The sequence below is a fragment of the Streptomyces brasiliensis genome, from assembly GCF_014647875.1.
GTDB lineage: Bacteria > Actinomycetota > Actinomycetes > Streptomycetales > Streptomycetaceae > Streptomyces > Streptomyces brasiliensis.
The window spans coordinates 1-54,711 of the sequence record NZ_BMQA01000022.1 but is presented as its reverse complement, the minus strand read 5'-3'; the positions used below and the strand labels follow the sequence as shown (position 1 = coordinate 54,711).

The window sequence follows — 54,711 nt, the reverse complement described above, 5'->3', positions numbered from 1 at the left end:
CCGTCCGGTCTGCGGGTCCTTCGTCGTCGTGGCGTGGTGCGCCCACACCCCGGCGTAGCAGTCGGCCTGCAGTTCCACCCGCACGGAGTTGCTGTTGGCACCCGCCTGCCCGTCCTGCGAACGACCCAGCGTGCCCATCAGATCCTGCACGTGGTGCCCGTACTCGTGCGCCACCACGTACGCCTGCGCGAAGGGCCCGCCGCTCGCGCCGAACTTCGACCGCAGGTCGTCGAAGAAGCCCAGGTCCAGATAGACCTTGCGGTCGCCTGGGCAGTAGAAGGGCCCCACCGCCGAGGTCGCCGCCCCGCACGCCGTGCCGACCCGCCCGCCGAAGAAGACGGTCGGCGACCGCGTGTACGCCCTGCCGCGCCGCCGGAACTCCTGCGTCCAGAAGTCCTGCACGCTGTTGACCACCGCCACCATGCGGCAGTCGTCCTTGGCGTTCGCGTCCGCCCCGGTGCGGCAGCTCTGCCGGACCTGCGCGAGGGACGAGGGCGCTGGGGACTCGCCGCCCGTGGAGAGCCCGAGCTGGTCCGGACTCACGCCCAAGAACAACCCGAGCAGCAGGGCGATCAGCGCCCCGATGCCGCCGCCGATGGTCGCCTTCCCGCCCGGAATCCGACTTCCGCGCACATCCTGTACCTCGGAGGTGTCCAGGTTCGCGTCGTCGTCGAACTGCATGGGGCCACCGCTCTCTGCCGACTGAGTCCCCCTGGCGTCATCCTCGCCCGGCACCTCCCCGGCGGTCGCCGGGCGAGGAGCCGAACGGGCGGCACCCGCCGCGTACCCGCCGTGTCACCGCACGCCGCCCGGCGCCGGCACACGAGCGTGGCTAGGCTCGGCGCCTGTTCCGTGGGCGACGAACACCGAAGGGGGCGTGGTGGCCGTACTGCCCGAGTACGCGCCACCACTGGCGCGACGCCGCGACACCGCCGCGCGGACCAGGAGCCTCACCCCGGCACTCGTGCTCCTCGTGGCCCTTCTCCTGGCGGCAGCCCACCACATCAGACCGGCGCCCTACGGAGACCGCCTGACCGTCCGCGTCGCCGGCGGATCCGGCACACCAGCCCTCCGCACGCGTGGCGGTGCCGTCGAGGCGTACGACCGGACTGCCGGCGCACCCCGGTGGCGCTACGCGCGCGACGGGCGCAGGCCCCTTTCCTTCCTCCCCGCGCGCGGGAGCGCGATCGCGCTGTGGGACGACGGTCTCGTCACCGGCACCGACGGCCGCACCGTCCGCTGGCACCGTGCCCTGCCCGACGCCACCGACTGGCTGCGCGCCCGGGGTGGGGCCGGTGTCCTGCGGCCCCTCGGCCGGGGCATGCTCGCCGTCGTCACCCCGCGCCGCATCGCCGCCTACCGCGCCGCCGACGGGGACCTGCGCTGGCTGCTGCCCGCGAGCGAAGGCTGCGCGTTCCGCCCCGAACGTGCCGTACGTCACGGCGCGGCCCTGCTCGTCGCCCAGCCCTGCGCCTCCGGATCCTGGACCGCGCAGGTCATCGCCGTGGACGACCTGGGCCGGATTATCCCCGGCCGGGCACCGCTCGGAAACGGCGTCCCGCGCGCGGAGATCGAACACCCGGACCCAGCAAAAGCGCTTGCATCGCCCCGTTAGACTTGGCTCATGGCCATTCTCCTCGCGCAATAGACGGCGGGAACGTCCTTCGCCGCCCACCCGCCACCCAACCCGCTCTGGAGTCTGTCCGTGATCTCCGCCTCCGGCATCGAGCTGCGCGCCGGTGCCCGCATCCTCATCGAGAACGCCTCCTTCCGTGTTGCCAAGGGCGACCGCATCGGCCTGGTGGGCCGCAACGGCGCCGGCAAGACCACCCTCACCAAGGTCCTGGCCGGTGAGGGCATCCCGGCCGCGGGCAGCGTCACCCGCTCCGGCGAGGTGGGCTACCTCCCGCAGGACCCCCGCACCGGCGACCTCGACGTCCTCGCCCGTGACCGCGTCCTCTCCGCGCGCGGCCTCGACGTCCTGATCCGCAAGATGCGCGAGAACGAGCAGCGCATCGCCACCGGCAAGGGCTCCACCCGCGACAAGGCGATGAAGCAGTACGAGCGGCAGGAGACGGAGTTCCTCACCAAGGGCGGGTACGCCGCCGAGGCCGAGGCCGCCACCATCGCCGCCGCGCTCAACCTGCCCGACCGGGTGCTCGGCCAGCCGCTGCACACGCTCTCCGGCGGTCAGCGGCGCCGTATCGAACTGGCCCGGATCCTGTTCTCGGACGCCGACACGCTGCTGCTCGACGAGCCGACCAACCACCTCGACGCCGACTCGATCAGCTGGCTGCGCGACTACCTGAAGACGTACCGAGGCGGCTTCATCGTGATCTCCCACGACGTCGACCTGGTCGACACGGTCGTCAACAAGGTGTTCTACCTGGACGCCAACCGGTCCCAGATCGACATCTACAACATGGGCTGGAAGCTCTACCAGCAGCAGCGCGAGGCCGACGAGAAGCGCCGCAGGCGGGAGCGCGCCAACGCGGAGAAGAAGGCCGCCGCGCTCAACGCCCAGGCCGACAAGATGCGCGCCAAGGCCACCAAGACGGTCGCCGCGCAGAACATGGCCCGCCGCGCCGACAAGCTGCTGGCCGGCCTGGACGCCGTCCGGCAGTCCGACAAGGTCGCCAAGCTCCGCTTCCCCGAGCCCTCGCCCTGCGGCAAGACCCCGCTGATGGCGGAGGGGCTGTCGAAGTCGTACGGCTCGCTGGAGATCTTCACCGACGTCGACCTGGCCATCGACAAGGGTTCGCGGGTCGTCATCCTCGGCCTCAACGGCGCGGGCAAGACCACGCTGCTGCGGCTCCTCGCGGGTGTCGAACAGCCGGACACCGGAATGGTCGTCCCCGGCCACGGCCTCAAGCTCGGCTACTACGCCCAGGAGCACGAGACCCTCGACGCCGACCGCACGGTCCTCGAGAACATGCGCTCGGCCGCGCCCGACATGGACCTCGTCGAGGTCCGCAAGGTGCTCGGCTCGTTCCTGTTCTCCGGTGACGATGTCGACAAACCGGCCGGTGTCCTCTCCGGCGGCGAGAAGACCCGGCTCGCCCTCGCGACGCTCGTCGTCTCCTCGGCCAACGTCCTGCTCCTCGACGAGCCGACCAACAACCTCGACCCCGCCAGCCGCGAGGAGATCCTCGGCGCGCTGCGCACCTACAAGGGTGCGGTCGTCCTCGTCACCCACGACGAGGGTGCCGTGGAGGCCCTGCAGCCGGAGCGGATCATCCTGCTGCCGGACGGCGTCGAGGACCTGTGGGGCGCGGACTACGCGGATCTCGTCGCCCTGGCTTGATCGAATGCGTGATCCAGGGTGATCCACTGCGTATGGATCATTCGGCTTATCCGTGATCCATCATCTGTGTGAGATCTCCTCGTATCGGGGTGTGTCCTACATCGATCCGACGGTCGATCCCTTTGTCGACAAGGGGTCGACCGTCTCGTATGTCTGACCTGGCACTTCGCGGAACAACCCGTTCAGCGGTATGGACATGATCGACCGGAACTATCGATTCCACTTGTGGGGATGTGCTCCTGTCGTCAAAACCGTGTCTCACGGACCTTGCTGAATGGGTGGCCATCCCGCCCCGGAGGGGTGATCATGAGGGGACCAGAGCGCACTTCCCATGAGGAGGCACGGGTGGCCGAGACTCTGAAGAAGGGCAGCCGGGTGACCGGCGCCGCGCGCGACAAGCTCGCGGCAGACCTGAAGAAGAAGTACGACTCCGGTGCGAGTATCCGGGCGCTGGCCGAGGAGACCGGCCGCTCGTATGGCTTCGTACACCGGATGCTCAGCGAGTCGGGCGTCACGCTTCGTGGGCGTGGCGGAGCGACCCGGGGCAAGAAGGCCGCAACGTCCTGACCCCCGGGCGGCCCATCGGCTTCGATGGTGGCCACCCGGTCGGTCGAGTGATCGGCCGGGTGGTTACTGTGCAGTCACTTAGCTGTGCCGTCGTACGGTCCGACGCCGTACGCTCCACAGGATGACCGCACTCATCGGAGGCGCCCCCATGGCTTCGCCCGAGCAGGACCTCGCTCCCCTACTCGACAAGGACGGCGTACGGCTCACCGTCGACGACGCGCTCGCCACGGTGACGCTGACCAACGCGGCCAAGCGCAACGCCCAGAGCCCCGCGATGTGGCGGGCGTTGGCCGAGGCCGGGCGGATGCTGCCCGGTTCCGTCCGCGTCGTCGTGCTGCGCGGCGAGGGCAAGTCCTTCTCCGCCGGTCTCGACCGGCAGATGTTCACCCCGGAGGGGATTCCGGGCGAGCCGACCTTCACCGGTCTCGCGCGCCGCGACGACGCCGAGCTGGACGCGACCATCGCCGGCTACCAGGAGGGCTTCACCTGGTGGCGGCGCAACGACATCGTGTCCATCGCCGCCGTGCAGGGGCACGCCATCGGTGCCGGTTTCCAGCTCGCGCTCGCCTGTGATCTGCGCGTCGTCGCGGACGACGTGCAGTTCGCCATGCGCGAGACCGCGCTCGGTATCGTGCCGGACCTGACGGGGACGCATCCGCTGGTGGGACTGGTCGGGTACGCCCGTGCGCTGGAGATCTGTGTGACGGGTCGCTTCGTCCAGGCCGAGGAGGCGGTGGCCTCCGGCCTGGCCAACCTCGCGGTTCCCACCACCGAACTCGACGGGGCGGTACGGGACTTGGCGTTCGCCCTGGTGGCCGCGCCGCGGGATGCCGTGGTGGAGACCAAGGCGTTGCTGCGCGGAGCGCTGGACCGGGACTACGACGCGCAGCGTGCCGCGGAGCGGGCTGCGCAAAGTCGGCGACTGCGGGACTTGGCCGGCCTGGGCGAGTGAGCCGTTGGCTGGGTGGGCGCCCGGTACTGGCCGCTGTGCCCACCCTCTCCCGCTCTCGGCTTCGTTCGAGCGGGGGGACCCCCCCATCGCCCTGCGGCACGCCTGCCCACAGCGAGGAACGATCAGTTCACCGTTGTCACCAGCACCGTCACCGTCGGGTGGTCCGGGAGTGATTCCCGTACCTCCGTGCGGATTCGGCGGGTCACGTCCAGGGTTCGGTGCGTCGTGCTCACCGCTACCTCCACGCGCACATGGCGGCGTCGCAGCGTTGTGTCGTCCCCGTGTTCCTCGACGTGTACCGCCCTGCCCAGGCCGCCCAGCCCGGCGGTCAGCCGGGTCGTGCCCGGGACGGACAGGGCCGCGGTCGTGACACGGGTCGCGTCCGGGTCGGTGGGCTCGCGTGCCTGTGGGGGCTGTGGGGGCTGGACCGGTTCCCGGTCTGGTACCTCGTCCAGGAGGTCGGTCACCCGCAGGTCCACCTCCGTGACCGTCAGCCCGAGGCGTTCCCTCGCTGTGGTCGACAGCGCCCGACGCAGGCGGGACGCCGTTGTCGGCAGGGGTTCCGTCGCCGACGCGGCGAAGTCGGCCGTCAGGCGCAGCGGGCCCGGGGGCAGGGCACCCGGTGGGGGTGGTACGACGGGGGCGTGTACGTCCTCCGGGTCGGCGAGGCCGATGCGCAGCGGGCCCAGGCGTATGCCCGGCACCTCGGCCGCCGCCTGCCGCAGCACCGCGCCGGCCGCCGCCTCCGTGATCCACGCGCCGTCCCCCGGTCCGCCGAGCGCGATCAGCCTTCCCAGGCCGACTTGCTGCCGCACCGCCTGTGTCCATCTTTCCGCCGTCATTGCTCCAGCCTGCCGCATCACCCGCGCACGACCGGGCAACCGCACATACCGTTGGTGACAGGACGACGACCGAAAGGGACGTACGGCGATGAGTGAGATGACGGAGCGGAAGGGGACAGCGGCGGAGGGCGAGAGCGAGCCGGTGCAGGCCCGCAAGGCCGTCAGACGCGGCGGCGGCGATCCGGCGACCCGGGGGCGGACGACGATCGCCGACGGCGTCGTGGAGAAGATCGCCGGCCTGGCCGCGCGGGACGTGGTCGGCGTGCACGACATGGGCAGCGGACTCTCGCGGACTTTCGGAGCCGTGCGCGACCGGGTGCCGGGCGGTTCGAAGTCGGTCAGCCGGGGTGTCAAGGCCGAGGTCGGCGAGGTGCAGACCGCGCTCGACCTGGAGATCGTCATCGACTACGGCGTGTCGATCTCCGACGTGGCACGGGCCGTGCGGGAGAACGTGGTCGCCGCCGTCGAGCGGATGACCGGACTCGAGGTCGTCGAGGTCAACATCGCGGTGAGTGATGTCAAGCTGCCCGAGGAAGAGGAAGAGGAGCTGGCGCCCCGGATCCAGTGAGGCCCGGCGACCGGACAACGCACGGCTGAGGGGCTGAGGAGGGCGGCATGAGCATGGCCGTGGTCGGCATGATCGCCGGGATGGCGCTGGGCTTCGCCGGGTACTTCGGTGGGTTCGGCGCCTTCCTGCTGGTGGCGGCGCTGGGGGCCGTCGGGTTCGTGGCAGGCCGGTTCCTGGAGGGGGATCTGGAACTCGGTGACTTCTTCCGGACCCGCGACGACAAGCGCGACCGGCGGCGGTGACGCCCGTGAGCGGCGCGGCCGGTGCGGCGCGCAGACCCCTCACCGTCGTCCCGCCGGGCGAGCGCGGCGCCACCAGGATCGCCGACCGGGTCGTGGCCAAGGTCGCCGCGCAGGCGGCACGGGAAGCCCTGGGCCCCCTGCCCGAGGAGGCCGCGCCCCCGCACGCGACCGTGGTCACCCACCATGACGCGGTCCGGATCCGGGTCCATCTCGAACTCGGCTACCCGACCGACATCGGCGCTCGCTGTGCCGCCGTGCGTCGTCATGTCGTCGAGCGGGTAGGCGCGTTGGTGGGCATGGAGGTTCCGGAGGTCGCCGTCGAGGTGGAGCGGCTGCATCCGGCACCCGTGCACGGCGCGGCACACGGGAGGGCGCGATGAGCGAGTCCCAGGGCACCGACACCACCACACCGACGGCGCCGGTCATGGAGAAGACGGCCGGCCCCGACCTCGACCAGTCGGCCTCGGCCGCGGCCTACGACCCGCCGCCCGCCCTGGCGGGCGAGGGCGGCGGCGACGGCCGCTTCTGGTCCGCGCGCCGTGTCCCCGCGGGCATCGTCGCGCTGCTGCTCCTGCTCGGCGCGGGCGTCTTCCTGTACGACGTCACGGCCGTCCGCGCCCACCGCCCCGCCATGCGGTGGCGCCGCGAACTGGCCACGCAACTCGCCCAGCGCCCCCTCGACGACACCTGGGTGCTGGTCGGCGCCGGCGTCGCCGCGGCGCTCGGCCTGTGGCTGATCGTGCTCGCCGTCACGCCGGGTCTGCGGGACCTGCTGCCCATGCGCCGTACCCACGCCGACGTCCGGGCCGGCCTCCAGAACGCCGCGGCCGCCCAGGTACTGCGCGACCGGGCCATGGAGATCTCCGGCGTACGGTCGGTCCGGGTGCGCCTGCGCCGCAGGAAGGCCGACGTCCGCGCGATCTCCCACTTCCGCGACCTGGACGACGTCCGCGCCGACCTCGATGTGACCCTTGCCGACGCGATCCGGGGCCTGGGCCTGTCCCGCTCGCCCGCACTGTCGGTGCACGTGGCCCGACCCGGACGGAGGGGATGAGGACGATGCTCAGGACAGTCAACCGCGTAATGATCGGCCTGGCCGGGCTGCTGCTGGTCGTCCTGGGCGGCTCCGCCCTGACGGTGGGCCTGGGCGTTCGGCCCCCGTCCTGGTGGATCCACGACAACCGGCACGACGTCCTGCTCAGCGAAGCCGAGCGGACGCACTGGCGGGACGCCGGCTGGTGGTGGCCCACGGTCGTCGCGGCACTGGCGATCCTCGTCCTGCTCGCGCTCTGGTGGCTGACCGCACTCCTGCGCCGCCACCGCCTCACCGAGGTCCTGGTGGACACGGGCGACGGCGAGGGCGCGCTCCTGCGGGGTCGCGCCCTGGAGTCCGTCCTGGCGGAGGACGCGGTCAACCAGCCAGGCGTGTCCCATGCCCAGGCAACCCTGACCGGCCGCCGCAACGCCCCGCGGGCCCGGGTCTGGCTCCAACTGGAACCGGACGTGGACCCGGGAGAGGCACTGCAGACCCTGACGGCAGAGTCCCTGACCCACGCCCGAGATTCAGCGGGTCTGGCCGGTCTTCCGGCGGAGGTACGACTCGGGGCGGTCAAACACCATGCCGAGAGGGTGAGTTGAAGCACCCCGAAGGGGCGTGGCGCTGTGTCGATATGCGGCTCCGCCGCGTGGGGCGCGAGCAACCCCCACAACCCGCACCCGTCATCGCCGCATCAGAACCCGTGCCGGACCCCGCCATCCACAGGCACCATGATCCCGGTCAGATAAGAAGCAGCCGGCGAGAGAAGAAACGCAGCAACCCGCCCGAACTCAGAAGGCGTCCCATACCGGCGCAACGGAATCCGCGACTCGTGCGCCGCCCGAGTCGCCTCCGGATCCGCGGACATCGCGTCCAGCTCGCGCACGCGATCCGTGTCGATGCGAGCCGGAAGCAGCCCCACCACCCGGATCCCCCGCGGTCCCAGCTCGTCCGCGAGCGACTTCGCGAACCCGGCCAGCCCGGGCCGCAGCCCGTTGGAGATCGTCAGCCCCGGGATCGGCTCGTGCACCGACCCGGACAGCACGAACCCGATGACGCCGCCCGCATCCAGCTCGGCCGCCGCCGCGCGCGCGACCCGTACCGCACCCAGGAACACCGACTCGAACGCCGCGGTCCACTGCTCGTCCGAGTTGTCGGCGACGAACCCCGGCGGCGGCCCGCCGACGCTCACGAGCACGCCGTCGAAGCCGCCGAAGTTCTCCCGCGCGGCCGCGATCAGCCGCGCCGCGGCCTCGGGGTCGGCGTTGTCGACGGCCACCGCGGCCGCGTTCGGCCCCAGTTCCGCTGCGGCCGCAGCGACGCGCTCGGCGTCCCGCCCCGTGATGACCACCTTCGCCCCGTCGGCGACGAGCTCGCGCGCGGCGGCGTTGCCGAGGCCGCGGGTGGCCCCGGTGACGACGTACACCCGGTCCTTCAGTCCAAGATCCATGGTCCCTATCCTGCACCGTCCGTCCCGAACAGGGTGAGGGCGGTGTTCACCAGGCCGATGTGGCTGAACGCCTGCGGGAAGTTGCCGAGCTGGCGGTCGGACTCCGGGTCGTACTCCTCGGCCAGCAGTCCCACGTCGTTGCTGAGGCCCACCAGCCGGTCGAACAGCTCCCGCGCCTCCTGCGTACGGCCCGTCAGGTGCAGCGCGTCGGCCAGCCAGAACGAGCAGGCCAGGAAGGCGCCCTCGTCGCCCGGCAGCCCGTCGACGGTCGAGTCCGCGCTGCCGTACTCGTACCGCCGGACGAAGCCGCCGTGGCCCAGCTCCGCGCGGACCGCGTCCACCGTGCCGATCATGCGCGGGTCGTCGGGCGGCAGGAAGCCGACGCGGGGGATCAGCAGCAGCGCGGCGTCCAGTTCGCGCGAGCCGTAGTACTGGGTGAAGGTGTTGCGCTCGGGGTCGTAGCCCTTCTCGCACACCTCGCGGTGCACCTCTTCCCGCAGCGCCCGCCAGCCCTCGAGGTCCCCGGGCAGCTCGGGATACTCCTCCAGCGTGCGCACCGCCCGGTCGGCGGCCACCCAGACCATCACCTTCGAGTGCACGAACTGCCGGCGGCCGCCGCGCACCTCCCAGAGGCCCTCGTCCGGCTGCCGCCACTGCGTGCGCAGCCACTCCAGCAGGACGCCCTGCAGCGACCACATGTGCGGCTTGGGTGAGAGCCCCGTGCGCCGGGCCAGCCACAGGGAGTCCATGACCTCGCCGTACACGTCGAGCTGGAGCTGGCTCACGGCGCCGTTGCCGATCCGGACGGGCGCCGACCCGGCGAAGCCGGACAGCCAGGCCAGCTCGAACTCGGGCAGCCGGCGCTCGCCCGCGACGCCGTACATGATCTGCAGGTCGGCCGGGTCGCCCGCGACCGCGCGAAGCAGCCAGTCGCGCCAGGCCTCGGCCTCGTTGTGGTAGCCCGCCTTGACCAGGGCGCTGAGGGTGAGAGTGGCGTCGCGCAGCCAGCAGTACCGGTAGTCCCAGTTGCGCACGCCGCCGAGCTGTTCGGGCAACGAGGTGGTGGCGGCGGCGACGATGCCGCCGGTCGGCCGGTAGGTGAGGGCCTTGAGGGTGATGAGGGAGCGGACGACCACGTCCCGGTACGGCCCCTGGTAGCGGCAGCGGGCCGCCCAGCGCTGCCAGTCCGTGATGCTGGTGCCCAGCGACCGGTACGGGTCGACCAGCGGCGGACGCGGTTCGTGTGAGGGGTGCCAGGTGAGCACGAACGCGACCCGCTCGCCCGCCTCGACGGTGAACTCGGAGTGCGTGCCGAAATCCTGGCCCCAGGTCCGCACGGCGGGCTCGCTGCGCAGCCACACGGAGTCCGGTCCGGCGATCGCGACCCGGTGACCGCCGGACTTGCGCATCCACGGGATGATCAGGCCGTAGTCGAAGCGGAGCTTGAGCGTGCTGTGCACGGTGACCTTGCCGCTGAGGCCCTCCACGATGCGGACGACGTCGGGGGCGCGGTCGCGCTGCGGCATCAGGTCGGTGACCCGGATCGTCCCGTCCGGGGTCTCCCACTCGGTGTCGAGGACGAGGGTGTCGGGACGGTAGGAGCGGCCCGAGCAGGTCTCCGCGCCGACCGGCGCGATCCGCCAGTGCCCGTTGTTCTCGTCGCCCAGGAGCCGGGCGAAGCAGGCGCCGGAGTCGAACCGCGGCAGGCACAGCCAGTCGATGGAGCCGTCCTTGCCGACCAGGGCCGCCGTCTGTTCGTCGCCGATGAGGGCGTAGTCCTCGATGCGGGGGTGCACGGGTTTCCGGTTTCCCGGTGGGCCCTGCGGACAATCAGCACCGCGCCCAGCCGGGTGACGGGGCCGGTCGCACGGTGACAGGTGCGGACCGGTCAGACCACGGCGGGCTCCGTCTCCGCGGTCTTCTCCCCGGCCGCGGCGTTCGCCCGGTCCCGGGTCTCGCGGCGGACCAGGACGACCCAGCCGACCGGTACGGCCGCGGCGAACAGCCACCACTGGATCATGTACGCGTAGTTCAGCGGGGCGTCTTCCTTGCCCGGGTCGGAGATCTGCTGCGGGGTGCCGCCCTTGGACTCGGGCGCCGTCTGCTCGATGTAGCCGCCGAGCACCTGGGCGCCGAGCCGCCGTGTCTCCTGCTCGCTGTTGATCAGCATGACCTGCCGGTCGGGCAGTCCGGCGATGTTCTTGATGCCGCTCGCGGCGGTCGTCTCGTCCGTCATCAGCCGCCCGGTGACCGTGGTGCGGCCGGCGGGCGGCGCGGGGATCTTCGGGAAGGCGGTCTGGACGCCGTTCGCCGGGATCCAGCCGCGGTTGACCAGCAGTACCTTGCCGTCGGAGAGCCGGAAGGGGGTGAGGACGTGGAAGCCGACCTCGTCGTCGGAGTTGACGCGGCGGCGGACCACGACCTCGTGCGAGGTGTCGAAGGTGCCCGTCGCGGTGACGCTGCGGTACCGCTCGGCGCGCGTCACGGCGTGTCCCGGCGAGGTGAGCTGTTCCACGGGTACCGGCTTGGCGGACAGCGCGTCGGTGACGAGCTGGTTGCGGGCGCTGCGCTCCTCGTACCGGTGCTTCTGCCAGAAGCCCAGCTTGATCATCGTGGGGATCAGAAGCAGGGCGATCAGGGTGAGGATCACCCACTGCCGGGTCAACAGGAAGCGGTACACCCCACGACCGTACAACTCGGTCGTGGGGTGCGATCGGGCGGGTACCGGGTCACACGTGGTCGACGATGCCCACCATCCCCTCTTCGCGGGCGCAGTGGGCGCCGCAGTAGAAGTGGCCGCCCGCCTCCACGCCCTGGCCGACGATCGACACCTTGCAGTGCTCGCAGACCGGGGCCATGCGGTGGATGGCACAGGTGAAGCAGTCGAAGACGTGCACCGCGCCCTGCGCGTGCACCTCGAAGGACATTCCGTACTCGTTGCCGCAGACTTCGCATTTCGCCATGCGCCACAGCGTGGGTGGTGCCGGTCGCGGGGGCGAGCGGCCGCAGGGCGAGTCGCGCGGCAATCACCCGTCCGTACGGTCACCCCTCCGACGCGGATTCGACGTCCCTGAGGAGCTGGCCGAAGGCCGCCTCGTCGATCACCGGCGTGCCGTACTGGCGCGCCTTGACCGCCTTCGACGTACCCGAGTCGGGGTCGTTGGTGACGAGCAGGCTGGTCAGCCGGGACAGGCTCGTCGCCACGTGCAGCCCGGCCTCGACCGCACGGTCCTCCAGCAGCTCCCGGTCGACCGACGTGTCCCCGGAGAACGCGACCCGCATGCCCTGCTTGAGAGGTTTGCCCTCTTCGTACCGCCCGGGGTTGGGGTACGGGCACGCCGGCCGTCTGCGGGACGGGCGCCAACTGCCCGGCCGGTAGGCGCCGTAGCCCCCCGGCTGCTGGTGCGGTACGGCCGGCCGGTCCGCCCACTCCGTCAGCGGCCGGCACTCCAGCAGCGGCAGCCTCAGCCCGCCCACCGCCGCGGCCCGCAGGCTGGGCCGGAACGCCTCCGCGAGCACGCGCGCGTCGTCCAGCGCGTGGTGTGCGTTCCGCTGCACGACGCCGAAGTGCGCCGCGAGCGACTCCAGCTTGTGGTTGGGCAGCGGCAGGCCCAGCTCCTTGGAGAGCGCGATGGTGCACAGCCGCTGCCGCACCGGGGCCTCGCGCTTCGCGCGCGCGTACTCACGCGCGATCATCTGCCAGTCGAAGACCGCGTTGTGCGCGACGAGCACCCGGTCCGCCAGCCGCGCCGAGAACTCCTCGGCGACCTCCTCGAAGAGGGGCGCTCCCTCCAGCACCTCGCTCGTCAGACCGTGGATCCACACCGGGCCCGGATCGCGCTCCGGATTGACCAGCGTGTACCAGTGGTCCTCGACCTCGCCGCGTGCGTCCAGCCGGTAGACGGCCGCGGAGATGATGCGGTCGTCGCGGGCCAGTCCGGTGGTCTCCACGTCAACGACCGCGTACCCCTGCGGATACGCGGCCGGCCACTCGGTGGGGGAGGACGCTGCGGTCGTACGGTCTTCGAGCATGGTCATTGAGGATACGGGCCACGACTGACAGCCCCGGCCACGAGGCGGGTGGCGCACCGACTCGCCTTCAAGTTCCTTCCCGCGGTGGAAGGTTCCCGCGCGCGGGCGCATGCGCCGGCGCCGGAGGCCGTCGAGTCGGTGCTGCGGAGGGGCCGCCCGGAGTGCGATCCTCCCTGCTGTGACGGAAGCGAATCACACGGAGCCGCACCGCGGGGGGCTCGGCTCGCGGCTCAACTGGCTGCGTGCCGCCGTGCTCGGCGCCAACGACGGCATCGTGTCCACCGCCGGCATCGTCGTCGGTGTGGCCGGGGCCACCGGCGACCGGGACACGCTGCTCACCGCCGGACTCGCCGGACTGCTCGCCGGGTCGATGTCGATGGCGGCAGGGGAGTACGTGTCGGTGTCCACCCAGCGTGACTCCGAGATGGCCGCCCTGGCCCTGGAGAAGAGGGAGCTGAAGGAACAGCCGGAGGCCGAACTGGAGGAGCTGACCGGGCTGTTGGAGCAGCGTGGGCTGTCGCGCCAGGTGGCGCGGGAGGCGGCCGAGCAGTACACCGCGCGGGACGCGCTCAGGGCCCACGCGCGCGTGGAGCTCGGTATCGACCCGGACCAGCTGACCAACCCGCTGCATGCGGCGTGGGCGAGCTTCCTCGCCTTCACGGTGGGCGCCCTGCTGCCGCTGCTCGCGATCGTGCTGCCGCCCGCGGCCTGGCGGCTCCCGGTCACCGTGGTGTCCGTCCTGGCCGCGCTCGTCCTCACCGGCTGGAGCAGTGCCCGGATGGGCGCGGCGGACCCGTGGCGGGCGGTTCTGCGCAACGTCGTCGGCGGGGCCCTGGCCATGGGGGTCACCTACGCCGCCGGGACACTGCTGGGCGCCGCGGGGGTCTAGTGCTGTGACCGGAAAGGTTCACCGGCTCGCGACGCCCGGCACGGCACCTCGCGGCGTTGTCGCATCACCCGAGTACATCCAGTACGCGGGTGACGCTCCGCCTTGCGATGCACCGCACCGGACGCCGCGAGCTTCCCGGCAAACCTTCCCGGCCACAGCACTAGCCGAATACTTGTGGGTAACAACCTCTAGCCGTGGCGGTCCGGCCGCTCTACGGTGCACGCATGCCGAACCTTCCCGACGTCGTGGTCTGGTCGATCCCGGCCTTCCTGCTGCTCACCGTCATAGAGATGATCAGCGTCCGCCTCCATCCGGACGAGGGCGACGCCGGGTACGAGGCCAAGGACGCCGCGACGAACGTCTCCATGGGGCTCGGCAGTCTGTTCTTCGACGCGCTGTGGAAGATCCCGATCGTCCTGATCTACGACGCGGTCTACGCGCTCACCCCCCTGCGCGTGCCGCTGCTGTGGTGGACGGTCCTGCTGATGCTGCTCGCGCAGGACTTCTTCTACTACTGGTCGCACCGCGGCCATCACGTCATCCGCATCCTGTGGGCCTGCCACGTCGTCCACCACTCGAGCCGGAAGTTCAACCTCACCACCGCGCTGCGCCAGCCGTGGACGTCCCTCACCTCCTGGCCGTTCTACCTCCCGCTGGTCGCCGCCGGCGTGCACCCGGCCGCCCTGGTCTTCTGCTCCTCGGTCAGCCTCGTCTACCAGTTCTGGATCCACACCGAGCGGATCGACAAGATGCCGCGCTGGTTCGAGTCCACCCTCAACACCCCGTCGCACCACCGGGTGCACCATGCCTCTCAGGGCGGCTATCTGGACCGCAATTTCGGCGGGATCCTCATCGTCTGGGACCGTCTCTTCGGTTCCTTCGCGCCCGAGGCCGAGCGGCCCGTGTACGGACTGACGAAGAACATCAGTACGTTCAACCCGATCAAGGTCGCCACGCACGAGTACGTCGCCATCGTCAAGGACGTCAGGACGGCGGGCAGTTGGCGCGAACGCGCGGGCCGGATGTTGCGCGGGCCGGGCTGGCAGCCGGTGCCCGCTCCGGAGCCTGTCGAGGAGACGGTCACCGCGTGAGAGCCTCCCGTGCCCTCCTCACCGCCTTCGTCCTGGCCGCCGCCGTCGACCTCGTCGCCCTGGCGGTCGGGCCGCACGCCGCGCACCTGGCGGCCAAGCCCCTCCTGATGCTCCTGCTGGCCGCGTACGCCGGCGTGAGCGGCGCCCCGCGACTCCTCGTCGCGGCTCTCCTGTGCGGGTGGGGCGGTGACGTGCTGCTCATGTCCGGCGCCGACCTCGCTTTCATGGCCGGCATGGCCTGCTTCGCGGCCGGACACGTCTGCTATCTGCTCCTGTTCCGCGGCTACGGCTCACCACGCGCGCGTACCACCCTGCTCGCCCCGCTCTACGCCCTCACCGCCCTCGTGATCGTCGTTCTCCTGTGGCCGGACCTGCCCGCGGGCCTGCGCGTCCCCGTCGCCTGCTACAGCACCCTGCTCACCGTCATGGCGTACGGCGCGGCCACCCGCCTCGGCCCCGTCGCCGGGCTCGGCGGCACGCTCTTCCTGCTGTCCGACACCCTCCTCGCGACCGGCATCGCCGACTGGCCGCAGCTCCCGCACCCCGGCCTCTGGGTCATGATCACCTATCTCGCAGCACAGTTCCTGCTGGTCCGGGGTGCCCTCGGCGCGCGGCGCGCACCGGTGACGTCGTACCGTGAAGTGCGCTCGACCACCCCGTGAGCGCGTCGCACCGGTACACCGCACGAGAAGGACCCTCGCCATGCGCGCCACCACTATCCACGCTCCGTACGACGTGCGGGTGGAGAACGTGCCCGAGCCGGTGGTGCAGTTGTCCACCGACGCGGTCGTACGCGTGCTGCGCGCCTGTATCTGCGGCAGCGACCTGTGGGCGTACCGCGGCGAGGCGGCCCGCCGGCCGGGGCAGCGGATCGGGCACGAGTTCCTCGGCCTCGTCGAGGACACCGGCTCCGAGGTGGGCACCGTACGCCGCGGCGACCTCGTGGTGGCCCCCTTCATGTGGTCCGACGGCGTCTGCGACTACTGCCGCGAGGGGCTGACCAGCTCCTGCGAGCACGGCGGCTTCTGGGGCTCCGTCGGCTACGACGGCGGCCAGGGCGAGGCAGTGCGCGTGCCGTTCGCCGACGGCACCCTCGTCCGGCTGCCGAAGGAGGCGGCCTCGGACGACCATCTGCTCTCCGCCCTGCTGACCCTCTCCGACGTCCTCGGCACCGGCCACCACGCCGCCCTCGGCGCGGGCGCCCGGCCCGGCGCCACGGTCGCCGTCGTCGGGGACGGCGCCGTCGGCCTGTGCGCCGTGCTCGCCGCCAGGCGGCTGGGCGCCGAGCGGATCATCGCGCTGGGCCGCCACGATGTCCGTACGGACATCGCACGCCGCTTCGGCGCCACCGACGTCGTCGCCGAACGCGGGGACGCGGCGGTAGAGGCCGTCCGCGAACTCACCCGCGGCCAGGGCGCGCACGCCGTCGTCGAGGCCGTCGGCACGGAGCAGTCCATGCGTACGGCCGTCAACATCGCCCGCGACGGCGGCGCCATCGGCTTCGTCGGCGTCCCGCACGGCAGCGGCACCGGAGTCGACCTCCGCGTCATGTTCGACCGGAACATCGCCCTGCGCGGCGGTGTCGCGCCGGTCCGCGCCTACATCCCGGACCTGCTGCCCGACGTCCTCGACGGCAGCGTCGACCCCTCGCCGGTCTTCGACATGACGGTCGGTCTGGAGGGCGTGCCGGAGGGCTACAAGGCGATGGACGAGCGCACCGCGCTCAAGGTGCTGGTGACCGCGTGAGGTTCACCCCGCCAGGCACGGCAAACCGGGGCAAGTGCGGTACGCGAAAAGGGAGGTGAGAACTCAGCTCCCGGTACGCGTGTGCTCACTCCCACTGCGGCGCGTCCGCCCCCCAGGGAGCCGGAGGCCGCGCCCAGTCGACGGGCCCGCCGGCGAAGGAGACCGGTGGCAGCGCGTACCGCAGCCGCCCGATCGGACTGTGCCGCTCGCCGAGCCACGCGTCCGCGCCCTCGTACGGCACCTCGCCCTCCGGGCCGCCCTGGATCCCGTCCGTCAGCCAGGCGGCGGTCCGTGCCAACGCCAGCCGTACGAACCGTCCTTCACCGTCGTACGACCGTTCCGTCAGCGCCCGCAGCACCGCGGCGGCGAGCAGATAGCCGGTGCCGTGGTCGAGGGCCTGCGCGGGCAGCGCGCCGGGTTGCCCGGCCGGGCCCTCGATGGCGGCGATGCCGCTCGCGACCTGCACCAGGCTGTCGAAGCCGCGCCGCCCGGCCCATGGCCCGTACGCGCCCCATGCAGACACCTGCGCCACGACCAGCCCCGGGCGCCGCTCGGCCAGCGCCTCGGGCGAGAGCCCGAACCGGTCCAGGGCACCGGGCCGGTAACCGGTGACGACGACGTCCGCCGAGGACAACAGCTCCTCGAAGGTCTTCGCGTCCGTCGTGAGGTCCAAGGTCGCCGACTTCTTCCCGAAGTCCGTGTCGGCGTGCTGGTCGGGCAGTTCGGGCAGCCACGGCGCGTCGAGACGCAGCACGTCCGCACCGAGCACCGCGAGCGTACGGGTGGCGACGGGACCGGCGAGGACCCGCGTCAGATCGAGGACGCGCACCCCGGAAGCGGGCAGCAGGGGAATGCCCTCGACGCGCTCGACGGGCGCGAGCACACGCGCGTGCCCGGCGTCGAGGCGACCGCGCTCCACCAGGGGCCGCTCGACCAGCGCGGCGTACTGCCCGTGCCCGGCCCACTCCTCGGGCGACCGCAGTGCCACGGCGAGACCGCCGGCGTCGTGGACGGAGTCCTCCACAGCGAGGGCCGACCGCTCGCCGAGCCGCCCGGCGACATGATCCGCGGTCGCGTCCTCGGGAAGCCCCAGTGCGCTCAGCAACCGTGCCCGGTGATGCGGGTAGTTGGCATGCGTACGCACCCATCCGTCCGCCGTACGCCAGAACCGCGACAAGGGCGCGAAGGAGACGGGCGCCCGCTTGTCGACGAGCAACTCCCGCTCACTGCGAAAGGCGGTCGCCACGGCCCCGTCGTCGACCCGCACCTCCGGCACCTCGGCAAGGCCTGCCCGCAGCGCCCCGAGTTCGGCGGCGGCCAGCGCGCAGGCGGCCACACACCCCCGCGCGAGCTCCCGCACGGGAAGCCGCGCCTCGAGCGCTCCACGGCGTACGACGGTTGAGACGCGCGAGACGAGGGCCGGGTCGCCGCCCACCGCCTCCCAAGCGAACTTGATTTCGGTCATGACTGCACTATGCAGTATTGACGCAATCAATCTCGGGCCATGAGTCCTTGCACGACTCGGGCCATGGCTTGAGCGGGCCGGAACCGTGTCCGACCCGCTCAACGCCTTACTCGGTCGACCGACGTCCTACTTGGTCACGGCGTCCAGTGCGTCCGCCGTGCCCCAGCCGTAGAAGCCGTTGTGGTTCTTCGTGCCCTCGCAGACCGCGTCGATCTTGCCGTCGCCGTTGATGTCGTACGGGTCCGTGCACGGCGTGGCGTCGGCCTCGGCGTACAGGAGCGACTTCACCTGGGCGGCGGACGCGTGCGGGTGCGTCGACTTGATCAATGCGGCCACACCCACGACGTGCGGGGTCGCCATCGACGTACCGGCCATGTAGCCCCATGTGCCGCCCGGCAGCGGGCCGAGGATCAGGCCGCTGGTCGCCGGGGGCGCCGGCGTCTGGTAGGCCGTCGAGTCGCCGCCGGGCGCGGCGATGTCGATGACCCCGAGGCCGTAGTTGGAGAAGGACGACTTGAGGCCCTTCGCGCCGGTCGCCGCAACCGTGACGACACCCGGCAACTGGGTCGGTATGTCGTAGCACTTGGACGGGTCGATCACCCGGTCCGACGGGGTGCCGTCGTTCGGCGAGACCGGGTCGGTGATCGAGTCGGACGCGAGGTCGTAGCTCTCGTTGCCCGCCGCCGCGACGTTGACCGTGCCCTTCTTCTCCGCGTACCGCGTGGCCCGGGTGATGGCGTCGACGAGCGCCTTCTGGTCCGGGTCGTTCTTGCAGTTGAAGTACCACGGGTCGGTGTAATAGCTGTTGTTGGTCACGTCGACACCGTGCTCGGCGGCCCATACGAAGCCGCAGACCACGGCCTCGGTGTAGAAGTAGCCGGCGGTGGTGGCCACCTTGATGCCGGCGACCTTCACGCCGGGCGCGACACCGGTGATGCCGACGCCGTTCTTCGCGCCCGCGATCTCACCGGCCACATGCGTGCCGTGCGGGCTCTCGGCCGCGCTGGGGCGCCAGGAGCCGTCGGTGGTGTCCGGCTTGCCCGTGACACAGTTGGCCGAAGCACCGCGGTCGAAGTTGGGCGCGATGTCCGGGTGGGTGTCGTCGACGCCGGTGTCGATGACGGCGACCGTGACCTCCCGGCTGCCGAGCGTCTTCTCGTGCGCCTTGTCCGCCTTGATGGCGGGCAGGTCCCACTGCAGCGGCTCCAGCGGGTCCTGTCCGTCGGCCGCCTGGACGTCCGCGATCTGCTCGGCGCTGAGCGCCTGCGGCGTGCCGACGTCCGTGGTCGACTGGGCGGGCAGCGGCGCGTTGCGAGTGTTGCCCGCCGAGTCGACCCCGGGCACCGTGCGGATGGTCTTCGCGAAGTCCGGGTTGGACGAGTGGACGACGATCACGCCGATCTGGTCGTACGCGATCACGATCGAGCCGCCCGCGGCGGCGATGGCCTTCTTCACGTGCGCGGAAACGCCATGCCCCGGCGGGACGTTGACGACGTAGCTGAGCGCGGTCGCGTCGGCGGTCACCGTGGGCGTGGCGGGCGCGGCCGACGCCGTCACGTTCGGCAGGAAGGCGATTGCCGTCGCCATGGCCATACCGACCGGGATCACCATGGCGCGACGGAAACGCGGCTTGGGCGCTGTCATGTGTCTGTTTCTCCAGTTCGTTCGCGGTACGAGCGGGCCGTGCGGGAAGTCCTGGGAAAGCGGACTCAAGCCCTGGAACGGGGGCTCAGGTCCTGGGAAGCGGTCCTACTCGACCGCGCGCAGAGCGTTGACGATGCCGGCTCCGTAGAAGCCGTTGACGCGCTTGCCGCCGACGCAGGTCGCGTCCACGACGCCGTCGCCGTCCCCGTCGTACGGCTCGGCCGGGCAGCCCGGGTTGTCCGCCTCGGCCTTGAGCAGCGCCTGGAGCTGGGCCGGCGTGGCGTGCGGGTGGGTCGACTTCAGCAGCGCGGCCACCGCGGCCACGTGCGGGGACGCCATCGACGTGCCCTGGAGGAAGCCGTACTGGTTGTTCGGCAGCGTGGACAGGATGCGGCCGTTCTGCGACGGCGTGTCCGGGATCTGGAACTTGTCGCCGCCGGGGGCCGCCACGTCGATGACGCCCTTGCCGTAGCTGGAGTAGTACGACTTGGCGCCCTTGACGCCGGTCGCGCTGACGGTGACCACACCGGGCAGCTGGGTCGGCACGTCGAAGCACTCGTGCGGGTCGACCGTGCGGGTCACCGGCGTCGAGTCGTCGGGGCTGGACCCGTCGACCAGCGCGTGCGAGTCGAGGTCGTCGTTGGAATTGCCCGCCGAGGCGACATTGAGCGTGCCCTTGTGCTGTGCGTACAGCTGGGCCCTGTTGACCGCGTCGACGATGGCACGTTGATCGGGGTCGTCGAGGCAGTTGTACAGCCAGGGATCAACGTAGTAGCTGTTGTTGGTGACCTCGATGCCGTGGTCGGCGGCGAACACGAAGGCGCAGACGACGCTCTCCGGGTAGAACAGCTGGCCGGCGTCCGGCTGGGCGACGGTGATGCTCGCGACCTTCACGCCGGGGGCCACGCCCGCGACGCCGATGCCGTTGCGGGCCGCGGCGATCTCGCCGGCGACGTGCGTGCCGTGGTAGTGGTCGGCGTCCACGGGGCGCCAGGCGCCGTACGTCGTGTCCGCCTTGCCGCTCACGCAGTTGGCGGACTGCGAGGCGGAGAAGTTCGGGGCGATGTCGGGGTGCGTGTCGTCGACGCCGGTGTCGATGATGCCGACGGTCACCTTCTTGCTGCCGGGGTCGATCCGCGCGGCCTTGTCGGCGCCTATCGCCCTGAGGTCCCACTGGTCGGCCTCGAAGGGTTCCTCGCCCGACGCGGAACTCCCCGCGACCTTCGCGGCCTCGGCCTTCGACAGGACCTGTACGGCACCCTCGTCCGTGGTCCCCGCGGCGCTGAGCGGCGCGGTGCGCGTGGCACCCGCCGACTGCACCCCGCGCACGGCGCGTATTCGCTTGCCGAAGTCCGGGTTCGCGGAGTGGACGACGATCACACCGATCCGGTCGTACGTCGCGACGATGCTGCCGCCGTTCGCGGCGATCGCCCTCTGCACCGACGTGATCGTGCCGTGATCCGTGCGGGTGTTGACGACGTAGGCCTGGGTGGCGCCGTCCGCCGCCCGGGAGGCTGGAGCCGTCTGCGGCACCGCCGACGCCACCGCCGGCAGGAAACCGAGCGAGGCGGTCAGCGACAGCACGACGGGTACGGCGAGCGCGAGCCTGCGTCTGGAGCGCAGATGAGGCATGGGATCTCCACATCATCCGAAAAAGAAACCGCCCGAGACACAGGTGGCGCTCGGGCAGGTGCATGACGGGTGGTGCAGGGTGAAGCTATCTCCACATCTCGCTGGCCAGCAATGATTTCGGGAGACGACTTCTGAAAGAACTCATAGGACTTGAACCGGTCCTCGCGTGGCGCCGTGGACCTTCGACAGGGAGCACGAGCACGATCGAGCCCCCCTGTCGCAATCCACCCGCAACACTGAGGAGACTCCGTGGCAACCGAGACACCGCCCCCCTCGAAAGCCGGCCCCCAACTCCCTTCCACCGAGGAGTTCGTCGCGGTGCAGGAGAGCGCGGAGTTCGGTGAACTGCGCCACTCCTACCGTTCGTTCGCCTTCCCGCTGACCGTGGCGTTCATCGCCTGGTACCTGGTGTACGTCCTGCTGTCGAACTACGCGGGCGGCTTCATGGGCACCAAGGTGTTCGGCAACGTCAACGTCGCCCTCGTCCTGGGCCTCGCCCAGTTCCTCACCACCTTCCTCATCGCCTGGTGGTACGCGCGGCACGCCGCCGCCGAGCTCGACCCCAAGGCCGATGTCATCAAGTCCCGGATGGAGGGCGGCGCATGAGCCCCGCGATCACCCTGGCGGCCGGGGAGGCCACCGAGCACCGGACGCTCATCATCACGCTGTTCGCGATCTTCGTCGCGGCCACCCTCGTCATCACGGTCTGGGCGGGCCGCCAGACCAAGGACGCCGCCGACTTCTACGCCGGCGGACGGCAGTTCACCGGTTTCCAGAACGGCCTCGCCGTCTCCGGCGACTACATGTCCGCCGCGTCCTTCCTCGGCATCGCAGGCGCCATCGCCCTCTTCGGCTACGACGGCTTCCTGTACTCGATCGGCTTCCTGGTCGCCTGGCTGGTCGCGCTGCTCCTGGTCGCCGAGCCGCTGCGCAACTCCGGCCGCTACACCATGGGCGACGTGCTCGCGTACCGGATGCGCCAGCGCCCGGTCCGTACGGCCGCCGGCACCTCCACGATCGTCGTGTCGATCTTCTACCTGCTGGCCCAGATGGCCGGCGCGGGCGTCCTGGTCTCCCTGCTGCTCGGCATCACCAGCGACGGCGGGAAGATCGGCATCGTCGCCCTCGTCGGCGTCCTGATGATCGTGTACGTCACCATCGGCGGCATGAAGGGCACCACCTGGGTCCAGATGGTCAAGGCGGTGCTGCTGATGCTCGGCGCCCTGCTGCTGACCTTCCTGGTCCTGCTGAAGTTCAACTTCAACATCTCCGACCTGCTCGGCTCGGCCGCCGACAACAGCGCCAAGGGCTCCGCCTTCCTCGAGCCCGGACTGAAGTACGGCGCGACGGGCACCACCAAGCTGGACTTCATCTCGCTCGGCATCGCCCTGGTCCTGGGCACCGCCGGTCTGCCGCACATCCTGATCCGCTTCTACACGGTGCCCACCGCGAAAGCCGCCCGGAAGTCCGTGATCTGGGCCATCGGTCTGATCGGCGCCTTCTACCTGATGACACTCGCCCTCGGCTTCGGCGCGGCCGCACTGATCAAGCCGGACGAGATCATCGCGTCCAACAAGGCGGGCAACACGGCCGCACCACTCCTCGCGCTGCACCTCGGCGGGGTGGACTCCAACTGGGGCGCGATCCTCCTCGCCACCATCTCGGCCGTCGCCTTCGCCACGATCCTCGCGGTGGTCGCCGGCCTCACCCTGGCCTCGTCCTCCTCGTTCGCCCACGACATCTACGCGAACGTCATCAAGAAGGGACAGGCCACCGAGAAGCAGGAGATCAACGCGGCCCGGTACGCCACGGTCGGCATCGGCGCCGTCTCCATCGTCCTCGGTGCTCTCTCCCGCGACCTGAACGTCGCCGGCCTGGTCGCACTGGCCTTCGCGGTCGCCGCCTCCGCCAACCTGCCGACGATCCTCTACAGCCTGTTCTGGAAGCGGTTCACCACGAGCGGCGCCCTGTGGTCGATCTACGGCGGCCTGGTCAGCGCGGTCGGCCTGGTGCTGTTCTCGCCGGTCGTCTCCGGCAAGGAGACGTCGATGTTCCCGGACGTCGACTTCCACTGGTTCCCGCTGGAGAACCCGGGCATCATCTCGATCCCGGTCGGCTTCGTCCTCGGCATCGTCGGCACCCTGCTGTCGAAGGAGGAACCGGACGCCGACAAGTACGCCGAACTGGAAGTACGGTCGCTGACCGGCACCGGAGCGCACTGACGGTCACCGGAAGACCCGTACGGACGGCCGCGTCGTAGGTCCCTACGACGCGGCCGCGTCCTACCTCGTGGTGATGGGCCCTCGGCCGATGTCGGTGGTGTCACGTAGGCTCGCAAGTGACGGAGAACAAGTGTCAGGACGAGGGAGGGGGCCCACGTGCTCATCGACACTTACGGCCGGGTGGCCACCGATCTGAGAGTCTCGCTGACCGACCGGTGCAACCTGCGCTGCACGTACTGCATGCCCGAGGAGGGCCTGCAGTGGCTGGCCAAGCCGGACCTGCTCACGGACGACGAGATCGTCCGCCTGATCGACATCGCCGTCTCCTCCCTCGGCATCGAGGAGGTCCGCTTCACCGGGGGAGAGCCCTTGCTGCGCCCCGGCCTGGTCGGCATCGTCGAGCGGGTCGCCACCCTCGAGCCGCGCCCCCGGATGTCCCTCACCACCAACGGCATCGGGCTCAAGCGCACGGCGGCCGCGCTGAAGGCGGCCGGTCTGGACCGGGTCAACGTCTCCCTGGACACCCTGCGCCCGGACGTCTTCAAGGCCCTCACCCGCCGGGACCGGCACAAGGACGTCCTGGACGGCCTCGAGGCCGCCCGCGCGGCGGACCTCACCCCGGTCAAGGTCAACACGGTCCTGATGCCGGGCCTGAACGAGGACGAGGCCCCGGACCTGCTGGCCTGGGCGGTGAAGCACGAGTACGAACTGCGCTTCATCGAGCAGATGCCCCTGGACGCCCAGCACGGCTGGAAGCGCGAGGGCATGGTGACGGCCGAGGATATCCTGGCCTCCCTGCGTACCCGCTTCGAGCTCACCCCCGAGGGCGCTGGTGACCGCGGCTCGGCCCCGGCAGAGCGCTGGCTGGTCGACGGCGGTCCGCACCGCGTCGGCGTGATCGCCTCGGTCACCCGCCCGTTCTGCGCGGCCTGCGACCGCACCCGCCTCACCGCCGACGGCCAGATACGCACCTGCCTGTTCGCGCGTGAGGAGACGGACCTGCGCGGTGCGCTGCGCTCCGGCGCCCCGGACGAGGAGATCGCCGAGATCTGGACCAAGGCGATGTGGGGCAAGAAGGCGGGCTCGGGCCTGGACGACCCGACGTTCCTCCAGCCGGACCGCCCGATGTCGGCCATCGGCGGCTGAGCACTCCGCTGGAAGAGCAGCGATATGCCGTCCCCTTCGGGGCGCTGCCGCCTAGGCCCCTTCGGTGGGTTCCCACTCCCTCAGCAGGACCACGTCCTTCAAGAAGCCCCGTACACCCAGGAATTGGGACAGATGCTCGCGGTGTTCCTCGCAGGCGAGCCAGGTCTTGCGGCGGTCCGGGGTGTGGATCTTCGGGTTGTTCCACGCCAGGACCCACACGGCGTCGGCACGGCAGCCCTTGGCTGAACAGATCGCGTCACTCACAGGTTCGTCTCACAGAAAGCCCCGCAAACAAGGCGACGCCGAGCAGCCACGGGGGGAGCTGCCCGGCGTCGGTCCGTCGCTCCGACGGGGGATGCGGAGCGCGTACGCAGTATGTCACGGGTCACCCGTCGGTCGGCACCGGAACTGCATGATTGATCTGAGCATTTCTTGAGCTTGCCGCCGGGCCCGTGCCGCGTCGCTGCGCATCCGCGATGGTCACACCGGGTTGGGACGTTCACCGCTCACTCCGGCCGCCCGCTCGCCCTCCACGTCCTTCGGCACGGATTCCGCCTGCGCGTCCTTCGCCCGCGGAGGCGCGATCATCGTCCGGGTCGGCGCGATGCCGAACGTCGACGGCAGCGAAGGCGGCCGCTCACGCCCCGCGTTGGCGATCACCACGGCGACATAGGGAAGGAGGGCACCGAGCACCAACGCCACGATCGCGACGTGCCGTTCGACGTTCCAGAGCGAGACCGCGAGGATCACCGAGACCGTGCGGATCGTCATCGAGATGACGTACCGGCGCTGCCGCCCGCGCACGTCCTCGGCCAGGCCGGTCCGGGCTCCGGTGATCCGGAACACCTGGACGTTTCCGCCACCGCGCTGTTTCCGCATCACATTCCACCATCCGCCCGCATCGGACTCTCCCCGCCCGTACCCCGTCCGTACCCGCTCGGGGTACCGGGCAGGACACCTCTCACGGTACGCCGCACCTGCGCCGCCTACGAGACCGGGTCACCCGCCGCTCGGGCGAACATGCTGCGCAGGCCCACGTAGCGGGGTCCGTCGTACGGCCGTACCCGACATGCGCCGTACGGCGGACCGGCCGAGACTTTTCGTAATGCTCACGTCGAGCCGGACGAGGAGGCAGCCATGGGCTGGTTGTGGGCGATCATCGTAGGATTCGTGCTGGGGATCATCGCCAAGGCGGTCATCCCGGGCAAGCAGCACAGCCCCCTCTGGCTGACCACCATCTGCGGCATCCTCGGCGCGATCGCGGGCAACGCCATCGCCGCAGCGCTCGGCGTCGCGGAGACCCGCGGCGTCGACTGGAGCCGGCACGCGTTCCAGCTCGTCGCCGCGATCATCATCGTCTTCTTCGTCGACATGGCGTACATGGCGACGCTGGGGAAGAAGAAGCAGCAGCGAACCGTCTGACGGGCGGACACGGCGAAGGGCGACTCCCCACCGGGAGCCGCCCTTCGGTCCGTCTCAGGCGGCCGTGACCTCGATGGCCGCCAGGTTCTTCTTGCCCCGGCGCAGCACCAGCCAGCGGCCGTGCAGCAGGTCCTCCTTGGCGGGGACGGCGTCCTCGCCGGCTACCTTCACGTTGTTCACGTAGGCACCGCCCTCCTTGACGGTGCGCCGCGCGGCCGACTTGCTCGCCACCAGGCCGACCTCGGCGAACAGATCGACGACCGGGCCGAGCTCCGCGACCTGGACGTTCGGTACCTCCGAGAGGGCCGCCGCCAGCGTGCGCTCGTCCAGCTCGGTCAGCTCGCCCTGGCCGAACAGCGCCTTGGAGGCGGCGATCACGGCCGCGGTCTGGTCGGCGCCGTGCACGAGCGTCGTCAGCTCCTCGGCCAGTGCCCGCTGCGCGGCACGGGCCTGGGGGCGCTCCTCCGTCTGCTTCTCCAGCTCCTCGATCTCCTCACGGGAGCGGAAGCTGAAGATGCGCAGGAACTTGGAGATGTCCCGGTCGTCGGCGTTCAGCCAGAACTGGTAGAAGGCGTACGGCGTGGTCAGCTCGGGGTCGAGCCAGACCGTGCCGGACTCCGTCTTGCCGAACTTGGTGCCGTCCGCCTTGGTGATCAGCGGCGTGGCCAGCGCGTGCACCGCGACGTGCGGCTCGACCTTGTGGATCAGGTCGGCGCCCGCCGTGAGGTTGCCCCACTGGTCGCTGCCGCCGGTCTGCAGCGTGCAGCCATACCTCCGGTACAGCTCCAGGAAGTCCATGCCCTGCAGGATCTGGTAGCTGAACTCGGTGTAGCTGATGCCCGCGTCGGAGTGCAGCCGCCGGGCGACCGCCTCCTTCGAGATCATCTTGTTGACCCGGAAGTGCTTGCCGATGTCCCGCAGGAAGTCGATGGCCGACAGGCCCTGGGTCCAGTCCAGGTTGTTGACCATGGTCGCCGCGTGCGGACCCTCGAAGTCGAGGAACTTCTCGATCTGGCCGCGCAGCCGCGCCACCCAGCCGGCCACCACCTCGGGGTCGTTCAGCGTGCGCTCCGCCGTCGGCTTCGGGTCGCCGATCAGGCCCGTGGCACCTCCGACCAGGCCCAGCGGGCGGTTGCCCGCCTGCTGGATCCGGCGCATCGTCAGGATCTGCACGAGGTTGCCCAGGTGCAGGCTGGGCGCGGTCGGGTCGAAGCCGCAATAGAACGTGACGGGACCGTCCGCGAACGCCTTGCGCAATGCGTCCTCGTCGGTGGAGAGGGCGATCAGCCCCCGCCACGTCAGCTCGTCGACGATGTCCGTCACGGTTCTCGTATCTCCTCGGTGATCTTCGGGCGGTCGGGTGACAGCCGACTACGAGGTTATACGCCCTGACTGACAGAGCTCATATTGAAATCCGGGATCCGCAGTGCGGGCATCGCTGCCCTGGTGAACCAGTCGCTCCACTCCCTCGGCAGCGTCCTCTCCGTCCGTCCCGCCTCCGTCGCCCGCCCCAGCAGGTCCACCGGCGACTCGTTGAACCGGAAGTTGTTGACCTGCCCGGTCACCTCGCCGTTCTCCACGAGGTACACGCCGTCCCGGGTCAGGCCGGTCAGCAGCAGCGTCGCCGGGTCGACCTCGCGGATGTACCACAGGCACGTCAGCAACAGCCCGCGCTCGGTGGCGGCCACCATCTCGTCGAGGGAGCGATCCTCGCCGCCGTCCAGGATCAGATTGCCGATCGCCGGGGCGACCGGCAGCCCGGTCAGGCCCGCGCTGTGCCGGGTGGTGGTCAGGTGCTTCAGCTCGCCGCCGCCGATCCAGTCGGTGGCCCCGACGGGCAGCCCGTTGTCGAACACCGACTGGTCGCCGCCGGAGGTGTGCGCGATCACGAAGGGCGCCGACTCCAGGCCCGGCTCGTTCGGGTCGCTGCGCAGCGTCAGCGGCAGGTCGGTGAGCTTCTCGCCGACGCGCGTGCCGCCGCCCGGCTTGGAGAACACCGTCCGGCCCTCGGTCGCGTCCCGGCCCGACGCCGACCACAACTGGTAGATCAGCAGGTCCGCCACCGCGGTCGGCGGCAGCAGCGTCTCGTAGCGGCCCGCCGGCAGCTCCACGCGCCGCTCGGCCCAGCCGAGGCGTACGGCGAGTTCGGCGTCCAGGGCGCCCGGGTCGACGTCCTTGAAGTCCCTCGTGGAACGGCCCGCCCACGCCGAGCGCGTACGGTCCGGGGACTTGGCGTTCAGCTCCAGCGTGCCGGTCGGCTGGTCGTGCCTCAGGCGCAGCCCCGTCGAGGTGCCCACGTACGTGGAGACCAGCTCGTGGTTGGCGAAGCCGTACAGCTCGCGGCCGCCCGCACGCGCGCGTGCGAAGGCCTCGCCGAGCGCCGGCGCGAAGTCCGTGAACACCGCCGACGAGGTCTCCGCCGGCGCGTCCGTGAAGTCCGGCGCCTCCGGTACGCCTGTCACCAGGGGCTGGGCGTCCTCCGCGGGACCTGCGCCGTGCGCGGCCGCCTCGGCGGCCCGTACCAGCGGCTCCAGCTCGTCGGCGGTCACGGCCGACCGGGACACCACACCGGACGCCGTGCCTTCCTTGCCGTCGACGGTCGCGATGACGGTGAGCGTGCGCCCGCGCGTGACGCCGTTGGTGGTCAGGGCGTTGCCCGCCCAGCGGAGATTGGCGGTCGAGTGCTCGTCGGCGATCACGACGCAGCCGTCGGCCCGGGACAGCGCGAGGGCCTGCTCGACGACCTCGTGCGGCTTGTGCGCCTTGTCGGTGCGCGCGCTCATCGGCCGGCCTCCTGCGTGGTGTTGAGGATGTTGACGCCCTTGAAGAGGGCGGAGGGGCACCCGTGCGACACGGCGGCCACCTGTCCGGGCTGGGCCTTGCCGCAGTTGAAGGCGCCGCCGAGGACGTACGTCTGCGGGCCGCCGACGGCCGCCATGGAACCCCAGAAGTCGGTGGTGGTCGCCTGGTAGGCGACGTCCTTGAGCTGACCGGTGATCCGCCCGTTCTCGATCCGGAAGAAGCGCTGCCCGGTGAACTGGAAGTTGTAGCGCTGCATGTCGATGGACCAGGACCGGTCGCCGACGACGTAGATGCCGCGGTCCACGCCCCCGATCAGATCCTCCGTGGACAGGCCCGCCGGATCCGGCCGCAGCGACACGTTGGCCATGCGCTGCACGGGCACGTGCCCGGGGGAGTCGGCGAACGCGCACCCGTTGGACCGCTCGAACCCGGTCAGCTTCGCGATCCTGCGATCCAGCTGGTAGCCGACGAGCGTGCCGTCCTTGACCAGGTCCCAGGACTGGCCCTCGACGCCCTCGTCGTCGTACCCGACGGTCGCGAGGCCGTGCTCGGCCGTACGGTCACCGGTGACGTTCATCAGCTCGGAGCCGTACTTCAGCTTGCCCAGCTGGTCGAAGGTGGCGAAGGAGGTGCCGGCGTAGGCGGCCTCGTAGCCGAGGGCCCGGTCCAGCTCGGTCGCGTGCCCGATGGACTCGTGGATGGTCAGCCACAGGTTGGACGGGTCCACGACCAGGTCGTACAGGCCCGCCTCGACGCTCGGCGCCCGCATCTTCTCCGCGAGCAGCTCCGGGATCCGCTCCAGCTCCGTGTCCCAGTCCCAGCCGGTGCCGGTGAGGTACTCCCAGCCGCGCCCGACCGGCGGCGCGATGGTCCGCATCGAGTCGAACTCGCCGCTGGACTCGTCCACCGACACGGCCGTGAGCTGCGGATGCAGCCGCACCCGCTGCTGCGTGGTCACGGTGCCCGCGGTGTCCGCGTAGAACTTGTTCTCGTGGACGGTGAGCAGCGAGGCGTCGACGTGGTTCACCCCGTCCGCCGCCAGCAGCCGTGCGCTCCAGTCCGCCAGCAGCGCCGCCTTCTCCTGGTCCGGCACGCTGAACGGGTCGATCTCGTACGACGACACCCATGTCTTCTCGGCGTGCACCGGCTCGACCGCCAGCTCCACGCGCTCGTCGGACCCGGCGGCCTTGATGACCTGCGCCGAGAGTTTCGCCATCGCCACGGCCTGTGAGGCGACCTTGGCGGCGGCGTCGAGGGTCAGGTCCACCCCGGACGCGAAGCCCCAGGTGCCGCCGTGCACGACCCGTACCGCGTACCCGAGGTCGGTGGTGTCGGACGATCCGGCGAGCTTGGCGTCCCTGAGCCGCCAGGACGCGTTGCGCACCCGCTCGAACCGGAAGTCCGCGTGCTCGGCCCCCAGCGCACGCGCGCGTGCCAGCGCGGCGTCGGCCAGGGACCGTAGGGGAAGCGCCGTGAAGGCTTCGTCGATGGAATGAGGCACGGAGGTCTCCCTGCTGTCGTGGCCTGTCGGCTCCGATCATGTCGCGCCGCACCGTCCGCGGACCACAGGTTTGGGTCCGGCATCGGCCCTTTTCTGTAGGGACCCGACAGCGACCCGCCCGCGCCACTGTCGGTGCCCGAATGCCCGTCGACGTGCCGCGACCGATAGATTTTCGATGAAGCCGCCTGTCATCCAGGTGTCCGGGATGTCCGGGCGGATGTGCCAGACCGCTATCGAAAGGGTGATCCGTTGAGCCGCTCGGTTCTCGTCACCGGAGGCAACCGGGGCATCGGCCTCGCCATCGCCCGCGCTTTCGCCGACGCCGGCGACAAGGTCGCGATCACATACCGCTCGGGTGAGCCGCCGGCCGCCCTCGAGGAATTGGGCTGCCTCGCCGTCAGGTGCGACATCACCGACACCGAGCAGGTGGAGCAGGCCTACAAGGAGATCGAGGCCGAGCACGGCCCGGTCGAGGTCCTGATCGCCAACGCGGGGATCACCAAGGACCAGCTCCTGATGCGCATGTCCGAGGAGGACTTCACCTCGGTCATCGACACCAACCTCACCGGCACCTTCCGCGTCGTCAAGCGCGCCAACCGCGGCATGCTGCGCGCGAAGAAGGGCCGCGTGGTCCTGATCTCCTCGGTCGTCGGCCTGTACGGCGGTCCCGGGCAGGCGAACTACGCCGCCTCCAAGGCCGCCCTCGTCGGCTTCGCGCGCTCCCTCTCCCGTGAGCTGGGATCGCGCAACATCACCTTCAACGTCGTCGCCCCCGGCTTCGTCGACACCGCCATGACCAGGGCGCTCAGCGAAGAGCAGCGCGCGGCCATCATGGCGCAGGTGCCGCTCGGCCGTTACGCGCAGCCGGAGGAGATCGCCGCGACGGTGCGGTTCCTCGCCTCGGACGACGCCTCGTACATCACTGGAGCCGTCATCCCCGTTGACGGCGGACTGGGAATGGGTCACTGATCACCATGAGCGGAATTCTCGAGGGCAAGCGCGTCCTGATCACCGGTGTGCTGATGGAGTCCTCCATCGCCTTCCACACCGCCAAGCTGGCCCAGGAGCAGGGCGCGGAGATCATCCTGACCGCGTTCCCGCGGCCCACGCTGACCGAGCGCATCGCCAAGAAGCTTCCCAAGCCCACCAAGGTCATCGAGCTCGACGTGACCAACGACGAGCACCTCGGCCGCCTCGCCGACGTCGTCGGTGAGGAGCTGGGCGGGCTCGACGGCGTCGTGCACTCCATCGGCTTCGCGCCGCAGGACGCGCTCGGCGGCAACTTCCTCAACACGCCGTTCGAGTCGGTCTCCACGGCCATGCACGTCTCGGCGTTCTCCCTGAAGTCGCTGACGATGGCCTGTCTGCCCCTGATGCAGAACGGCGGCTCCGTCGTCGGCCTCACCTTCGACGCGCAGTACGCCTGGCCGCAGTACGACTGGATGGGCCCCGCCAAGGCCGCCCTGGAGGCGACCAACCGCTACATGGCGCGCGACCTGGGCAAGCAGAACATCCGCTGCAACCTCATCTCCGCGGGCCCGATCGGCTCCATGGCCGCCAAGTCCATCCCGGGCTTCGCGGAGCTGGCGTCCGTGTGGGACACCCGCGCCCCCCTGGAGTGGGACCTGAAGGACCCGGAGCCGGCCGGCCGCGGTGTGGTCGCCCTGCTGAGCGACTGGTTCCCGAAGACCACCGGCGAGATCGTCCACGTGGACGGCGGCCTGCACGCCATCGGCGCCTGATCGCCGCCCTCAGAGGCAGCACCGGCTCACGAGGCCCGTACCCCTCCCGGGTACGGGCCTCACCCCTGTCCCGGGTCACCCGTTCGGCTCACCAGCCGGGCGCGGACGTGCGACAACAGCGCACTCTTTTGAGTACGAGTCCATCTCGTGAATGCCCTCCCCAGCACGGCCGAGGAGGTCCCCTTGTGCGTCTGTCCCACAGCCTGGCCTCGGCGACCGTGGCCGTCGCCCTCGTGCTGTCCCTGCCGTACGAGGCGATGCCCCACACGCGCGTGAGGAACGAGGGAGCGGCGCCACACCTCTTCGGAGCGGAGTGCCGTACGACCGTCCACGGCTCGCACGTCATGGCCTACTGCCACAACCCGTACGTCGACGTCGACCGCGTGAGCCTGCACATCGAGTGCGACAGCTGGTGGGACCTGGACACCGACACCGACCCCGTCGACGCCGGGCCCGCGATGACCGTACGGCTCACCGGCCGGTGCTGGGAGGACGTCCGCTCTGTGTGGGTCAGCCACCAGAGGGCCGGCTGAACCGGCCGGGACGGCACAGGAACGGGTAGCTCGCGGCCTCCGTCGCGGCCGCCTCCGCGTCGCCCGCGCGGATCGCGTCGACCAGCCGCGCGTGGTCCATGTGCGTCTCGGGCGTCATGACGTCGCCGACGTCCGCGCGCAACCAGTCCCGCAGCACCTCGCCCAGGTCGGCGTGCATCGCGGTCATGACGTCGTTGTGGGATGCGGCCACCACCGCCAGATGGAACGTCGCGTCCGCGGTCACGAAGACCTCCGCGTCCCCCGAGTCCCACGCCTCCTCGCGCCGCAGCAGCAGAGTGTCCAGCTGCTTCAGGTCCTTCTCGGTACGCCGCTCGGCGGCCAGCCTCGCCGCGCCCGCCTCCAGTGTGGAGCGCAGCTCGGCGATGTGCTGAGGGTCCGTCCCGGCGAAGCGGCGGTGCATCACGCCCGCCAGCTCGCTGGTCGCCGCGACGTATGTGCCAGATCCCTGTCGGATGTCGAGCAGACCGTTGTGCGCGAGCGCGCGGACGGCCTCACGGACCGTGTTGCGCGCGACCCCGAGCTGCTCCACCAGCTCGGGCTCGGTAGGGATGCGCGAGCCGACCGGCCACTCGCCCGAGGTGATCTGGTTCCGCAGCTCGGCGATGACCTGCTCGGACAGAGCCGAACGACGAGGGTGGCTCAGGACCATGTCACACCTTCCCACGCGGGGGCCGGAAGTCCGCACCCGGAGGATGGGGGTCAATCATCCCATGATTCTATGATGGTCGGCATGGCGAGCGAGAACACCCGGACGACATCCACGGCCGAAGGCGCTATGGCGCATGCCGACGGCCCCCCGACCCGCGTCGCGTCGCCCACGCGCGAGTGGGCGACGCGACTGGTCGTCGTCGGCATCATGCTCTCCGCGCTGAACCTCCGCCCCGCCATCACCAGCCTCGGCGCGCTGCTCGAAGAGGTCCGTGACGGACTCGGCATGAGCGGCAGCGTGGCCGGGCTCCTCACCTCGGTGCCCCCGCTGTGCTTCGCCGTCTTCGGAGTCATGGCACCCCGTCTCGCCCGCCGCTTCGGACCGGCCGCCGTGGTGGGCGCGGGCATGGTCGCCATCACCGCCGGCCTGCTGATACGGCCGTACACCGGATCCACGGCCGGATTCCTGGCCGCCAGCGCACTCGCCCTCATGGGCATCGCGGTCAGCAACGTCCTGATGCCGGTCATCGTCAAGCGCTGGTTCCCGGACCGGGTCGGCTCCATGACCGGCCTGTACTCGATGGCCCTCGCCCTGGGCACCTCGGCCGCCGCCGCGGTGACCGTGCCCATCACCGAGGCGCTGGGCGGCAGTTGGCGCTCCGGGCTCGCCGTGTGGGCGGCGCTCGCCGCCGCGGCCGTACTGCCGTGGCTGCCGCTCGTACGGGACCGGGGCGACCGGGGTACGGCCCCTGTTCCGAAATCGGCGCGGGAGGCGGAGGAGCGGTCGCAGGCCCCGCTGCGGATCACCCGGAGCCGTACGGCCTGGGCGCTCGCGGTGTTCTTCGGACTCCAGGCCACCGCCGCCTACATCACGATGGGCTGGATGGCGCAGATCTTCCGGGACGCGGGCGTCGCCGCGAGCACGGCAGGGCTGCTCCTCGCCGTCACCATGGTGATGGGCGTACCGCTCGCCTTCGTCATTCCGCGCCTGGCCACCCGGCTGCCGCACCAGGGACCGATCGTGCTGGTCCTGGGCGTCTGCGGCCTGGCCGGCTACGCGGGCCTGTACTTCGCCCCGGCGGGCGGCGCCTGGGCCTGGGCCCTGCTGCTCGGCGTCTCCAACTGTGCCTTCCCGCTGGCCCTCACCATGGTCGGCATGCGGGCCAGGACCGGCGCGGGCGTCGCCCAGCTCTCCGCCTTCGCGCAGAGCACCGGCTATCTGATCTCCATCCCGGGACCGCTGCTGGTCGGCGTGCTCTACCAGCAGAGCGGTGGCTGGGGCCTGCCGATCGCCCTGATGGCCGCGCTGATGATCCCGCAGATGGCGGTGGGCGTGCTGGCGGGCCGCGACCGGACGGTGGAGGAGGAGGCCGGAGGCTGACGGGACGACGGGGTGCGAGTCGCCCGGAGCGACCCGGTGCGGGGCGCCCCGGTCGATACGGTCCGGGCGAAGGGTGCGAGACTGGCCCCATGCCAGTGCTCGATCCGAACCCCCAGCACAGCCAGAAGAAGATGCTGCTCGTCTTCGGCTCGTTCTTCGCCATCTTCGTGGTCATCGCCGTCATCGCGACGATCGTGTCCCCCTGAGCACGGCCCCCGGCGGCCGATGGTGGGGCTAGCCCCCCATCCCCTAGGGGGTGTGTGTCAGGGTCAAGTGGGTGGATCACCGGATGGGTTGACGGCGCCGGATTCCGTAACTTCGAGATGTGGCCGCAAGAGGGGGGTCACGGACCACTCGGAGACCAGCGGAGGCGATCATGTCGGCCCCTACGCACACCCGGACCCACCCGGCAACCCGGGGCGGCGTCGACTTCCGGCTGCCCTGGTGGGCCCTCGCTCTGCCGGCGCTCGCCTTCGTCTCTCTGCTGATGCTGATACTGAACCCGTCCGACGCCCAGGCGGCCACGGGCGATCCGGCCATCAGCCACCTGTTCGAGCGCCTCCAGCAGTGGCTCGCACACTGAGCGCACACCGGTGCACAGCCCTCCGCGAGCGGTAAATCCGCATGTCAACTCCCTGCGCCCCATGGCCTGTTTCATGCGAAGCTGGGACGCATGAGCGTCGCAGAACCCCGCAAGATCATCCTCTTCCGGCATGCGAAAGCCGACTGGCCACAGGTGACCGACCATGAGCGGCCACTCGCTGAGCGGGGCCGCATGGACTCCGCGGTCGCCGGACGCAAGCTGGCCGACAGCGGCATTCCCTTCGATCTGGCCCTGTGCTCCACCGCGATCCGGACCCGCGAGACCTGGAAGCTCGCCGTGCATGAACTCCCGCACAGGCCGAAAACCGTCTACGAGGAGCGGATCTACGAGGCCTCGCCCGGTGAGCTGATCGCCGTGCTCAACGAGGTCCCTGACGACGCACAGAACGTGGTCCTGATCGGCCACAATCCGGGGGTGCACGGCCTGGCCGGCATCCTCGCCGGCACGGACGAGGACGACAGCCGCGACCGGATGAACCTCCGCGGCTTTCCGGCCGCGGCCTTCGCCGTCCTGACCTTCACGGGCTCCTGGAAGGCCGTGGAACCTGGCGTGGGCACCCTGGTGGACTACTGGGAGCCGGAAGACTGACCGGCCCCGATCCCGTACGACTCCAGGCCCCGCCGTCCCGGGACCGTGACGTCACGGGACGGCGGCCGCCCTCTGCCCCCCGAGGGCCCCGAGCGGCTCAGTCCTCGTCGTGCATGTCCGCCGCCTCGACCTCTTCGCGGGTGACGCCCAGCAGATACAGGACGGTGTCCAGGAAGGGGAAGTTCACCGCCGTGTGCGCGGCCTGGCGGACGACCGGCTTGGCGTTGAAGGCGACGCCCAGCCCGGCCGCGTTCAGCATGTCCAGGTCGTTGGCGCCGTCGCCGATCGCCACGGTCTGGGACAGGGGGACGCCCGCCTCGGCGGCGAACCGGCGCAGCAGCCGGGCCTTGCCCGCCCGGTCCACGATCTCGCCTGTGACCCGGCCCGTCAGCTTTCCGTCGACGATCTCGAGGGTGTTGGCCTGGGCGAAGTCCAGTCCGAGGCGCTCCTTCAGATCGTCCGTGACCTGGGTGAACCCGCCCGAGACGACGCCGACTTGATAGCCGAGCCGCTTCAGCGTGCGGATCAGGGTCCGTGCGCCCGGCGTCAGACGCACCTCGCCGCGCACCTTCTGTACGACGGAGGCGTCCAGTCCCTTCAGCAGCGCCACGCGCGCGTGCAGCGACTGCTCGAAGTCGAGCTCGCCGCGCATCGCGGCCGCCGTCACCTCGGCGACCTGGTCCTCGCAGCCCGCGTGCGCCGCGAAGAGTTCGATCACCTCGTCCTGGATCAGGGTGGAGTCCACGTCCATGACCACCAGGCGCTGGGCCCGCCGGTGCAGGCCCGCCGCCACCACCGCGATGTCCACGCCGAGCGCCGAGGCGTCGGACACCAGGGCGGTGCGCAGCGGCTCGGTCTCCACGCCGGACACCGCGAACTCCACTGCCGTCACGGGGTACTTGGCGAGCCGGAAGATACGGTCGATGTTGCCGCCGACCTTGGCGATCCGGGTGGCGACGGCGGCCGTCGACTCTGCGGTGAGGGGGTGGCCGAGGACCGTCACCAGGGAACGTCCCAGACCGCGCGGGCGGTTGTCGCCGCGCCCGGAGATGATCTCCGCCTGCATCTTCACCGACTCGGCCCAGCTGTGCACGGTGGCCCGCAGATCGCCCTCCACTCCGGCGGGCGGCTGGGTCACGAGCGCGCAGAGCACCAGACGGCCGCGTGTGACGACCTGCTCGATGTCGACCACGTCGACGTAGTACGCGGCAAGGGTGTCGAAGAGGCCGGCCGTGATGCCAGGGCGGTCCTTGCCGAAGATCTTGACGAGGAGGGTGGGGACCTCGGAGGTCTGCGAAGCGCTCATGGTGTCTCCACCGTATCCGGCGCCCCCTGCTCTCCGCCCGTGCGGTCCGTCTGGCGGACACGGAACATTGGATGTCGGCCCGGTGTCGACGGCCTTACTTCTGAGCCACACCCCGCCGGACGCCCCGACCGCGCGTCCCCACACCACACTCCTGCCCACGCCCAGTTCACCCGACGGCCCCACCTGCTCCTCCGACCTTCGGCACGGCAGGCCCCCTACGCCGTGCCTGTGACAGGCCGCAACCCCCGCACCGTCGGCTTCCCCGGCTTCTCTGATCTTCCACGCCGCACGGTTCCCCCCGGCGTACGAGTACATGGCTCAGCCCCGCCCCTCCGGCCTCCCCGGCGGAGGCGGTGGCGGCGGGGGAGGGGGTCCGTCGTCGGAGGGGTCGAGCCGGTCGCGTGCTCCCCGTCCGGGAGAGCGGGGCGGCGGGGCGATGGGCCTGGCCACGGTCGGGGCGCCGTGGACATCGGTCGCCGGTGGCGGTTCGCCGGACGGCGATGCCTCCTCCGGGGCCGGGGTGTTGTCGTAGGGCGGGCGGGGTCGAGGGGTTCCGGGGCCGTCGTACGGCCTCTCCGTGCCCCGGCTGCCTCCCCGGATCCGCCCGCCGCCTCCCGTCGCCGGTCCGCTGCCACCTGCCGTCGGCCCTCGGCCACCCGCAACCGGCCGGCCGCCTTCCGCCGTCGGCCCGCCACCACTCGCCTCCGGGCCGCCGCCCGGGGTCCGCAACTCATCCGGCAGTCGCAGATAAGGATTCGTCCCGGGATTCGGCGGCCGGTACGGCGTGCCCGGCGAGTACGGCCCCGGCTGCCTGGTGCTCACTGCGTCGCCGTAACTGCCGTGGTCGCTGTGACCGCCGTAGTCCTTGTCGACGTACCCGCGTGACGCGACCGTCTCACCCACGCCCCGTGCCAGCGGTGCCGCCCGCCATCCCGCGGAGCCGCTGACCCACGCCAGCAACGCCCCGGCGGCCCCCGCGCCCGCACCCCACGCGGCCCCCAGCAGCAGTGCCATACCCAGGTGGCCGTGCAGTTCGATGCCCGCACCGAACGCGTCGAAGCCCAGGACGGACAGCGACGCGTCCACGGAGACGTCCGTCAGCCAGGCGAGCAGGGGCAGCGTCAGGGCGGTCGCGATCCCGAGCCGGAGTGCGCAGCGCGCCGCGAAGCCGAGGGCGCCCATGTCCCCGCCACCCTTCGCGCCCCCGGGTGTACGGCCCACCACATGCCCGCCACCCCCCACCACCGGCGTTCGGACCGCCGTCAGCACCCCCGCCAGCAGCATCGTCACCGCCGCGGCCACCGCCAGCAGCCACACCCGTCCGTCCAGTTCGGCCAGGCGGCTCAGGGTCACCGGTTCGTCGGCCCGTGCGCTCAGCAGCCTGTCCAGGGGATCCGGCAGCAGCGTGGCCAGTGCGCCCGTGGCCTTGCCGTCCCATGGCACGAACAGGCCGATGGGGAGGCCAAGCCATACCCCGTTCGGCGCCCCGAGCAGAGCCGCGCCCGCGATCCGCTTCGGATGGTCGTCGCCGATCGCCGCGTACGCAGCCGCCGCGAGCCCGGCGACCACCGCCACGAGCAGCACTGTGACCAGCGCCGAGACCGCCGGCCGTACGACCCGGTGCACCGCTTCCCAGCCGCGCGGCAGCGGCGTACGGCGGGAGGCGAGCAGGGCGATCAGCAGGATGCCCGTGGACCAGCCGAGGCCGCCGAGGAGGGTGGGCGCGGTGTCCACGGTGAAGCCGACCGCCGCCTTCGCGCCGACGAGGTCGCCGATCCGGTCGGGCAGCAGCCCGCCGACGTTCCCGAGGTCGCCCAGCCCCGGAATACCGGCCCCGCCGCCCGGCAGCTTGTCCTCGAGACCCAGCGAGCCGCCGTCGATCGTGATGACGTCGTGCCCGGCCCAGGCCAGCCCGCCGAGCGTCGCGACGAACAGGACGACCACCGCGCCCGCGCGCGCGAGGAGTTCGGCGGGCGCAATCACAACTCCGGCCGCGCGCAGGGACCGTAGGAAGAACCACGACAGCAGCAGGGCCCCGACCAGACTCACACCCAGTGGCGTGATCTCGATGGCCGTGTGCGCCTCGGCGCCCTTGAGACCGAACGCGGACACATCGCCCGACGGGGAGACCGAACCACCTGCCCCCAGGGCCACAACTGCCGCTGTCATCGGGCCCAGTGAGCCCGCCGAGTCCGCCTGGAGCAGGTGCAGGCCGAGCGCGGCCGTGCCCGCCATCCCGATCAACGCCCAGCTCACCGCCGCGATCGCGGACAACAGCACGTCCGCCCACGGCAGTCGCCCACCCTGCCTCGCGGTCCCGATGTCCGTCGCAGCACTCATGGCAGACCCCCCGATCCACGGCGCGGCCGACGGCCGCGCATGTCCCCCTCGCGAGGGATTACCACTCTCCGGTCAGGTTTCAACCCCGTCAACGGGGCGAGTTGAAGCGCTGGTGCAGGCTCGTGACAAGGTCCGACTTTCGGTCAAGGGGCGGAGCCTGGAATAGTTCCCCACGATGTTCGACATCCCTAGACTCCCTGCGATGGGGGCAACTCGGGGGACAAATCATGGGGCATGGAGTGCCGGAACTCGTACTGGAATCAAACGGACGGACCTGGACGCTCGACCCGTCCAGGCCTTACACCCTGGGACGCGACCCGCAGGGTGACATCGTGTTCGACGACGCCAGGGTGTCCTGGCGTCACGCGACGGTCAGCTTCAACGGCCGCAGTTGGGTCATCGAGGACCACGGCAGCACGAACGGCACGTTCGTACAGGGCCAGCGGATTCACCAGATGGAGATCGGCCCCGGCTCGGACCTGCACCTCGGCAATGCGACCGACGGCCCGCGCCTGAACCTGGCCGGTGCCGCCGTCGTCGCGCAGCCCCAGCAACAGCCGTACGCCGCCCAGGGCGCGGGGGCCGGCTGGGCGCAGCAGGCACCGCAGCAGCAGGCCCCGCAGGCCGGCTGGCAGCAGCCGCAGCAGGGGGCGCCGTCGATCCCGCAGCAGCAGGGACCCGGTGGGGGCGCGGGGGCGCCGCCGGCCTACGGTGACCGCAGCCCGACCACGTTCCACCAGTTCTCGCTGGACCGAGTGATGCGTATCGGCCGTGCGCTGGAGAACGACCTGGTCGTCTCCGACCTCCAGGTCTCCCGCAACCACGCCGAGTTCCACGCGATGCCGGACGGCCGGATGGAGATCCGCGACCTCGGCTCCCACAACGGCACGTACGTCAACGGCCAGCCGATCACCAAGGGCGGCTCCCAGCTGCTGGGCCCGAACGACATCGTCGGTGTCGGCCACTCGACGTTCCGTATCGTCGGCGACCGGCTCGAGGAGTTCGTCGACACCGGTGAGGTCTCCTTCTCCGCGCGCCATCTGACCGTCACGGTCGACGGCGGCAAGCAGATCCTCAAGGACGTCTCCTTCGGCGTCCCGGAGAAGTCGCTGATCGCGGTCATCGGGCCGTCCGGCTCCGGCAAGTCGACCCTGCTGAAGGCGCTCACGGGGTACCGGCCCGCCAACCAGGGCGAGGTCCTCTACGACAACCGGAACCTGTACAAGCAGTTCGCCGAGCTGCGTCAGCGCATCGGGCTGGTCCCGCAGGACGACATCCTGCACAAGGAGCTGACCGTCAAGAAGGCCCTCAAGTACGCGGCCAAGCTGCGCTTCCCCGCCGACACCACGGCCGAGGAGCGCGAGGCCCGCATCGACGAGGTGCTGCGCGAGCTGAAGCTGGACATCCACAAGGAGAAGAAGGTCACCTCCCTCTCCGGCGGCCAGCGCAAGCGTGTCTCGGTGGCCCTGGAGCTGCTCACCAAGCCGTCGCTGATCTTCCTGGACGAGCCGACCTCCGGTCTCGACCCGGGCATGGACCGCGACGTCATGCAGTTGCTGCGGGGCCTCGCCGACGACGGCCGCACGGTCCTCGTCGTCACCCACTCCGTGGCCGAGCTGGCGATCTGCGACAAGCTCCTGGTGATGGCGCCGGGCGGTGCGGTCGCCTACTTCGGCCCGCCGGAGGAGGCGCTGAACTTCTTCGGCTACGACACCTGGGCCGATGTCTTCTCCGCCTTCGAGAACTACCGCGACTACGACTGGGCGGGCCGCTGGAAGGGCTCGCAGCACTACCAGATGTACGCCGCGGACATCGACGCCGTGGCCCCGCAGTCCGTACAGATGCCGCCGCTGCAGGCGATCAGACCGCCGAAGCCGCAGGGCTGGATGTCGCAGTTCGGCACGCTGGTGCGCCGCTATGTCTCGGTCATCGCGTCGGACCGCGGCTTCCTCGCCCTGATGGTGATCCTGCCGGCCGTGCTCGGCGCGGTGAGCCTGCTCATCGATGCCGACAAGGGCCTGCTGCCCAACCCGCCCAGCCCGCAGAGCGGCCGGATCATCCCCAACGGCACGGCCACCACGGTGCTGCTGATCCTCGCGGTCGGGGCGTGTTTCGCCGGTGCCGCGAACTCCGTCCGTGAGCTGATCAAGGAACGGGTCATCTACGAGCGGGAGCGTGCGACCGGCCTGTCCCGTTCGGCGTATCTCATGTCCAAGGTGTTCGTGCTCGGCATGATCACCGTGTTCCAGGGCCTGCTGGTCGGTGTGATCGGCTTCTCCAGCCGGGAGATCCCGGAGAAGGGCCTGGTGTTCGGCAGCGCGACGATGGTCGAGCTGTCGGTGCCGATCATGGCGCTGGGCTTCACCTCGATGATGTTCGGCCTGATCATCTCCTCGCTGGTGAAGACGGCCGAGAAGACCATGCCGCTGCTGGTCATGTTCGCGATCATCCAGGTCGTGTTCACGGGCTGTCTGTTCACCCTGAACGGCGCGGTCGGCGTCAACCAGTTCTCGTATCTGATGCCGTCCCGCTGGGCCGTCGCGGCCGCGGGCGCCACGTTGGACTTCAACAAGATCAGCCCGCCCAGCGACGGCGGCAGCACCGACTCGCTGTGGGAGCACACCGTCGGCGCCTGGAGCATGGACATGGCCGCTCTGATCGCCCTCGGTGTGATCTGCGGCTTCTTCGTGGCGCGCTTCCTGCGCCGGCACGAGCCCGAGGTCATGCGCAAGTAGCGGTTCCCGTACGGCGCGGTTCCCGTACGCAAGTGAAGGGCGGCGCCCCTGACGGGGTGCCGCCCTTCGGCGCTCACGACTGAGGTCCGCGCCTACCTCAGTACGCGCTGTTGACGTTGTCGATCGAGCCGTACCGGTCGGCCGCGTAGTTGGCGGCGGCGGTGATGTTGGCGACCGGGTCGTAGATGTTCCAGGACGTGCCCGCGACGTGGTAGGCCTTGAAGGTCGGCGGGATGACCTGCAGCAGGCCCTTGGACGGGATGCCGTTGATGGCGTTGATGTCCCAGTTGTTGATCGCCATCGGGTTGCCCGAGGACTCACGCATGATGTTCTTGTGCAGCCCGTGGTAGCTGCCCGGGATGCCCTTGCTCTTCATGATGTCCAGGGCCTCGCGGATCCAGCCGTCCAGGTTGTTCGCGTAGGTCTTGGCCGCGACCTGCTGGATCTGGGGGCGCTCGGCGGCACGGCTGGCGGCCAGCTTCACGGCGCGCGCCTGGACGGCCTTCTTGACGGCGGCCTCGGCAACTGCCTTCTGCTTCGCGACGACGGCGGCCTCGGCCTTTGCGGCAGTGGCGGCCTGAGCCTGCTTCTGCGCGGCAATGGCCTCGATCTTCACACTTTCGGTCGCGAGCTGATCGGTGACCGCTGCCTTGACGTTCTTGATCTGCTGCGTGCTGTAGGCCACGTGCGCAGTGGTCGCGGGGGCTGCGGTGGTGACCGTCTCCGCGCTGCTGGGCACTGCGGAGGCGGCGATGGCGGCGGCACCGAGGGTGCAGACGCCGGCGATCCCGATCTTGTGCTGCTTGGTCAGCGTTCGACCGTGACCACGAGTGATGATGTTCTTGGGCATGGCAGATGGACCTCTTCGAATAGCGCGGAGGTCGCTCTTACGTCCGGCGGGCGATTCGGTTCCGGCCCGCACGAACGCCGCGGGACCAAACCCGCGGCGCCGAGCGACGTGAGCCATTCTTAGCGGCCGCAAAATGCCATGGCAAAGATGTGACGTACGAAGCCGGGTAGTGGATCAGGTAGGGGCAAATCCGGACAGACTAGAACGTCTGTCCCGTTCGGGATGCCCCCTCTGTCTCCTATGTCCGTTCGTACGTGATGTGGGCCCTATGTGCGGGCTCACATCGGAGGCGCAGCATTCTCACTTCTAGTTGCTGGCGCAATGCTCTGTGTGAGGGGCTTCCGACGGGAGGAGGAGATGCACGTCCCCGAACTCGTGCCACAGGTAGAGCCCGCGCACCGCCTCGTCGTAACCGCGGTCGACCGTGGCACGCCCCGCGACCGCCTCCAGCATCAGCAGATGCGACGCCTCGGGCTCGTGCAGCCCGGTCAGCAGCCCGTCCACGACCCGCACTCCGCGCTCTGGCGTGACCACCAGATCCGTCCACCCACCCGCCGTGCGCACCACGCCGTCGGGCCCTGCCGCCGACTCGAGGGCCCGTACGGCGGTCGTACCGACGGCGATCACCCGGCCACCCGCCCGTCTCCCACCACGACCCTTCCAAGGAAGCGCTTCGCGCCTTGCTTTTTCGGCCTTCACGGCATTGACGAGCCGAGCCGAAGCCGCAGGCACCACAAATCGCTCCGGATACGGCGGCTCGTGCGCCTCTGCCGAGGCCACCCCCGTGTGCAGCGTGACCGGCGCGAACTGCACACCCCGGCTCACCAGCTCCGCCACCATCCGCGCCGTGAAGGGCCGTGCGGCACTCGGCATCTCGGCACTGCCGGCCCCGTCGGCCGACGGCAGCGCGAACACCGTCTGGTAGGCCGACAGCGGCTGGTCGCGCTCCGTATAGGAGTAACGGATCGGCCGCCCGTACTCCCGCAGCAGCCCGGCCACCCCCGCCCCCGACACCCGCGCCCACCACAGCCGCCAGCCCCGCGGGGTCAGCGGCTCCTCCAGAGCCAGCCGTACGCCGCCGGGCAGGCGCACTTCTGTTCCCGCACGCGCCCCCGCACGCGGGCGCGTGGTTCCACGGCCGTCCGGATCCCGCAGCTCGACCGCCCACCGACCGTCGTCCCCGCGCACGGAGAAGTGCACCACCACGCGCGCGTGCCCGATCAGACCGTCCGCCGCCGCCGCCAGCGTCGGCGACGTGTTCACGACCAGCAGATCACCGGCCTCCAACAGCCGCGGCAGCTGGGCGAACGTGTGGTGCGTCACCTCGGTCCCGCGCGACACCAGCAGCCGTACGGCGTCCCGGCCGAGCCCCGGCCCACGCTGCTCGGCCGGCACCCGCGCCGACAACTCCCCCGGAACCCGCAGAGAGGTCCTCACCTGCCCTCCAGCAGGCACGGCGCCCCGTAGCGACCGCTCGCCGGACGCTCGTCCAGCAGACACAGGAAGGCCGGCACGACAGAGGCGGGTGCGGGCCGTGCACCATCGTCGTCCGGTACGGCCGCCGTATAGAGGTCTGTCGCCATGTCCCCGGGATCCACCGCCCACACCCGCAGACCCGGCTCCTCCTCGCCCAGCACCGCCGCCAGCTGGTCCAGGGCCGCCTTCGACGCCCCGTAGCCGCCCCACGTCTCGTACGGTTCGGCGGCCGCGTCCGAACTGACCGCGATCACGGTGCCCGCCGCCGACTCCCGTAGCAGCGGCAGCGCTTCCTGGACCAGGCCCAGTGCGGCCACCGCGTTCACCTCAAGGGCTCGCCGCAGCCCCTCGAGCGGCAGCTCCTCGAGCCGGACCAGCGGCTCGGCACCCAGCGCGCTCGCATTGCTCACCAGCAGATCGACACCGCCCAGACCGCGCGCGGCGGCCACAAGATCGCGGCGGTGCCCGGCGTCCGTGACGTCCCCGGGCACCGCCTCCACACGCGTGCCGTGCGCCGCTACGGCCGCCGCCGCCTCGCTGAGCGTCCTCGAGCTCCGGGCGTCGAGCGCCAGATCCCAGCCGCGCGCGGCCAGCGCCTCGGCGAGCGCCCGCCCCAGCCCCTTCGAGGCCCCCGTGATGATCGCTACCGGCATGACAACCGTCCCCTCGGTCTCACCCGCCTCCGACCAGCGGTCCCCCCAACCTAGGAAGGGCACCGCCCCGGCCGCCTCGGACGCGGGCCGCAATACGGCGGGGCCCTTCGGCCTACGTCGCCGGTCCGGGCCCCCGGACCTAGGCCACCCGCCCTACGCCCACCGGACCGGACCCGGCCGTCACAGGTCCGATCCGTGCTGTCGGACCCCGCCGGTACCGTGAAGTCATGAGTCAAGGCCCCCGGTCCGGCCTCGCCGCGGTGAGTTCCGCGCTGCTGGCCATGAGCAGACACCTCGAGGTGCGCGACGTCCTCAAGACGATCGTCGCCTCGGCCCGTGAGCTGCTCGACGCGCAGTACGCCGCACTGGGCGTGCCGGACGACCACGGCGGCTTCGCGCAGTTCGTGGTGGACGGCGTCAGCGACGCCCAGTGGAAGGCCATCGGCCCGCTCCCGCGCCAGCACGGCATCCTCGCCGCGATGTTGCACGAGTCCAGGCCGGAGCGTCTCGCCGACGTGCGCAAGGACCCCCGCTTCGAGGGCTGGCCGGCCGCTCACCCCGAGATGTCCGACTTCCTGGGCCTGCCCATCCGCGACGGCGACGAGATCCTCGGCGCACTGTTCCTCGCCAACAAGCTGCGTCCTGTGGTGGGCCGGCCGCCACACCCGCCGAGTCCGGAACCAGAGGGAACGTGCGGCTTCACCGAGGAGGACGAGGAACTCCTCGGAATCCTCGCCCAGCACGCCGCCATCGCCCTCACCAACGCCCGCCTCTACGAGCGCAGCCGTGAGCTGACCATCGCCGAGGAACGCTCCCGGCTGGCCCACGAACTGCACGACGCGGTCAGCCAGAAGCTGTTCTCCCTGCGCCTGACGGCTCAGGCGGCGGCCCGGCTCGTCGACCGTGACCCTTCCCGCGCCAAGGGAGAGCTCCAGCAGGTGGCCGCGCTCGCCGCCGAGGCCGCGGACGAACTGCGCGCCGCCGTCGTCGAGTTGCGCCCCGCCGCCCTCGACGAGGACGGGCTCGTCGCCACCCTGCGCACCCAGATCCAGGTCCTCGACCGTGCCCACAACGCGCGCGTGACCTTCACCTGCAACAGCTTCCGCGCCCTGCCCCCCGCCCAGGAGTCGGCTGTACTGAGGGTCGCCCAGGAGGCCCTGCACAACGCGCTGCGGCACTCGGGGGCGGAGCACGTCGACGTGGCCCTGACCCGCCGCGGCTGCGGAGCCGTCCTGCGGGTGACCGACGACGGCAGCGGCTTCGACCCGCACTCCGTCCGCCGCGCGGGACGTCATCTGGGCCTCGTCTCCATGCGGGATCGGGCGAGCGGCGTCGGCGGCAGGCTGACAGTGGAATCGGAGCCCGGGAAGGGCACGACGATCGAGTTGGAGGTCCCCGGTGGCTGACGCAATCAGGGTGCTGCTCGTCGACGACCACCAGGTCGTCCGCCGGGGCCTGCGCACCTTCCTCGAAGTACAGGACGACATCGAGGTGGTGGGCGAGGCCGCCGACGGTGCCGAGGGCGTCGCCCGCGCCGAGGAACTGCGGCCCGACGTCGTCCTCATGGACGTCAGGATGCCGGTCATGGACGGCGTCGACGCGCTGCGCAGACTCCGCGAACTCGACAACCCCGCGCGCGTACTGATCGTCACCAGCTTCACCGAGCAGCGCACCGTCGTGCCGGCCCTGCGCGCGGGCGCCGCCGGATACGTCTACAAGGACGTGGACCCCGACGCGCTCGCCGGCGCCATCCGCTCCGTGCACGCCGGGCACATCCTGCTCCAGCCGGAGGTGGCCGGCGCCCTGCTCTCCCAGGAGGAGGCCAACGCGGGCCAGGGCAGGGGCGGTTCGCTCACCGAGCGGGAGCGCGAGGTGCTCGGCCTGATCGCGGACGGCCGCTCCAACCGCGAGATCGCCCGCGCCCTGGTCCTGTCGGAGAAGACGGTCAAGACACACGTCTCGAACATCCTCATGAAACTCGACCTCGCCGACCGCACCCAGGCCGCCCTGTGGGCCGTACGCCATGGCGTGACCGGCTGAAACGCCCTCCGCACCGCCTCACGGACGGCAACCCGGAGCGTCGCCCTGCGGGCTGAGATTCATACCGTCGTGGGAATGTCACCCGGATGGCGCATCCTCCGTGGATCTCCACCGTTCTCCAGTGCGTGCTGCGGCGAGTGCCGCGGCGAACGCCAAGGAGGGCTCAGAAGTGAAGAACCTGAAGAAGGCAGCGGCCGTGACGATGGTGGCCGGTGGCCTGCTGGCCGCCGGTGCGGGGATGGCCTCCGCCACGGACGGCGCGCACGCCGCCGGCGCCGCCGAGGGGTCTCCGGGAGTCGTCTCCGGCAACGTCGTCCAGGTCCCGGTGCACGTTCCGGTGAACTCCGTCGGCAACACCGTGAACGTCATCGGTGTCCTCAACCCCGCCTTCGGCAACCTCGGCCTCAACCACTGAGGTTCCGCCGCTCGGCGAACACGACCTCCGGCCTTCCGGGAGCACCCGGGAGGCCGTCGGCATGCCGCCCGAACAACCTGAACCACCCCGCGGGGGCGCCTCCTCGACCGCGGCCGGCATCAATCCGCCCGTCCGGCGTTCGAGGACGAGGCCGTTCAGGCCGAAGCGGGGGTCTGGTAGCGGCAGCCCCCGGGAGCGCCCACACCAACGCCCCCGGCCAGAACGGCACCCCTCACCCCTCACCCCACTCCCCGCTCCCGCTCCTCCACAACGGAGTTGTACGCCGCGACGAGCGCCCGCCGAGCCGTCCGCTCCACCGGCCGCAACGCGGCCCCCCGCGCTGCCATCTCCGACGCGCTCACCGCACCACCGTGCCCGTTCTCCGTCGCCAGCGAGACCAGCAGCCCCACCCGCTGAGCGAGCTCGAGGACGCGCACCGCCCGCGGCGGATACCCCGGCGCCAGTACCTCCCGCCCGCGCTCGGCCCGCGCCCGGTACGCGTCGATCGCCGCCTCCGCCACCGGGCCCGACCCGGCGACGTCCAGCCGCGACAGCACGTCCGTCGCCTCGCGCAACGCCTCCGCCAACTCCCGCTCGGCCTCGCTCAGCGACGGGACATCGGCCGGTGGCGCCTCCCGCACCGGCAGACAGTGCCAGACCACCTCGACATGCACATCACCGTCGGGCCCGGCCTCGTACACCTCCGGCACCAGCCCGAACGCGGCGCCGTAACAGATCACCGCCTCCTCGGCGTCCAGTGCCCGCGCGTTGAACTCCGGCGGTCCGCTCAGCCCCAGCGGATGCCCCGGCGCGGGCAGCGCCACCCGCAGGCCGGTCACCCCCAGCGTGCGCAGCCGCCCGAGCGCCAGTGTGAGCCCGACCGGCGCCGACTCACCCGGCAGCCCCTCCAGCCGGTGCACCGCGTCGTCGCCGACGATGGCGTGCACGGTGTCGTCCGGAGAGGCAAGTCCGGCCAAAAGGGCATTTCCCCAAGCGGCGAGGCGTCCTGAACGTGGTTCCGAGAGCATGCCCCCACCCTAAGGACCAGACCGATGGAATGGACCGCGGTACTGGTGGCGTAGATTTCATCGGGGCTGCGCCCACCGGCGCGGCGCTCCGACCACAGGTGAACGCGACAGCGCCGAGACCGGCCACACTGCAAGGGGAGACAACGCGCTCATGAGCGATGTTCTGGAGCTTCAGGACGTATCCGTGGTCCGCGAGGGCCGGGCTCTGGTGGACCAGGTCTCCTGGTCGGTCAAGGAGGGTGAGCGCTGGGTCATCCTCGGTCCCAACGGCGCCGGCAAGACCACGCTCCTGAACGTGGCCTCCAGCTACCTGTACCCGAGCAAGGGCACCGCCACCATCCTCGGCGAGACCCTGGGCAAGCCCGGCACCGATGTGTTCGAACTGCGCCCGCGCATCGGTGTGGCCGGAATCGCCCTCGCCGAGAAGCTCCCCAAGCGCCAGACCGTCTTCGAGACCGTCCTCACGGCCGCGTACGGCATGACCGCGCACTGGCAGGAGGACTACGAGGCCGTCGACGAGGAGCGCGCCCGCGCCTTCCTCGACCGCCTCGGCATGAGCGACTACCTGGACCGGAAGTTCGGCACCCTCTCCGAGGGCGAGCGCAAGCGCACCCTCATCGCCCGCGCCCTGATGACCGACCCCGAGCTGCTCCTCCTCGACGAGCCCGCCGCCGGCCTCGACCTCGGCGGCCGAGAGGACCTCGTACGCCGCCTCGGCCGGCTCGCCCGCGACCCGATCGCCCCCTCCATGATCATGGTCACCCACCACGTGGAGGAGATCGCCCCCGGCTTCACCCACGTCCTCATGATCCGGCAGGGCAGGGTTCTCGCCGCCGGTCCCCTGGAGCTCGAGCTCACCTCCCGCAACCTCTCCCGCTGCTTCGGCCTCCCGCTCGTCGTCGAGCAGGTCGGCGAACGCTGGACCGCCCAGGGCCTGCCCCTGTCCTGACCCCGTACGCGCCCTGTCCGCGGCACGATCCGCGGCCCTACCATGACCATGTGAACGACATCGACGCATGGGTGTGGTGGCTCGTCGGCGCCGTAGCGCTCGGAATCCCGCTCGTGGTGACCGCGATGCCGGAGTTCGGCATGTTCGCGGTCGGCGCGGTGGCCGCCGCGGGCGTCGCGGGCCTCGGCTTCGACGTCGTGGTCCAGGTACTCACGTTCGTCGTCGTCTCGGTCGCCCTCATCGCCGTCGTACGGCCCATCGCGGCCCGGCACAGCGCACAACGCCCCCAACTCGCCACGGGCGTGGACGCGTTGAAGGGCAGACAGGCCGTCGTCCTGGAGCGCGTCGACGGCAAGGGCGGGCGCATCAAGCTCGCCGGAGAGATCTGGTCCGCGCGCGCACTCGACGCCGGCCGCTCCTACGAAGCGGGTGAGGAAGTCGACGTCGTGGACATCGAGGGGGCCACCGCGATCGTGTTGTGACCTCGCACGACTCAACTGGCCGGAACACCCCACGAGTTGCACGAGCGTCTGTCAGACTCGACCAGCAAGATCTTCAACAGACACAAGTTTCTGCCGAAAGCGCGCGGCGGAGAGGGGTACGGGGAGCGACGATGGAACCGATCATCATCGTCTTGATCATCCTGGTGGTGTTGGTCTTCATCGCCCTGATCAAGACAATCCAGGTCATCCCACAGGCCAGCGCCGCCATCGTGGAGCGCTTCGGCCGCTACACGCGGACGCTCAACGCGGGACTCAACATCGTCGTCCCGTTCATCGACACCATCCGCAACCGCATCGACCTGCGCGAACAGGTCGTCCCGTTCCCGCCCCAGCCGGTGATCACCCAGGACAACCTGGTGGTCAACATCGACACCGTCATCTACTACCAGGTGACGGACGCGCGCGCGGCCACGTACGAGGTCGCCAGCTACATCCAGGCGATCGAGCAGCTGACGGTCACCACGCTCCGCAACATCATCGGCGGCATGGACCTGGAGCGCACGCTCACCTCCCGTGAGGAGATCAACGCGGCCCTGCGCGGTGTCCTCGACGAGGCCACCGGCAAGTGGGGCATCCGCGTCAACCGCGTCGAGCTGAAGGCCATCGAACCGCCCACCTCCATCCAGGACTCGATGGAGAAGCAGATGCGCGCCGACCGTGACAAGCGCGCCGCCATCCTCACCGCGGAAGGTACGCGCCAGGCCGCCATCCTCACCGCCGAAGGTGAGAAGCAGTCCCAGATCCTGCGCGCCGAAGGTGAGGCCAAGGCCGCCGCTCTGCGTGCCGAGGGCGAGGCCCAGGCCGTCCGTACGGTCTTCGAGGCCATCCACGCCGGCGACCCGGACCAGAAGCTCCTCTCCTACCAGTACCTCCAGATGCTCCCGAAGATCGCCGAGGGCGATGCCAACAAACTCTGGATCGTCCCCAGCGAAATCGGCGACGCCCTGAAGGGCCTTTCCGGCGCGATGGGCAACTTCGGCCCCCTCGCAGGAGGTTCGGGCGGCAACGGTTCAACGCCCCCCGCGGGAACGGAACGCAGGGAAAAGCCCCAGATCGACTGAGGGCGCCATGAAAACATGCGGTCACCCGCGCCCCGTCAGGGGCGCGGGGCTGTGTCCATATGCGGCTCCGCCGCGTGGGCGCGACAGACCGACCGGCGGCCGACGAAGAACTCGAGGCCCTACGGCGAACAGTCAGGCAGCTTCCCGAGCCAACCAGTCAGGCAGCGCGGCAAGCTCCTCGGTCCCCAGTGACAGCAACATCGCATCGGCGGGCGAAGGCTCGAACGGCTGCCGAAGCAACGGCATACCCGCCTGCTCAGGCGTCCTGTCGGCCTTCCGGTGATTGTCCTCCGCACACGACGCCACCGTGTTCAGCCACGAGTCCGTACCACCCTGCGCCCGCGGCACCACGTGGTCCACGGTCGTCGCCCGCCTCCCGCAGTACGCGCACCTGTGCCGGTCGCGCACCAGCACACCCCGCCTCGACCACGGCGCTCGTCTTCGGAACGGCACCCGTACGTATCGGCACAGCCTGATCACCCGGGGCGCGGGTATGTCCACATCGGCACCCCGCATACGCAGCTCGGGGTGGGCCTGCTCGACGACGGCCTTGTCCTGGAGGACCAGAACAACGGCTCGGTTCAGCGTCACCGTCGACAGCGGCTCGAAGCTCGCGTTCAGAACCAGCGTGTCACGCATCCAGCCCACCTCCCGTGTGCGGCCGCCCACCCCCCGGCAGGCTGGGATCAACTCTGGACGGGCGCGCCGAGATGGACAACGCAATAAAAAATGCCCGCCTCCGATCACTTCCAAGACCAGAGGCGGGCAAACGTTCAATGAACGCTCGACTGCGCGAATACCGTGTCAGTCCTCGGCGGGATTCTCGTACTCACCGATGAGCTGGGCGCGCGCGATCGCGTGGAACCGCAGATTGAAGCCGACGACGGCGGGAGAGGCGTCGGAATCCGGACCGAGCTTCTCCTGGTCCACCGCGTACACCGTGAACACGTACCGGTGCGGGCCGTCACCGGGCGGCGGGGCGGCACCGCCGAAGTCCTTCGTCCCATAGTCGTTGCGCGCCTGTACGGCACCCTCGGGCAGCCCTTCGAACTTGCCGTTGCCCGCACCCGCCGGCAGCTCGGTCACCGAGGCCGGAATGTCGAACACGACCCAGTGCCAGAACCCACTGCCCGTCGGGGCGTCCGGGTCGTAGCAGGTCACGGCGAAGCTCTTGGTCTCGGGCGGGAAGCCGTCCCACCGCAGCTGCGGCGAGGTGTTGCCGGCCGCGTGGACCTGAGCGTCCTGGAGCGTGGCCCCCTCCTCGATGTCCTCGCTCGTCACCGTGAACGACGGGACGGGCGGGTGGAAGTCATGGGGGAGCGGCCGCCGCTTGAGCTCGGTCACCTCGGTACCTCCTGATCGGATGGTTCGGTAGACCTTGAGCCTAGAACCAGTTGCGCCGGCTGCCGACCTCGGACAGCCACTGGTTGAGGTATGCCGCCCAATCGGTCCCGTGGTAGTCGTGCAGACCCACCTGGAACGACCGGAAGGTGTCGCTGCCCTCGCTGAACAGGCCCGGTTTCTTGTCCATTTCCAGGACGACGTCCATGGCGTGCCCGTCGGCCACGAAGCTCAGCTCGACCTGGTTCAGCCCGCGGTACTGCGACGGCGGGAAGAACTCGATCTCCTGGTAGAACGGCAGTTGCTGCCGGGTGTTGCGGATGTGCCCCCGCTCCATGTCGGCGTTCTTGAAGCGGAAGCCCAGCTGGATGAACGCGTCCAGGATCGCCTTCTGGGCCGGCAGCGGGTGCACGTTGATCGGGTCGAGGTCACCGGAGTCGATGGCGCGGGCGATCTCCAGCTCGGTCGTCACACCGATGTGCATCCCGCGCAGCGCCTGTCCGTCGATCGTCGTGATCGGCGTCTCCCAGGGGATCTCGAGCCCGAACGGCACCGCGTGCACGGCTCCGGCCTGCAGCTGGAAGGCGCCACCGAGCCGCACCTTGGTGAACTCGATGTTCTGCTTGTACTCCTCGTCGCCGCTCTCCACCTCGACCCGCGCCTGCAGGCCCACGGACAGCCCCTCGATGTCCTGGTTCACGGACCCGCCCTGGATCCTCACCTCACCCTGGACGACGCCACCCGGAACGACGTTGACCTCGGTGAGCACCGTCTCCACCGAAGCCCCGCCGGCCCCCAGACTCGCGAGCAGCCTCTTGAACGCCATGACACTCCCTATCTATGGACCTCTGCGTGCGGACCCTTGATCCCTACAAACGCGCTCCGCGCGCGACCGGTTCCGCGCCACACCCTGGCAATGGGGGGAACCCTTGGCCAGCCCTTGGCACACACCCGACTGGACTACGCTCGTACGCCATGATCGCGCCCCCGGACCGTACGCCACTCCCCAGGGAGTTCTTCGACCGCCCCGTCCTGGAGGTGGCCCCCGACCTCCTCGGCCGCATCCTCGTGCGGTCGACCCCGGACGGCCCGATCGCGGTGCGCCTCACGGAGGTGGAGGCGTACGACGGTCCGAACGACCCCGGCTCGCACGCCTATCGCGGTCGCACACCCCGCAACGACGTGATGTTCGGTCCCCCCGGACACGTGTACGTGTACTTCACCTACGGCATGTGGTTCTGCATGAACCTCGTCTGCGGTCCCGACGGCACGGCGAGCGCCGTCCTGCTGCGTGCCGGTGAGGTCGTCGAGGGCGCCGAGCTCGCACGTAAACGTCGACTTTCAGCCCGAAATGACAAGGAACTGGCCAAAGGGCCGGCACGTCTGGCCACGGCGCTGGACGTGGGCCGGGCCCTTGACGGCACGGACGCGTGTGCCGCCGGCGAGACGCCGCTGAAGATGCTGACGGGCACTCCGATCGCCCGCGACCAGGTACGCAACGGTCCACGCACGGGAGTCTCGGGCGACGGAGGCGTCCACCCCTGGCGCTTCTGGATCGCCAACGACCCGACGGTGAGCCCTTACAGGGCCCACGCACCCAGGCGCCGCTCAAGTTGACGCGTCCCCGGAAGGTGCGTAATGTAGCCCAAGCCGCTGAACCGGGTACGGCAATCGCCAGCAGCCGGAGCGGCCACCCACTACCCACGACTTCCCCTTGCTGGGGTCGCATTTTGGTGTGCTCGCATGCCTGAATTCGAACCCGCGGAACTCGATTATGAGAACCCGAGGGAATCGGCTAACGTAGTGAATGTCGAAAGGCCGACGGACGAAAGCCCGCAAAGCCTTGAGGCAAATCCCGCCGACCGGGAATCGGATCCGAAAGGGTCTGATAGAGTCGGAAACACCGAAGGGAAGCGCCCGGAGGAAAGCCCGAGAGGGTGAGTA

Annotated in this window: 57 protein-coding genes (1 of these 57 only partly in view); 32 read left to right on the top strand and 25 right to left on the bottom strand. The window is 70.6% G+C overall.

Annotation, left to right across the window (positions count from 1 at the left end):
* Positions 1–681: the 5' portion of a KPN_02809 family neutral zinc metallopeptidase gene (gene ypfJ, locus IEZ19_RS28045; protein ID WP_189314099.1), read on the bottom strand. 204 nt of this gene lie to the left of the window's left edge; the window shows 681 of its 885 coding nt (coding positions 1–681); its start codon is at positions 679–681; the stop codon falls past the left edge of the window.
* Between the two features lie 199 nt (positions 682–880).
* Here ypfJ and IEZ19_RS28040 point away from each other — a divergent pair, with 199 nt between their 5' ends.
* From IEZ19_RS28040 to IEZ19_RS28025, 4 genes are all read left to right on the top strand, one after another.
* Entirely contained in the window at positions 881–1,615 is a 735-nt protein-coding gene (locus IEZ19_RS28040; RefSeq protein WP_229840889.1) for a PQQ-binding-like beta-propeller repeat protein, read from the top strand.
* Positions 1,616–1,705: 90 nt separating this feature from the next.
* Positions 1,706–3,304, top strand: coding sequence for an ABC-F family ATP-binding cassette domain-containing protein (locus IEZ19_RS28035; RefSeq protein WP_189314098.1), 1,599 nt, complete (start codon positions 1,706–1,708; stop codon positions 3,302–3,304).
* 345 nt (positions 3,305–3,649) lie between these two features.
* Entirely contained in the window at positions 3,650–3,871 is a 222-nt protein-coding gene (locus IEZ19_RS28030) for a helix-turn-helix domain-containing protein (protein ID WP_010355597.1), read from the top strand.
* A gap of 148 nt (positions 3,872–4,019) precedes the next feature.
* On the top strand, positions 4,020–4,823 hold the full coding sequence (locus IEZ19_RS28025) for an enoyl-CoA hydratase/isomerase family protein (protein ID WP_189314154.1): 804 nt from the start codon (positions 4,020–4,022) through the stop codon (positions 4,821–4,823).
* Positions 4,824–4,945: 122 nt separating this feature from the next.
* Here the strand turns inward: IEZ19_RS28025 and IEZ19_RS28020 are convergent, their stop codons facing one another.
* A complete protein-coding gene (locus tag IEZ19_RS28020) occupies positions 4,946–5,665 on the bottom strand; it encodes a nucleopolyhedrovirus P10 family protein (RefSeq protein WP_189314097.1) in 720 nt (239 codons plus the stop codon).
* A gap of 88 nt (positions 5,666–5,753) precedes the next feature.
* Here IEZ19_RS28020 and IEZ19_RS28015 point away from each other — a divergent pair, with 88 nt between their 5' ends.
* The 5 genes from IEZ19_RS28015 to amaP are packed head-to-tail and all read left to right on the top strand — an operon-like array spanning position 5,754 to position 8,113.
* Positions 5,754–6,233 (top strand): Asp23/Gls24 family envelope stress response protein, encoded by a 480-nt coding sequence (locus IEZ19_RS28015; RefSeq protein ID WP_189314096.1) that lies wholly within the window; start codon positions 5,754–5,756, stop codon positions 6,231–6,233.
* A gap of 47 nt (positions 6,234–6,280) precedes the next feature.
* Entirely contained in the window at positions 6,281–6,475 is a 195-nt protein-coding gene (locus IEZ19_RS28010) for a hypothetical protein (protein WP_189314095.1), read from the top strand.
* Positions 6,472–6,855 carry a hypothetical protein gene (locus tag IEZ19_RS28005; RefSeq protein WP_189314094.1) on the top strand — a complete coding sequence of 128 codons (384 nt, stop codon included), beginning with the start codon at positions 6,472–6,474 and terminating at the stop codon, positions 6,853–6,855. The genes IEZ19_RS28010 and IEZ19_RS28005 overlap by 4 nt, the downstream gene beginning before the upstream one ends.
* On the top strand, positions 6,852–7,529 hold the full coding sequence (locus IEZ19_RS28000; protein ID WP_189314093.1) for a DUF6286 domain-containing protein: 678 nt from the start codon (positions 6,852–6,854) through the stop codon (positions 7,527–7,529). Before IEZ19_RS28005 ends, IEZ19_RS28000 begins: the two co-directional genes overlap by 4 nt.
* Entirely contained in the window at positions 7,526–8,113 is a 588-nt protein-coding gene (amaP, locus tag IEZ19_RS27995) for an alkaline shock response membrane anchor protein AmaP (RefSeq protein WP_189314092.1), read from the top strand. Before IEZ19_RS28000 ends, amaP begins: the two co-directional genes overlap by 4 nt.
* 92 nt (positions 8,114–8,205) lie before the next feature.
* Here the strand turns inward: amaP and IEZ19_RS27990 are convergent, their stop codons facing one another.
* The 5 genes from IEZ19_RS27990 to IEZ19_RS27970 form a co-directional block, all read right to left on the bottom strand.
* Entirely contained in the window at positions 8,206–8,961 is a 756-nt protein-coding gene (locus IEZ19_RS27990; protein WP_189314091.1) for an SDR family oxidoreductase, read from the bottom strand.
* A gap of 5 nt (positions 8,962–8,966) precedes the next feature.
* Entirely contained in the window at positions 8,967–10,757 is a 1,791-nt protein-coding gene (locus IEZ19_RS27985) for a glycoside hydrolase family 15 protein (protein WP_189314090.1), read from the bottom strand.
* 92 nt (positions 10,758–10,849) lie between these two features.
* Positions 10,850–11,641 carry an SURF1 family cytochrome oxidase biogenesis protein gene (locus IEZ19_RS27980; protein WP_189314089.1) on the bottom strand — a complete coding sequence of 264 codons (792 nt, stop codon included), beginning with the start codon at positions 11,639–11,641 and terminating at the stop codon, positions 10,850–10,852.
* A gap of 49 nt (positions 11,642–11,690) precedes the next feature.
* Positions 11,691–11,924: a metallothionein gene (locus IEZ19_RS27975; RefSeq protein WP_189314088.1), complete on the bottom strand. Its 234-nt coding sequence runs from the start codon at positions 11,922–11,924 to the stop codon at positions 11,691–11,693.
* Between the two features lie 79 nt (positions 11,925–12,003).
* Positions 12,004–12,993, bottom strand: a complete 990-nt coding sequence (locus tag IEZ19_RS27970; protein WP_189314087.1) for a DEDDh family exonuclease — start codon at positions 12,991–12,993, stop codon at positions 12,004–12,006.
* A 178-nt stretch (positions 12,994–13,171) separates the two neighbouring features.
* Here IEZ19_RS27970 and IEZ19_RS27965 point away from each other — a divergent pair, with 178 nt between their 5' ends.
* The 4 genes from IEZ19_RS27965 to IEZ19_RS27950 all read left to right on the top strand — a co-directional run bounded on the left by IEZ19_RS27965 (position 13,172) and on the right by IEZ19_RS27950 (position 16,719).
* Entirely contained in the window at positions 13,172–13,882 is a 711-nt protein-coding gene (locus IEZ19_RS27965; RefSeq protein ID WP_229840887.1) for a VIT1/CCC1 transporter family protein, read from the top strand.
* 224 nt (positions 13,883–14,106) lie between these two features.
* Positions 14,107–14,973 carry a sterol desaturase family protein gene (locus IEZ19_RS27960; RefSeq protein ID WP_189314085.1) on the top strand — a complete coding sequence of 289 codons (867 nt, stop codon included), beginning with the start codon at positions 14,107–14,109 and terminating at the stop codon, positions 14,971–14,973.
* Positions 14,970–15,635 carry a lysoplasmalogenase gene (locus IEZ19_RS27955; RefSeq protein ID WP_189314084.1) on the top strand — a complete coding sequence of 222 codons (666 nt, stop codon included), beginning with the start codon at positions 14,970–14,972 and terminating at the stop codon, positions 15,633–15,635. Before IEZ19_RS27960 ends, IEZ19_RS27955 begins: the two co-directional genes overlap by 4 nt.
* Before the next feature lie 40 nt (positions 15,636–15,675).
* Positions 15,676–16,719, top strand: a complete 1,044-nt coding sequence (locus IEZ19_RS27950; RefSeq protein WP_189314083.1) for a zinc-dependent alcohol dehydrogenase family protein — start codon at positions 15,676–15,678, stop codon at positions 16,717–16,719.
* Positions 16,720–16,804: 85 nt separating this feature from the next.
* On the opposite strand, the gene IEZ19_RS27945 is transcribed toward IEZ19_RS27950, so the two are convergent.
* The 3 genes from IEZ19_RS27945 to IEZ19_RS27935 all read right to left on the bottom strand — a co-directional run bounded on the left by IEZ19_RS27945 (position 16,805) and on the right by IEZ19_RS27935 (position 21,460).
* Complete coding sequence (locus IEZ19_RS27945) at positions 16,805–18,184, bottom strand: CoA transferase (protein WP_189314082.1); 1,380 nt, start codon at positions 18,182–18,184, stop codon at positions 16,805–16,807.
* Positions 18,185–18,310: 126 nt separating this feature from the next.
* Entirely contained in the window at positions 18,311–19,828 is a 1,518-nt protein-coding gene (locus IEZ19_RS27940) for a S8 family peptidase (RefSeq protein WP_189314081.1), read from the bottom strand.
* Positions 19,829–19,933: 105 nt separating this feature from the next.
* Positions 19,934–21,460 (bottom strand): S8 family serine peptidase, encoded by a 1,527-nt coding sequence (locus IEZ19_RS27935; protein ID WP_189314080.1) that lies wholly within the window; start codon positions 21,458–21,460, stop codon positions 19,934–19,936.
* Between the two features lie 249 nt (positions 21,461–21,709).
* Between IEZ19_RS27935 and IEZ19_RS27930 the strand changes: the two genes are divergently transcribed.
* From IEZ19_RS27930 to moaA, 3 genes are all read left to right on the top strand, one after another.
* Entirely contained in the window at positions 21,710–22,066 is a 357-nt protein-coding gene (locus tag IEZ19_RS27930) for a DUF485 domain-containing protein (RefSeq protein ID WP_189314079.1), read from the top strand.
* Positions 22,063–23,682 carry a monocarboxylic acid transporter gene (locus IEZ19_RS27925; protein ID WP_189314078.1) on the top strand — a complete coding sequence of 540 codons (1,620 nt, stop codon included), beginning with the start codon at positions 22,063–22,065 and terminating at the stop codon, positions 23,680–23,682. Before IEZ19_RS27930 ends, IEZ19_RS27925 begins: the two co-directional genes overlap by 4 nt.
* A 156-nt stretch (positions 23,683–23,838) precedes the next feature.
* A complete protein-coding gene (moaA, locus tag IEZ19_RS27920) occupies positions 23,839–24,828 on the top strand; it encodes a GTP 3',8-cyclase MoaA (protein WP_189314077.1) in 990 nt (329 codons plus the stop codon).
* Between the two features lie 51 nt (positions 24,829–24,879).
* On the opposite strand, the gene IEZ19_RS27915 is transcribed toward moaA, so the two are convergent.
* Together IEZ19_RS27915 and IEZ19_RS27910 are read right to left on the bottom strand one after the other, a co-directional pair.
* Positions 24,880–25,092 (bottom strand): hypothetical protein, encoded by a 213-nt coding sequence (locus IEZ19_RS27915; protein WP_189314076.1) that lies wholly within the window; start codon positions 25,090–25,092, stop codon positions 24,880–24,882.
* Positions 25,093–25,308: 216 nt separating this feature from the next.
* The gene (locus IEZ19_RS27910; protein ID WP_189314075.1) at positions 25,309–25,707 is read right to left on the bottom strand and encodes a DUF3099 domain-containing protein; all 399 of its coding nucleotides are present in this window, start codon (positions 25,705–25,707) and stop codon (positions 25,309–25,311) included.
* Between the two features lie 258 nt (positions 25,708–25,965).
* Between IEZ19_RS27910 and IEZ19_RS27905 the strand changes: the two genes are divergently transcribed.
* Entirely contained in the window at positions 25,966–26,250 is a 285-nt protein-coding gene (locus IEZ19_RS27905) for a GlsB/YeaQ/YmgE family stress response membrane protein (protein ID WP_189314074.1), read from the top strand.
* A gap of 54 nt (positions 26,251–26,304) precedes the next feature.
* Here the strand turns inward: IEZ19_RS27905 and tyrS are convergent, their stop codons facing one another.
* From tyrS to IEZ19_RS27890, 3 genes are read right to left on the bottom strand one after another with little or no spacing between them, the layout of a single operon-like run.
* Complete coding sequence (gene tyrS, locus IEZ19_RS27900) at positions 26,305–27,573, bottom strand: tyrosine--tRNA ligase (protein WP_189314073.1); 1,269 nt, start codon at positions 27,571–27,573, stop codon at positions 26,305–26,307.
* A 56-nt stretch (positions 27,574–27,629) separates the two neighbouring features.
* Positions 27,630–29,033 carry a metallopeptidase TldD-related protein gene (locus tag IEZ19_RS27895; RefSeq protein WP_189314072.1) on the bottom strand — a complete coding sequence of 468 codons (1,404 nt, stop codon included), beginning with the start codon at positions 29,031–29,033 and terminating at the stop codon, positions 27,630–27,632.
* Entirely contained in the window at positions 29,030–30,553 is a 1,524-nt protein-coding gene (locus tag IEZ19_RS27890; protein ID WP_189314071.1) for a TldD/PmbA family protein, read from the bottom strand. Before IEZ19_RS27890 ends, IEZ19_RS27895 begins: the two co-directional genes overlap by 4 nt.
* A 249-nt stretch (positions 30,554–30,802) precedes the next feature.
* Between IEZ19_RS27890 and fabG the strand changes: the two genes are divergently transcribed.
* From fabG to IEZ19_RS27875, 3 genes are all read left to right on the top strand, one after another.
* The gene (gene fabG, locus IEZ19_RS27885) at positions 30,803–31,522 is read left to right on the top strand and encodes a 3-oxoacyl-[acyl-carrier-protein] reductase (RefSeq protein WP_189314070.1); all 720 of its coding nucleotides are present in this window, start codon (positions 30,803–30,805) and stop codon (positions 31,520–31,522) included.
* Positions 31,523–31,527: 5 nt separating this feature from the next.
* Positions 31,528–32,295 carry an enoyl-ACP reductase FabI gene (fabI, locus tag IEZ19_RS27880; protein ID WP_189314069.1) on the top strand — a complete coding sequence of 256 codons (768 nt, stop codon included), beginning with the start codon at positions 31,528–31,530 and terminating at the stop codon, positions 32,293–32,295.
* A 185-nt stretch (positions 32,296–32,480) separates the two neighbouring features.
* Positions 32,481–32,828 (top strand): hypothetical protein, encoded by a 348-nt coding sequence (locus IEZ19_RS27875; RefSeq protein WP_189314068.1) that lies wholly within the window; start codon positions 32,481–32,483, stop codon positions 32,826–32,828.
* On the opposite strand, the gene IEZ19_RS27870 is transcribed toward IEZ19_RS27875, so the two are convergent.
* Positions 32,806–33,498: a FadR/GntR family transcriptional regulator gene (locus tag IEZ19_RS27870; RefSeq protein ID WP_189314067.1), complete on the bottom strand. Its 693-nt coding sequence runs from the start codon at positions 33,496–33,498 to the stop codon at positions 32,806–32,808. The genes IEZ19_RS27875 and IEZ19_RS27870 overlap by 23 nt on opposite strands.
* A 126-nt stretch (positions 33,499–33,624) precedes the next feature.
* Here IEZ19_RS27870 and IEZ19_RS27865 point away from each other — a divergent pair, with 126 nt between their 5' ends.
* The 4 genes from IEZ19_RS27865 (at position 33,625) to IEZ19_RS27855 (ending at position 36,070) form a co-directional block, all read left to right on the top strand.
* Positions 33,625–34,878 carry a CynX/NimT family MFS transporter gene (locus tag IEZ19_RS27865; protein WP_373297061.1) on the top strand — a complete coding sequence of 418 codons (1,254 nt, stop codon included), beginning with the start codon at positions 33,625–33,627 and terminating at the stop codon, positions 34,876–34,878.
* Between the two features lie 89 nt (positions 34,879–34,967).
* Entirely contained in the window at positions 34,968–35,084 is a 117-nt protein-coding gene (locus tag IEZ19_RS52660; RefSeq protein ID WP_268248677.1) for an SGM_5486 family transporter-associated protein, read from the top strand.
* A gap of 170 nt (positions 35,085–35,254) precedes the next feature.
* Positions 35,255–35,461 (top strand): hypothetical protein, encoded by a 207-nt coding sequence (locus IEZ19_RS27860; RefSeq protein ID WP_189314065.1) that lies wholly within the window; start codon positions 35,255–35,257, stop codon positions 35,459–35,461.
* 90 nt (positions 35,462–35,551) lie between these two features.
* The gene (locus IEZ19_RS27855; RefSeq protein ID WP_189314064.1) at positions 35,552–36,070 is read left to right on the top strand and encodes a SixA phosphatase family protein; all 519 of its coding nucleotides are present in this window, start codon (positions 35,552–35,554) and stop codon (positions 36,068–36,070) included.
* Between the two features lie 97 nt (positions 36,071–36,167).
* Here the strand turns inward: IEZ19_RS27855 and serB are convergent, their stop codons facing one another.
* Together serB and IEZ19_RS27845 are read right to left on the bottom strand one after the other, a co-directional pair.
* The gene (gene serB / locus IEZ19_RS27850) at positions 36,168–37,376 is read right to left on the bottom strand and encodes a phosphoserine phosphatase SerB (RefSeq protein ID WP_189314063.1); all 1,209 of its coding nucleotides are present in this window, start codon (positions 37,374–37,376) and stop codon (positions 36,168–36,170) included.
* A 318-nt stretch (positions 37,377–37,694) separates the two neighbouring features.
* Entirely contained in the window at positions 37,695–39,716 is a 2,022-nt protein-coding gene (locus IEZ19_RS27845) for a streptophobe family protein (protein WP_189314062.1), read from the bottom strand.
* Positions 39,717–39,943: 227 nt separating this feature from the next.
* Between IEZ19_RS27845 and IEZ19_RS27840 the strand changes: the two genes are divergently transcribed.
* Positions 39,944–42,451, top strand: a complete 2,508-nt coding sequence (locus IEZ19_RS27840) for an ABC transporter ATP-binding protein/permease (RefSeq protein ID WP_189314061.1) — start codon at positions 39,944–39,946, stop codon at positions 42,449–42,451.
* A 97-nt stretch (positions 42,452–42,548) separates the two neighbouring features.
* Here IEZ19_RS27840 and IEZ19_RS27835 read toward each other — a convergent pair whose 3' ends face one another.
* From IEZ19_RS27835 to IEZ19_RS27825, 3 genes are all read right to left on the bottom strand, one after another.
* On the bottom strand, positions 42,549–43,301 hold the full coding sequence (locus IEZ19_RS27835) for a transglycosylase SLT domain-containing protein (RefSeq protein WP_189314060.1): 753 nt from the start codon (positions 43,299–43,301) through the stop codon (positions 42,549–42,551).
* Positions 43,302–43,607: 306 nt separating this feature from the next.
* Complete coding sequence (locus IEZ19_RS27830) at positions 43,608–44,738, bottom strand: S-adenosylmethionine:tRNA ribosyltransferase-isomerase (protein ID WP_189314059.1); 1,131 nt, start codon at positions 44,736–44,738, stop codon at positions 43,608–43,610.
* Positions 44,735–45,430 (bottom strand): SDR family NAD(P)-dependent oxidoreductase, encoded by a 696-nt coding sequence (locus IEZ19_RS27825; RefSeq protein ID WP_189314058.1) that lies wholly within the window; start codon positions 45,428–45,430, stop codon positions 44,735–44,737. Before IEZ19_RS27825 ends, IEZ19_RS27830 begins: the two co-directional genes overlap by 4 nt.
* A 227-nt stretch (positions 45,431–45,657) precedes the next feature.
* Here IEZ19_RS27825 and IEZ19_RS27820 point away from each other — a divergent pair, with 227 nt between their 5' ends.
* The 3 genes from IEZ19_RS27820 (at position 45,658) to IEZ19_RS27810 (ending at position 47,885) form a co-directional block, all read left to right on the top strand.
* Positions 45,658–46,836: a GAF domain-containing sensor histidine kinase gene (locus IEZ19_RS27820; protein ID WP_189314057.1), complete on the top strand. Its 1,179-nt coding sequence runs from the start codon at positions 45,658–45,660 to the stop codon at positions 46,834–46,836.
* Entirely contained in the window at positions 46,829–47,470 is a 642-nt protein-coding gene (locus tag IEZ19_RS27815; RefSeq protein WP_189314056.1) for a response regulator, read from the top strand. The genes IEZ19_RS27820 and IEZ19_RS27815 overlap by 8 nt, the downstream gene beginning before the upstream one ends.
* Positions 47,471–47,639: 169 nt before the next feature.
* Positions 47,640–47,885, top strand: coding sequence for a chaplin (locus IEZ19_RS27810; RefSeq protein WP_189314055.1), 246 nt, complete (start codon positions 47,640–47,642; stop codon positions 47,883–47,885).
* A 239-nt stretch (positions 47,886–48,124) separates the two neighbouring features.
* Here IEZ19_RS27810 and IEZ19_RS27805 read toward each other — a convergent pair whose 3' ends face one another.
* Positions 48,125–48,913 carry an Rv1486c family protein gene (locus tag IEZ19_RS27805; protein WP_189314054.1) on the bottom strand — a complete coding sequence of 263 codons (789 nt, stop codon included), beginning with the start codon at positions 48,911–48,913 and terminating at the stop codon, positions 48,125–48,127.
* A 151-nt stretch (positions 48,914–49,064) separates the two neighbouring features.
* Between IEZ19_RS27805 and IEZ19_RS27800 the strand changes: the two genes are divergently transcribed.
* The 3 genes from IEZ19_RS27800 (at position 49,065) to IEZ19_RS27790 (ending at position 51,426) form a co-directional block, all read left to right on the top strand.
* A complete protein-coding gene (locus IEZ19_RS27800) occupies positions 49,065–49,862 on the top strand; it encodes an ABC transporter ATP-binding protein (RefSeq protein WP_189314053.1) in 798 nt (265 codons plus the stop codon).
* A 50-nt stretch (positions 49,863–49,912) separates the two neighbouring features.
* Positions 49,913–50,344: an NfeD family protein gene (locus IEZ19_RS27795; protein ID WP_189314052.1), complete on the top strand. Its 432-nt coding sequence runs from the start codon at positions 49,913–49,915 to the stop codon at positions 50,342–50,344.
* 131 nt (positions 50,345–50,475) lie between these two features.
* Complete coding sequence (locus tag IEZ19_RS27790) at positions 50,476–51,426, top strand: SPFH domain-containing protein (RefSeq protein ID WP_189314051.1); 951 nt, start codon at positions 50,476–50,478, stop codon at positions 51,424–51,426.
* Between the two features lie 132 nt (positions 51,427–51,558).
* Here IEZ19_RS27790 and IEZ19_RS27785 read toward each other — a convergent pair whose 3' ends face one another.
* The 3 genes from IEZ19_RS27785 to IEZ19_RS27775 all read right to left on the bottom strand — a co-directional run bounded on the left by IEZ19_RS27785 (position 51,559) and on the right by IEZ19_RS27775 (position 53,593).
* Positions 51,559–52,065 (bottom strand): HNH endonuclease, encoded by a 507-nt coding sequence (locus IEZ19_RS27785; RefSeq protein ID WP_189314050.1) that lies wholly within the window; start codon positions 52,063–52,065, stop codon positions 51,559–51,561.
* A 165-nt stretch (positions 52,066–52,230) separates the two neighbouring features.
* Positions 52,231–52,770 (bottom strand): YbhB/YbcL family Raf kinase inhibitor-like protein, encoded by a 540-nt coding sequence (locus tag IEZ19_RS27780; protein ID WP_189314049.1) that lies wholly within the window; start codon positions 52,768–52,770, stop codon positions 52,231–52,233.
* A 40-nt stretch (positions 52,771–52,810) separates the two neighbouring features.
* Positions 52,811–53,593, bottom strand: coding sequence for a sporulation protein (locus IEZ19_RS27775; protein ID WP_189314048.1), 783 nt, complete (start codon positions 53,591–53,593; stop codon positions 52,811–52,813).
* A gap of 149 nt (positions 53,594–53,742) precedes the next feature.
* Between IEZ19_RS27775 and IEZ19_RS27770 the strand changes: the two genes are divergently transcribed.
* Positions 53,743–54,384 (top strand): DNA-3-methyladenine glycosylase, encoded by a 642-nt coding sequence (locus IEZ19_RS27770; RefSeq protein ID WP_189314047.1) that lies wholly within the window; start codon positions 53,743–53,745, stop codon positions 54,382–54,384.
* The last annotated feature ends 327 nt before the right edge of the window (positions 54,385–54,711 follow it).

Excerpts from the sequence above, each read along its gene's own strand:
- IEZ19_RS28025 (WP_189314154.1), top strand. The coding sequence starts at position 4,020 with ATGGCTTCGCCCGAGCAGGACCTCGCTCCCCTACTCGACAAGGACGGC.
- IEZ19_RS28020 (WP_189314097.1), bottom strand. The coding sequence starts at position 5,665 with ATGACGGCGGAAAGATGGACACAGGCGGTGCGGCAGCAAGTCGGCCTG.
- IEZ19_RS28015 (WP_189314096.1), top strand. The coding sequence starts at position 5,754 with ATGAGTGAGATGACGGAGCGGAAGGGGACAGCGGCGGAGGGCGAGAGC.
- IEZ19_RS28010 (WP_189314095.1), top strand. The coding sequence starts at position 6,281 with ATGAGCATGGCCGTGGTCGGCATGATCGCCGGGATGGCGCTGGGCTTC.
- IEZ19_RS28000 (WP_189314093.1), top strand. The coding sequence starts at position 6,852 with ATGAGCGAGTCCCAGGGCACCGACACCACCACACCGACGGCGCCGGTC.
- amaP (WP_189314092.1), top strand. The coding sequence starts at position 7,526 with ATGAGGACGATGCTCAGGACAGTCAACCGCGTAATGATCGGCCTGGCC.
- IEZ19_RS27990 (WP_189314091.1), bottom strand. The coding sequence starts at position 8,961 with ATGGATCTTGGACTGAAGGACCGGGTGTACGTCGTCACCGGGGCCACC.
- IEZ19_RS27975 (WP_189314088.1), bottom strand. The coding sequence starts at position 11,924 with ATGGCGAAATGCGAAGTCTGCGGCAACGAGTACGGAATGTCCTTCGAG.
- IEZ19_RS27970 (WP_189314087.1), bottom strand. The coding sequence starts at position 12,993 with ATGCTCGAAGACCGTACGACCGCAGCGTCCTCCCCCACCGAGTGGCCG.
- IEZ19_RS27960 (WP_189314085.1), top strand. The coding sequence starts at position 14,107 with ATGCCGAACCTTCCCGACGTCGTGGTCTGGTCGATCCCGGCCTTCCTG.
- IEZ19_RS27950 (WP_189314083.1), top strand. The coding sequence starts at position 15,676 with ATGCGCGCCACCACTATCCACGCTCCGTACGACGTGCGGGTGGAGAAC.
- IEZ19_RS27945 (WP_189314082.1), bottom strand. The coding sequence starts at position 18,184 with ATGACCGAAATCAAGTTCGCTTGGGAGGCGGTGGGCGGCGACCCGGCC.
- IEZ19_RS27940 (WP_189314081.1), bottom strand. The coding sequence starts at position 19,828 with ATGACAGCGCCCAAGCCGCGTTTCCGTCGCGCCATGGTGATCCCGGTC.
- IEZ19_RS27935 (WP_189314080.1), bottom strand. The coding sequence starts at position 21,460 with ATGCCTCATCTGCGCTCCAGACGCAGGCTCGCGCTCGCCGTACCCGTC.
- IEZ19_RS27925 (WP_189314078.1), top strand. The coding sequence starts at position 22,063 with ATGAGCCCCGCGATCACCCTGGCGGCCGGGGAGGCCACCGAGCACCGG.
- IEZ19_RS27910 (WP_189314075.1), bottom strand. The coding sequence starts at position 25,707 with ATGCGGAAACAGCGCGGTGGCGGAAACGTCCAGGTGTTCCGGATCACC.
- IEZ19_RS27905 (WP_189314074.1), top strand. The coding sequence starts at position 25,966 with ATGGGCTGGTTGTGGGCGATCATCGTAGGATTCGTGCTGGGGATCATC.
- IEZ19_RS27895 (WP_189314072.1), bottom strand. The coding sequence starts at position 29,033 with ATGAGCGCGCGCACCGACAAGGCGCACAAGCCGCACGAGGTCGTCGAG.
- fabI (WP_189314069.1), top strand. The coding sequence starts at position 31,528 with ATGAGCGGAATTCTCGAGGGCAAGCGCGTCCTGATCACCGGTGTGCTG.
- IEZ19_RS27870 (WP_189314067.1), bottom strand. The coding sequence starts at position 33,498 with ATGGTCCTGAGCCACCCTCGTCGTTCGGCTCTGTCCGAGCAGGTCATC.
- IEZ19_RS27865 (WP_373297061.1), top strand. The coding sequence starts at position 33,625 with ATGGCGCATGCCGACGGCCCCCCGACCCGCGTCGCGTCGCCCACGCGC.
- IEZ19_RS52660 (WP_268248677.1), top strand. The coding sequence starts at position 34,968 with ATGCCAGTGCTCGATCCGAACCCCCAGCACAGCCAGAAGAAGATGCTG.
- IEZ19_RS27860 (WP_189314065.1), top strand. The coding sequence starts at position 35,255 with ATGTCGGCCCCTACGCACACCCGGACCCACCCGGCAACCCGGGGCGGC.
- IEZ19_RS27855 (WP_189314064.1), top strand. The coding sequence starts at position 35,552 with ATGAGCGTCGCAGAACCCCGCAAGATCATCCTCTTCCGGCATGCGAAA.
- serB (WP_189314063.1), bottom strand. The coding sequence starts at position 37,376 with ATGAGCGCTTCGCAGACCTCCGAGGTCCCCACCCTCCTCGTCAAGATC.
- IEZ19_RS27845 (WP_189314062.1), bottom strand. The coding sequence starts at position 39,716 with ATGAGTGCTGCGACGGACATCGGGACCGCGAGGCAGGGTGGGCGACTG.
- IEZ19_RS27840 (WP_189314061.1), top strand. The coding sequence starts at position 39,944 with ATGGGGCATGGAGTGCCGGAACTCGTACTGGAATCAAACGGACGGACC.
- IEZ19_RS27835 (WP_189314060.1), bottom strand. The coding sequence starts at position 43,301 with ATGCCCAAGAACATCATCACTCGTGGTCACGGTCGAACGCTGACCAAG.
- IEZ19_RS27825 (WP_189314058.1), bottom strand. The coding sequence starts at position 45,430 with ATGCCGGTAGCGATCATCACGGGGGCCTCGAAGGGGCTGGGGCGGGCG.
- IEZ19_RS27820 (WP_189314057.1), top strand. The coding sequence starts at position 45,658 with ATGAGTCAAGGCCCCCGGTCCGGCCTCGCCGCGGTGAGTTCCGCGCTG.
- IEZ19_RS27805 (WP_189314054.1), bottom strand. The coding sequence starts at position 48,913 with ATGCTCTCGGAACCACGTTCAGGACGCCTCGCCGCTTGGGGAAATGCC.
- IEZ19_RS27800 (WP_189314053.1), top strand. The coding sequence starts at position 49,065 with ATGAGCGATGTTCTGGAGCTTCAGGACGTATCCGTGGTCCGCGAGGGC.
- IEZ19_RS27790 (WP_189314051.1), top strand. The coding sequence starts at position 50,476 with ATGGAACCGATCATCATCGTCTTGATCATCCTGGTGGTGTTGGTCTTC.
- IEZ19_RS27785 (WP_189314050.1), bottom strand. The coding sequence starts at position 52,065 with ATGCGTGACACGCTGGTTCTGAACGCGAGCTTCGAGCCGCTGTCGACG.
- IEZ19_RS27775 (WP_189314048.1), bottom strand. The coding sequence starts at position 53,593 with ATGGCGTTCAAGAGGCTGCTCGCGAGTCTGGGGGCCGGCGGGGCTTCG.
- IEZ19_RS27770 (WP_189314047.1), top strand. The coding sequence starts at position 53,743 with ATGATCGCGCCCCCGGACCGTACGCCACTCCCCAGGGAGTTCTTCGAC.